The sequence below is a fragment of the Bradyrhizobium sp. S3.12.5 genome (genome assembly GCF_040548225.1).
Lineage (GTDB): Bacteria > Pseudomonadota > Alphaproteobacteria > Rhizobiales > Xanthobacteraceae > Bradyrhizobium > Bradyrhizobium cytisi.
This window is the reverse complement of sequence record NZ_JBEPRF010000010.1, coordinates 112618-170288: the sequence shown is the minus strand read 5'-3', so window position 1 is coordinate 170288 and position 57671 is coordinate 112618. Positions and strand designations below refer to the sequence as shown.

Below are 57671 nucleotides of genomic sequence, written 5' to 3'. Positions count from 1 at the left end.
GCGGTGATGGTGATTGTGTCGCGCAATCCCGTCCACTCCGTGCTGTACCTGATCCTGGCCTTCGTCAACGCCTCCGGCCTGTTCGTGCTGCTGGGCGCCGAATTCCTCGCAATGATCCTGATCGTCGTCTATGTCGGCGCCGTCGCGGTGCTGTTCCTGTTCGTGATCATGATGCTCGATGTCGACTTCCTCGAGCTGCGCGAGGGCTTCATCCAGTACCTGCCGGTCGGAGTCGTGATCGGCGGCATCTTCCTGTTCGAGCTGCTCCTGACCGTCGGCGCCTGGGTCATCAATCCGACCGTGAGCAAGACCATCACGTCGCCGATCCCGACCAACGTGTCGAACACCGAGGCGCTGGGCCTCGTGCTCTATACGAAGTACGTCCACTACTTCCAGCTCTCGGGCATGGTGCTGCTGGTCGCCATGATCGGAGCCATCGTGCTGACGCTGCGCCACAAGGCGAACGTGAAGCGGCAGGACATCAATGTTCAGAACGCACGCACGCCCGAAATGGCGATGGCGATGCGCAAGGTGGTACCGGGGCAGGGGCTCCAGGACAGCGACGCGGCGGAGTGGGTGAAATGACGGTCGGGCTCGGGCACTATCTGGCGGTCGGCGCGATCCTGTTCACCCTTGGAATCCTCGGCATCTTCCTGAACCGCAAGAACATCATCGTCATCCTGATGTCGATCGAGCTGATCCTGCTCTCGGTCAACATCAACCTGGTGGCATTCTCGACCTTCCTCGGCGACATCGTCGGCCAGGTCTTCGCGCTGCTGGTCTTGACCGTTGCGGCTGCCGAAGCCGCGATCGGTCTCGCCATCCTGGTGGTCTATTTCCGCAACCGCGGCTCGATCGCGGTTGAGGACGTCAATCTGATGAAGGGTTAACCCGGCCATGGTCCAGGCAATCGTCTTTCTGCCGCTGCTGGGCGCCATTCTGGCCGGCGTGATCGCGCTGTTCGGCGCGCATGCTCGCAACCCCTCGGGTGACACGGTCGAGCATCACGACGACCACGGGCACGGTGCGCAAGCCCATGCCTCCGATACGATCAACGAGGATGCGTCGGTCATCCACGAGAGCCATCACGAGCCCGGTGACGGCCACGACGACCACGGCCACGGCCCGGTCGAGCCGGCGGCCGCCGGCTCGCGCGGTGCCGAGTTGATCACCACGGCGCTGCTGTTCGTGGCGGCTGCGCTGTCCTGGATGACGCTGGTCGATGTCGGCTTCAATGGCCACGATGCCCGGATCCAGCTTCTGCCCTGGATATTCTCCGGCGAGCTCGAGGTCTGGTGGACGCTGCGTGTCGATACGCTCACCGCCGTGATGCTGGTGGTGGTGACGACCGTGTCCTCGCTCGTGCATCTCTATTCCATCGGCTACATGGACGAGGATCCGTACCGGCCGCGCTTCTTCGGCTATCTCTCGCTGTTCACCTTCGCCATGCTGATGCTGGTGACGGCGGACAACCTCGTGCAGATGTTCTTCGGCTGGGAAGGCGTGGGTCTGGCGAGCTATCTGCTGATCGGCTTCTGGTACCAGAAGCCGTCGGCGAACGCCGCCGCCATCAAGGCCTTCGTGGTCAACCGCGTCGGCGATTTCGGCTTCGCGCTTGGCATTTTCGCGATCTTCTACCTGACCAGCTCGACCGATTTCGAGACTATCTTCCATGCGGCGCCCGGCCTGACTGGCAAGACCATCGACTTCCTCGGCTGGCACGCCGACGCCCTGACGCTGACCTGCGTGCTGCTGTTCATGGGCGCGATGGGCAAATCGGCCCAGTTCCTGCTGCACACCTGGTTGCCGGACGCGATGGAAGGCCCGACGCCAGTGTCGGCGCTGATCCACGCCGCGACCATGGTCACCGCCGGTGTGTTCATGGTGGCGCGCCTGTCGCCGCTGTTCGAGCTCGCCCCGAACGCCCAGGCCGTCGTCATGTTCTTCGGTGCGACCACGGCGTTCTTCGCGGCGACCATCGGTCTCGTCCAGAACGACATCAAGCGCATCGTCGCGTACTCGACTTGTTCGCAGCTCGGCTACATGTTCGTGGCGATGGGAGCGGGGGCCTATTCGGTCGGCATGTTCCATCTGTTCACGCACGCCTTCTTCAAGGCGCTGCTGTTCTTGGGCTCCGGCTCGGTGATTTACGCGATGCACCACGAGCAGGACATCCGCAACATGGGTGGCCTCTGGAAGAAGATCCCGTACACGTTCGCGGTGATGACCGTCGGCACGCTGGCGCTGACTGGCTTCCCGCTATTCGCCGGCTACTTCTCCAAGGATGCGATCATCGAGTCCGCCTACGCCTCGCACAATCCGTTCTCGATATATGCCTATCTGTTGACGATCGCAGCCGCCGGCCTGACCTCGTTCTACTCCTGGCGGCTGGTGTTCAAGACCTTCTTCGGCGAGCCGCACGACCAGGAGCACTACGAGGCCGCGCACGAGAGCCCGATCTGGATGCTGATCCCGATCGGCGTGCTGGCGGTTGGCTCGGTCCTCGCCGGCTTCCCGTTCAAGGAGCTGTTCACCGGGCCTCACGGCGTGGAAGAGTTCTTCCGCGAGTCCGTGAAGATGAACCCGCATATCCTCGAGGATATGGAGCACATGCCGCCGCTGCTTGGCTGGCTGCCCTTCGTGATGATGGTCGGCGGCTTCCTGGTGTCCTACACCTTCTATATCCGCAAGCCCTACCTCCCGGTCGAGCTCGCGAACACGCAGCCGATGCTGTACCAATTCTTGCTCAACAAATGGTACTTCGACGAGCTCTACGACTTCATCTTCGTCCGTCCGGCGAAGTGGATCGGCTACCAGCTCTGGAAGAAGGGCGACGGCTCCATCATCGACGGCCTCGGCCCCGACGGTATCTCGGCCCGCGTGCTGGACATCACCCGCAACGTCGTGAAGATCCAGACCGGCTATCTCTATCACTACGCATTCGCCATGCTGATCGGTGCCGCCGGCCTGATCACCTGGTTCATGTTCGGCCTTGGAGGCCAGTAAATGACAACCTGGCCCATCCTATCGGTCACGACGTTCCTGCCGGTGGTCGGCGCGCTGATCGTCTATCTCAGCCGCGGCGATGACGAGGCGGCCAGGCGCAATTCGCGCTGGATCGCGCTGTGGACCACGCTGATCACCTTCGCGGTGTCGGTGCTGCTGGTCATGCGCTTCGACCCGTCGAATGCGGACTTCCAGTTCGTCGAGAAGGCGAACTGGCTCGCCACCGGCATCACCTACCACATGGGTGTCGACGGCATTTCGCTGCCCTTCGTGATCCTGACCACCGCCTTGATGCCGTTCTGCATCATTGCGAGCTGGAAGTCGGTCACGAGCCGGGTGCGTGAATACATGATGGCGTTCCTGATCCTGGAAACGCTGATGATCGGCACCTTCTCGGCGCTCGACCTCGTGCTGTTTTACCTGTTCTTCGAAGGCGGCCTGATCCCGATGTTCCTGATCATCGGCGTCTGGGGCGGCCCGCGCCGGGTCTATGCGTCCTTCAAGTTCTTCCTCTACACGCTGCTCGGCTCGGTCTTGATGCTGCTCGCCATTATGGCGCTGTACTGGAACGCCAGCACCACCGACATCCCGACCCTGATGCACACCGCCGTGCCGAGGTCGCTGCAAACCTGGGCGTGGCTCGCCTTCTTCGCCTCGTTTGCAGTGAAGATGCCGATGTGGCCGGTGCACACCTGGCTCCCCGACGCGCACGTCGAGGCACCGACCGCCGGCTCCGTGGTGCTGGCGGCGATCCTGCTGAAGATGGGCGGGTACGGCTTCCTACGCTTCTCGCTGCCGATGTTCCCGCTGGCCTCGCATGACTTCGCGCCGCTGATCTTCACCATGTCCGTGATTGCCATCATCTACACCTCGCTGGTGGCCCTGATGCAGGAGGACATGAAGAAGCTGATCGCGTACTCGTCGGTTGCGCATATGGGCTTCGTCACCATGGGCATCTTCGCCGGCACCATGCAGGGCGTCGCCGGCGGCGTGTTCCAGATGATCTCGCACGGCATCGTCTCCGGCGCGCTGTTCCTCTGCGTCGGCATCGTCTATGACCGCATGCACACCCGCGAGATCACGGCCTATGGCGGCCTCGTCAACCGGATGCCGCTCTATGCGCTGACCTTCATGGTGTTCACCATGGCCAATGTCGGTCTGCCCGGCACGTCCGGCTTCGTCGGCGAGTTCATGACGCTGCTCGGCACCTTCAAGGTCTCGATCCCGACCGCGTTCTTCGCGACATCAGGCGTGATCTTGTCGGCATGCTACGCGCTGTGGCTCTACCGCAAGGTCGTGTTCGGGGCGCTGGTCAAGCCGTCGCTGGCGAGCATGAAGGATCTCACTTTGCGTGAGTGCGTGACTCTGTTCCCGCTGATCGCGCTGACGATCCTGTTCGGAATCTATCCGAAGCCGGTGCTCGACATCTCGGCCGCCTCGGTCCAGCAACTCGTCAACAATTACAACACCGCTGTGACGGCCGTGAAGGCCGCCGCACTGCTCCATTGATCGGGCAGGTCAGGATATCGCCATGAGCTTTACGACTGCAGGTTATCAACTGGCGCCGGTGCTGCCCGAGCTCGTGCTCGCGGTCGGCGCCATGGCGCTCCTGATGCTCGGCGCCTATCGCGGGCAGGGGACCACCGGCGCGGTGAACACGCTTGCGGTGCTGCTGCTGATCGTGGTCGGCGTGCTCGAATACATGCTGCCAGCAGGCAAGCAGGTGACCTTCGGCGGCAGCTTCATCGTCGACGATTTCGCCCGCTTCATGAAGATTCTCGCGCTGATCGGCTCGGCGGTGACGCTGGTGCTGTCGACCGAGTTCCTGTCGGACCCGTCGCGTCGCATCTTCGAATACGCGATCCTGGTGCTGCTCTCGACGCTCGGCATGATGGTGCTGATCTCGGCCGGCGACCTGATCTCGCTCTATCTCGGCCTCGAATTGATGTCGCTCGCGCTCTACGTCGTGGCGACCTCGAACCGTGATAACGCCAAGTCGACCGAAGCCGGCCTGAAGTACTTCGTGCTGGGTGCATTGTCCTCGGGCATGCTTCTCTACGGCGCCTCGCTGATCTACGGCTTCACCGGCACCGTCAGCTTCGCCGGCATCGCCTCGGCTGCGACCTCCGCGAATATCGGCCTCGTGTTCGGCCTGGTGTTCCTGCTCGCGGGTCTCTGCTTCAAGGTCTCGGCCGTGCCGTTCCACATGTGGACGCCCGACGTGTACGAAGGCGCCCCGACCCCGGTCACCGCGTTCTTCGCGTCTGCGCCGAAGGTGGCCGCGCTCGCTGTCTTCACCCGCGTCACGCTCACCGCATTCCCCGGCATCGTCTCGCAGTGGCAGCAGATCCTGGTGTTCGTGGCGATCGCCTCGATGGCGCTGGGTTCGTTCGCCGCGATCGGCCAGAGCAACATCAAGCGCCTGATGGCGTACTCCTCGATCGGCCATATGGGCTTTGCGCTGGTCGGCCTTGCCGCCGGTACCGTCGAGGGCGCCCAGGGCGTGCTGATGTACATCGTGATCTACGTCGCGATGACGCTCGGCTCGTTCTCGATCATCCTTGCCATGAAGCGTAACGGCCAGGCCGTCGAGCAGATCAGCGATTTCGCCGGTCTCTCGCGCACCAACCCGCTGCTCGCCTTCATGTTCGCGATGCTGCTGTTCTCGCTCGCCGGCATTCCGCCGCTCGCCGGCTTCTTCGCCAAATGGTACGTCTTCGTGGCCGCCATCAAGGCGAATTTGTTCACGCTCGCCGTGATCGGCGTGCTCTCCAGTGTGGTTGGCGCCTACTACTATCTCACCATCGTCAAGACGATGTATTTCGATGAGCCGGCCGGCCAGGTCGATCCGGTGCGCGTCGAGGTCAAGACGGTGCTGGCGGTCGCGGGCCTGTTCAATATCCTGTTCGCGTTGTTCGCGGGTCCGGTGGTGAGCGTCGCCTCCGCAGCCGCCAAGTCGCTGTTCTAGGATGGGCTTCGCGCTCGGTCCTCGTGCCATCGCGGCGGGCTACAGGCTCGCAGCTTCTGAGCGGACCGGCTCGACCAACACTGATGCGATCGAAAGCGCGCGTTCCGGCGAACGCGGCCCGATCTGGTTCGTGACAGCGGAGCAGACGGCCGGCCGCGGTCGCCGCCAGCGTGCCTGGGTCTCGCCAAAGGGCAATCTCGCTGCCAGTGTCCTCGAAGTCGTGAACTTGGCCCCTGCGGTCGCCGCGACGATAGGTTTCGCCGCCGGGCTGGCGCAGGAAGCCGCCCTGGAGAAAGTCAGTATCGAAGCCGCGCTACGGCTCGGGCCCGACCGGCCGCGCTACACCCTGAAATGGCCGAACGACGTCCTCGCCAATGGCAAGAAGCTGGTCGGCATCGGGCTGGAGGCCGAAGCCGTCGGCGATCGCCTCGCCATTGTGGTCGGCATCGGCACCAATATCGTGTCGGCGCCCGAGGGCACGCCGACGCCGGCTGTATCGCTCGCAGCTCTCGGCGTCCAGATCAGCGCAGAGGAGCTGTTCTCGGCGCTGACGGATACCTGGGTCGAGTTTCGCGGCATCTGGGACAATGGTCGCGGCTTTGCCGAGATCCGAAAACTCTGGCTGGAGCGCGCCGCCCGCCTTGGCGAGCCGATCGCGATCAATACGGGAACGACGACGCTGGAAGGCATTTTTGACACGATCGACGACACCGGCTGCCTGATCGTCCGCACCGCGGAGGGCCGTCGTGTGCCGGTGGCCGCGGGCGAGGTGTTCTTTGGCCCGGTTCGTTCGGTAGGAGCTGCGTGATGGCGAGGCCCGACGAACTGGTATTTGCTCCGCTCGGCGGCGTCGGCGAGATCGGCATGAACCTGTCGATCTACGGCCTTGGTAACCGCCAGCAGCGGTCCTGGCTGGCGGTCGATCTCGGCGTCTCCTTCGGCGACGAGGAGCATCTGCCCGGCATCGACCTGATCATGCCGGACATCAGCTTCCTGGAGAAGGAGCGCAAGAACCTGATGGGCCTGGTGCTGACCCACGCCCATGAGGACCATTTTGGCGCCATCATCGACCTCTGGCCCAGGCTGAAATGCCCGATCTACGCCACGCAATTCAGCGCGGCGCTGTTCGAGGCCAAATGCGCTGCCGAGCGTAATGCGCCGAAAATTCCCGTCACCGTGGTCCCCTCCGGCGGCCGTATCGACGTCGGCCCCTTCAACGTCGAGTTCATCCCGGTTGCGCATTCGATTCCGGAAGCGCATGCGCTGGCGATCCACACCGAGGCCGGCACGGTGCTGCACACCGGCGACTGGAAGATCGACCCGACCCCGACGCTGGGACGTCCGACCGACGAGAAGCGGCTGCGCGAGCTCGGCGAGGAGGGCGTGCTCGCTCTGATCGGTGATTCCACCAACGCAGTGCGCGACGGCCGTTCGCCTTCCGAAGCCGAAGTCGCCCGCACCATCATCGACCTCGTCAAATCAGCCAAGGGCCGCGTCGCGGTCACGACCTTCGCCTCCAACGTCGCGCGCATCAAGGCCGTCGCCGACGCGGCGAAAGCCGCCGACCGCGAGGTCGTCGTGGTGGGCCGCGCCATGGAGCGCGTGGTGCAGGTCGCGCGCGAGACCGGCTATCTCGACGGCGTCCAGAATTTCCGTTCGCCCGAGGTCTACGGCCATCTGCCGCAGGACAAGGTGCTGGCGCTCTGCACCGGAAGCCAGGGCGAGCCGCGTGCCGCGCTGGCCCGCATTGCCAATGACGACCATCCCGAGATCACGCTCAACCGCGGCGACAGAGTGATCTTCTCCTCGCGCACCATCCCGGGCAACGAGAAGGCGGTCGGCTCGATCATCAACAATCTGGTGCTGCAGGGCGTCGAGGTCCTCACCGACCGCGACCATCTGGTCCATGTCTCCGGCCATCCGCGCCGCGACGAGCTGCGCGACATGATCTCCTGGGTGAAGCCGCAGCTCCTGATCCCCGTCCATGGCGAGGCCCTGCACCTGAACGAGCACGCCAAGCTCGCGCGCGCTGCCGGCGTGCCGCGTGTGCTGGTCATTCGCAACGGCGACCTCGTCAAGCTCGGTCCCGGCGATCCCGGCATCATCGGCGAGGTGCCGTCGGGCCGGCTCTACAAGGACGGGACTATTCTGGAGGATTCCAAGTCCCGCGCGGTGGTCGAGCGCCGCCGCATGGCGTTCTCCGGCTGTGCCTTCGTCGCCATCGCCATGACCGCACAGGGCGAGCTCGCCGACGAGCCCGAGGTCGACCTGGTCGGCATCCCCGAGAAGAACCGGGCGGGCGAGCCGTTCGATGACATCGTCTTCGATGCCGTGATGTCCACGATCGAGGGCCTGCCGAAGGCGCGACGCCGGGATCCGGACGCGCTGGCTGAATCGGTGCGCCGCGCAGTCCGGGCGGTCATCAACGAACATTGGGGCAAAAAGCCCCCCTGTCTGGTACACATCCTGACAGTCTAAGGGAGAAGCACATGCTGGGCCGGCTCAACCATGTGGCGATCGCCACAAAGGACGCGATCAAGGCTGCCAAGATCTACGGCGCGGCGTTCGGGGCGCAGATTTCCGAGGCCGTCGCGCTGCCCGAGCATGGCGTCACCACCGTGTTCGCGACGCTGCCCAACACCAAGATCGAGTTCATCGAGCCGCTCGGCGAGACCTCGCCGATCGCAAAGTTTCTCGAGCGCAATGCCGATGGCGGCATCCACCACGTCTGCTACGAGGTCGTCGACATCATCGCCTCGCGCGACACCCTGGTGAAGGAGGGCGCGCGCATCCTCGGCGACGGCGTGCCGAAGATCGGCGCCCACGGCAAGCCGGTGCTGTTCCTGCACCCGAAGGACTTTTCCGGGGCGCTGGTCGAAATCGAGCAGGCGTAAGGCCGGGATCATGGCCGCCCAGATCTCAACCGCGCTCGCGATCTACTTCGTCATCTGGTGGATCGCACTGTTTCTGACCCTGCCGTTCGGCGTGCGCAGTCAGCACGAGGATGGCGTCGGCGCGCCCGGCACCGACCCCGGCGCCCCGGTCCTGACCGGCATGAAGCGCAAGCTGATCTGGACCACGATCATCTCGGCGATCATCTATGGCCTCGGCATGGCCGCCTATGAGGCCGGCTATCTCTCGATCGAGCGGCTGTCGAAATTGATGGGAATGCCGTTTTAGAGGTGAGCCGACGAGAGACAAACCAAGGTCGTGAGCGCAGCGAAGCAATCCAGTATCCCACCGCGGAAAGATTCTGGATTGCTTCGCTTCGCTCGCAATGACGCCCGAGATAGTTCGATTAGTTGGGGAATAACGAATGACTTTTCAGAGGATCGTCGTCGCGCTTCTGGTGCTGATCGTCGCCGGGATCAGTGCCATCGGCTATCTTGAATGGAGGACGGCCGTGCAGGCGCGAACCCTTAAGGCGTTCGTCGAGGGCTACGTCTTCAACGAGGCCGTGATGGCCTGCGAGCAGGCCAAGAGCTCGACGCCGTTCAAATGGAACGGCGGCAAGAGCACCTCGGTCATCGGCCTGAACTCGGTCAAGCCTGACAAATACGCCGTCAGCGCCAGCTACACGCTGGTGGCGGACAGCGTTTATTGTGATTACGATCCCATCAAAAGAAAGGCCGAGATCGGCTCGAGCTTCCTGGAGCGGGAGTAACGATCCGGCCTTGCCAAGCATGGGATGGGATCGTCATGACCGGGAGCCGGGCGGGGGACTATCGGATTCTGCAGGAAGCGGCCTTGCGGGACTATCTCGCAGGCTTGCCTGAGATCGCGGCACTGCTCGGCGGCGCGCCGGCCGGCTGGGCCATCACCGAGGTCGGCGACGGCAATCTCAACCTCGTCTTCATCGTCAAGGGCAACCGCGGCGGCATCGCCGTGAAGCAGGCGCTGCCTTACGTCCGCCTGGTCGGCGAGAGCTGGCCGCTGCCGCTGTCGCGGGCCCATTACGAATATCTCGCGTTGTCCCGGCAGGCCGAGCTCGCGCCCGGCCTCGTGCCGGCGCTGCTGCACCACAACGAGACGCTGGCACTCACCGTGATGGAGCTGCTCGAGCCCCACGTCATCATGCGCAAGGGGCTGGTGGCTGGGACGCGCTACCCGCGCTTCGTCGAGGACATCACCACCTTCATGGCGCGGACGCTGTTCTTCACCTCCGACCTCGCGCTCACAGCCGCCGAGAAGAAGGACGCGATCGCGGCCTTCGCCGGCAACCATGCGCTGTGCAAGATCACCGAGGATCTGATCTTCACCGATCCCTATCGTATCGCCGAGCAGAACCACTGGACTGCGCCGTATCTCGACGGCCTGGCCGCGTCCTTGCGCGACGACATGGAGCTGCATGTCGCGATCTCCCGGTTGAAGCTGAAGTTCATGGCAAGCCCGGAAGCACTGCTCCATGGCGATCTCCACACCGGCTCGATCATGGTGACCGAGGGCGAGACGCGGGTGATCGACCCGGAATTCGCCTTCTACGGCCCGATGGGTTTTGACGTCGGCGCGGTGCTGGCGAACCTCCTGATGGCATATTTTGCATCAAGCGGTCACGAGCGCTCGCCCGGCGAGCGGCAGGCATTTGAGAGCTGGGTGCTGGAGACAGTCGAGAAGGTCTGGAACGGGTTCGCGCGAAAATTCCTTGGCCTCTGGCGGACGGAAGCCCGCGGCGACGCCTATCCGGTCTCGCTGTTCGCCGGCGACAAGGGCGCCGCGCGGCTGGAGATCGAGCGGCAGGCCTATCTACAGCGTCTGTTCACCGACACGGTCGGGTTCGCCGCCGCGAAAACGATCCGCCGCATCTTCGGCCTCGCTCACAACATCGACTTTGAGCTGATCGAGGATCCGAAGAGCCGCGCCATCAGCGAAGCCCGGGCCGTGCGGCTCGCACGCGGAATGATGGTGGAGGCGGTGGCGTTTCGGACGATCGCCGACGTCACGGGCGCTGCGCGAAAATTGCGCGATTGGCAGCCGGAGCTATCGCAATGACGGAGCCTCATGGCGAGGAGTGCGCCTCCGCGGTCCGTCATTGCGAGCGCAGCGAAGCAATCCAGAATCTTTCCGCGGAAGCAGCCTGGATTGCTTCGTCGCATCAGCGCAAAATTACTACGCAATTTTGTCGCGAGCTCCTCGCAATGACGGCGGAGAGAGCTGGTTCGTCTGCGGGTGCCTTCGTTTGCGATGCACGGTGGTACGGAATTGCGCGAGGCGCTGCCGCATCCTCCGTCATTGCGAGCGTAGCGAAGCAATCCAGAATCTTTCCGCAGAGGCAGTCTGGATTGCTTCGTCGCAAGAGCTCCTCGCAATGACGAGGCGAGAGCGCGCGATTGCTGAGGGCGCGTTAATACAGCCGGATCGGAAGTGCAGCGCCGTCCGGGCCGACCAGCAGACCCCAGGTCTCGTCGGCCGCGACTTCAAACTCCCGGCTCTGCGGCGCGCTCGCGTCCACCTTCAGGGTGACCTTGTACTTGCCCGGCGGCAGATCGAGCTTCTGGCTATCGGGCAATTCGCCGGCCTCGGCGTCGGAGTCCACCAGTTTCTCTCCGGCGTGAGCCGCCAGTGTGATGGTTCGCTCATTGACGATGATATCAGCCGCTTCAGCAACGGTCCCTGATCGCCCACCAGGTCTGGTCGATGTAGTCGTTTGACCGTGAGGTGCGGCGCCAACCGAACCGGATGCTGTCTGTGGAGCCGTCCTGGGCCGGATCTGGCGTGACGGGGATCGCCATCGCAGCCGTCGCGGCGACCAGCGTGCCGGCGAGCAGGATAAATAGCGTTCGGCGAGTCATTTTTTCCGCGATCCCTGGGGCTCAGATAACGATTCTGAGCTTGGTCGCGTTCATCGCGAAAAATGTTCACCGGTCCCGGTCGCTTCATGACGCACCGCGTCAATGCAACCCGATCGCAGAGGCCGGCGGAACCCGTCTCCATCAAAACGAGGCTTGCATTCGACGGGCTCCGAATGATCAAATCCCTGATCGGGATACCTGCGTTGTTGGGGGACATATGATGTTCAGGATGATTGCGATCGTTGCGGGCTTGGGACTGGCGCTCGCCGCCCCGGCAGAGGCCCAGACACCGCGCAAGGGCGGAACCATCCGCATGACCGCGCCCTATGGCTCGAGCTTCACGAGTCTCGACATCCACACCACCCAGCGCGCCCAGGACGAGATCTACGCCAAGGCCCTGCATCGTTCGCTCTACATCTGGGATTCCGCGGAAGGAAAGCCGGTTCCGGAACTTGCCAAGGAGGCCGTCGTCTCCGGCGGCGGTCTCGTCTACACCTTCAAGCTCCGCGACGACGCCTACTTCCACAATGGCCGCAAGATGACGGCCGACGACGTCATCTGGTCCTACAACCGCATCATGGACGGCAGCAAGGCCTATCCCGGCGCGCGTTATGTGCGCATCATCGAGGGCGCGGCCGCGGTGGAGAAGGGCCAGGCCAAGGAGATATCCGGCCTGAAGAAGATCGATGATTTCACCGTCGAGATGAAGCTGACCGAGAAGGTCGATCCGGCCTTCTACCTGTTCACCGCGCTGACCTCGATCTATCCCGCCGACGAGGCTGTCAAGGACAGCTTCATCCAGCACCCGATCGGCCTTGGACCGTTCAAATTCGTCGAGCACGTGCCGGGATCGCGCATCGTCATGGAGCGCTGGGATCGGTTCTACAAGCCCGGCAAGCCCTACGCCGACAAGGTCATCGTGTCGGTCATGGGCGAGGCCGCGGCACGCGATGTCGCCTTCCGCAACAAGGAGATCGACACCTCCGTGCTCGGGCCGGCGCAATATGTCGCCTATCAGGCTGATCCCAACCTCAAGGGCACCATCGCCGAGGTCGCCGAGGTGTTCACGCGTTACATGGGGATGAATCCCGCGTTCAAGCCGTTCGCCGACAAGCGTGTCCGGCAGGCGATCAATTACGCGATCGATACCGATCTGATCATCAACAAGCTGGTCAAGGGCAAGGCCTATCGCGCCACCAGCTGGCTGCCGCTGACCTCGACGGCCTACGACAAGGCGATGAAGCCGTACCCCTACGATCCCGCCAAGGCCAGGCAGCTGCTTGCGGAGGCCGGCTATCCTTCCGGCTTCGAATTCGAATGGACCACCAGCCAGAATGAAAGCTGGGGCCTGCCGATCGTCGCGGCCGTGATCCCGATGCTGGACAAGGTCGGCATCAAGGCGAAGGTCAAGCAGGTCGAGGCCGCGGTGCTGTCGGAGGTGGTTCGCTCCGGCGACTACCAGGCCTTCATCTATTCCCAGCAGACCGGCCCGGACCCCCAGGCCGCGCTGAAATGCTTCCACTCCTCGACGCCGCAATCGGCCTGCAACTACATGAACTTCAAAAACGTCGAGTTCGACAAGATCATCGATGAGGCCGGGCAGGCCGACGATACTGCCAAGCGCACCCAGCTGCTGCAGAAGGCCAATGCGCTGCTCTACGACGAGGCGCCGGTCTGGTTCTTCAACTACAACAAGGCGGTCATGGCGGTGCAGCCGTGGCTCCACGGCGTTCAGCTGAACGCGACGGAGCTGACCCACCAGAATGTCGAGGACCTCTGGGTCGACGAGACCTCGCCCGCGAAGTGACACGCGTTCTCGTGCTCCCTCCATCGCCATGAGCGATGGGGGCGGAAGAAAGTGCCGATGCTCTCCTTCCTGATCCGCCGCCTGCTGCAAACCATTCCGACCGTGCTCGCTGTTGTGGCTCTGGTGTTCGTGCTGTTCAGCGTCGTTCCCGGCAGCATCGTCTCGTCCATGAGCGACGACGCCGATCCCCAGGTCGAGCTGCGCCTGAAGAAGCAGCTTGGCCTCGACGATCCCGTCCATGTGCGTTTCGGCGCCTATATCGCCAAGCTTGCCACCGGTGATTTCGGCACGTCGTTCCGGACCCGCGAGCCTGTGACGACCATGATTGCCAAGCGGGCCTGGCCGACGCTGCAGCTGATCTTCACCGCCATGGCGTTTTCGGTTCTGCTCGGCGTGCCGCTCGGCTTCATCGCGGCATTGCGGCCGGGTGGTCTCGTCGACACGCTCGCGATGGTCGTGGCGGTGTCGGGCCTGTCCATTGCCAAGTTCTGGCTCGGGCTGGTGCTGATGTATGCGTTTGCGCTGAAGCTCGGCTGGCTGCCGAGTTTCGGCTATGGCGATGGCGGCCTGAAATACCTGATCCTCCCGGCGGTGACGCTTGGCGTCTCGCCGATGGCGCTGTTTGCCCGGACGACGCGCGCTGCGGTGCTCGAGATCATGACGGCCGATTTCGTCCGCACCGCGCGCTCCAAGGGTATGAGCGAGACCCGAGTGGTGAAGTGGCATGTGATGCGCAACGCGCTCGTGATCATTCTCACCACCGTCGGCCTGCAGTTCGGCGGGCTGATGGGGCAGGCGGTCGTCGTCGAGAAATTGTTCTCCTGGCCGGGCATCGGCTCGTTGCTGGTCGACAGTGTCCTGCAGCGCGACATTCCGGCCGTCCAGGGCTCGATTCTCGTGGTGGTGCTGGCCTTCCTCGCGATCAATCTGCTGATCGACGTGCTCTACGGCGTGATTGATCCCAGGATCAGATACGCATGAAGCTTCGCGCCAATCTCATCATCGGTGGCGCGCTGTTCGCGCTCGCGATCCTGGTCGGTGTGCTCGCGCCCTGGCTGGCGCACACCGATCCCGTCCTGGACGCCAATCTGCTGAACGCGGAGGAGCCTCCGGGCTGGACCTGGTGGTTTGGCACCGACGACCAGGGTCGCGACATCTATTCCCGCGTCGTCTACGGCGCGCGTGTCTCGCTGACGGTCGGCATCGTCTCGCAGCTCATCAACAGCGTCATCGGCGTAGCGCTGGGCCTGAGCGCGGGGTATTGGGGCGGCTGGTGGGACGATGTCGTCAACGCCCTGACCAATGTCATGCTCGCGATCCCCTCGCTGATCTTCGCGCTGGCCATCATGGCGGTGCTTGGCCCGGGCCTGACCAGCCTGCTGATCGCGCTCGGGCTGACCAACTGGTCCTTCACCTGCCGGATCGCACGGGCCTCGGCGCTGTCGCTGAGGAGCCAGGGCTATGTGCAGGCCGCGACCGTGCTCGGCTACGGCGATCTGCGCATCATGATCACGCAGCTGTTGCCGAACATGCTGGGGCCGATCGTCGTCATCGGCACGCTCGGCATGGGCAGCGCGGTCCTCTCCGAGGCCGCATTGTCGTTCCTCGGCCTCGGCGTCCGCCCGCCGTTTCCGAGCTGGGGCAGCATGTTGTCGGACGCCCGTGACCAGATCACGACGGCGCCATGGCTCTCGGTATTTCCGGGCCTCGCCATCTTCCTGACGGTGCTCGGGCTCAATCTGCTCGGCGACGGCCTGCGCGACATTCTCGATCCCCAATCGCGGAGCAGGCGGACATGACCGGCGCGCCGCTGATCGAGGTCCAGGATCTGCGCATCGATCTCGACAATGGATCGCGGCGCGTTGCGGCCGCCGAGGGCGTTTCATTCCGCATCGATCGTGGCGAGACGTTTGGTCTTGTCGGCGAATCCGGCTGCGGCAAGAGCATCACGGCGCTCGCCCTGATCGGCCTGCTGCGGCAGCCGCTGTCGATCGGCGGCGGCGTCATCCGGTTTGACGGACAGGAGATCCAGCACCTTTCAGCCGCCCGGCAACGGGATCTGCGCGGCAATCGCATCGCGATGATCTTCCAGGAGCCGATGACGGCGCTGAACCCGGTCTCGCCGGTGGGGCGGCAGATTGCCGAGATGTTCGTGCTGCACAAGGGCAAGAGCTGGCGCGAGGCCAATAAGCTTGCGGTCGAGGCGCTGGCGAGCGTCCGCGTTCCCGCGCCGGAGCGGCGCGTCAACGATTACCCGCACCAGCTCTCCGGCGGCATGCGCCAGCGCGTGATGATCGCCATTGCGCTCGCCTGCAGTCCGGATCTCCTGATCGCCGACGAGCCGACCACCGCGCTCGACGTGACCGTGCAGGCCGAGATCATCGAGCTGATGCGCAATCTCTGCGCCGAACGCGGCACGGCGATCCTGATGATCAGCCACGACCTCGGCCTGGTCGCCAATGTCTGCCGCCGCGTCGCCGTCATGTATGCCGGCCGCATCGTCGAGGAGCGCGGCTCTGCCGACATCTTCCGCGCGCCCTCGCACCCCTATACGCGAGGCCTGGTCGCCTCGCTGCCGCGGCTCGGCAGCCGTGCTGCGCTCGGCCGCAGCAGGCTGAAGGAGATCGCGGGCGTCGTCCCGGCGATCACGAATTTTCCGGAGGGCTGCCGGTTCAATCCGCGCTGCGCAAATGCGACGGACATTTGCAGGAGCGTGGCGCCGACGGCGGAGTTTCTGGAGGCGGGCGGCCTGGTGAGGTGTCATCACCATGCATGAGCCCAAAAACAGATCGGGTGAGGGGAGGCCGGACGACGATCTCATTCTCAGCGTCGAGGATCTCGCGGTTCATTTTCCGCTGGGCGGCGGCTTGTTCGGCCGCGGCCAGCGGTTACTTCGTGCCGTCGACGGCGTCGATCTCAAGCTGAAGCGCGGCGAATGCCTCGGCCTCGTCGGCGAGTCCGGCTCCGGCAAGTCGACGGTGGCGTTGTCGATCCTGGGTCTGCTCACGCCGACGCGCGGCCGCGTCGTGCTGGACGGGCAGGTCGTGACCGGCCGGCCGTCCGGCGATCGCAAGTCACTGGCCCGGACTGTCCAAATCGTCTTTCAGGACCCCTACGCCTCGCTCAATCCGCGCCAGACCGTGCGTCGCACGCTGGAGGATCCCCTTCGTGTGCATGGCGTGACCGCGAGGAGCGAGATCGAGGATCGCGTCGCGACCATGCTGCGGCATGTCGGCCTGCGGCCCGAACAGGCCGACCGCTACCCGCATGAATTCTCCGGCGGCCAGCGCCAGCGCATCGGCATTGCGCGCGCCCTGATCCTCAACCCCAAGATCGTCATCTGCGACGAGCCAGTCTCGGCGCTCGACGTCTCGATCCGCGCCCAGATCATCAACCTGCTGCTGGAATTGAAGGACACGCTCGGTCTGTCCTACATCATGATCAGCCACGACCTCGGCGTGGTCGAGCACATGAGCGATAGGGTTGCCGTGATGTATCTCGGCCGCATCGTCGAGAACGGCGACTGGCGCGAAATCTTCGAACGCCCGGCGCACCCCTATACCCAAGCCCTGATTGCCGCCATCCCCGATCCCTTGCGCCATGCCCCGCTGGCGACGACAGGGGGAGACCAGCCCAATCCGCTCAATCCGCCGAACGGATGCGCGTTCAGCCCGCGGTGTCGTTATGCGGAAGCGGTATGCCGCAGGGAGCCGGGGCCGGTGTTGGAAACGCGCGCGGACGGACATTCGGTGCGGTGCTGGCGAGCGGATGAGATTGCGGGGCAGGCGGCGTTGGCTTCGAACGAAAGCGAGCACCTCTAGGATGGTGGGTCCGTCTTGGCGTGATATCTCCCCATCGTCATTGCGAGCGCAGCGAAGCAATCCAGAATTCTTCCGCGGCGACAGCCTGGATTGCTTCGCTGCGCTCGCAATGACGAGCTCGGTTGAGCGAGTTTCGCTCTATCCCCGTCACCCTCTGAGGTGGCCGCTTCTTCAGCGGCCCTCGAAGGGCGACGGCCACGCTGGAACAGGATCTTCGCCCTCGCCGCGGGTAACCTCTAAGGGAGTTGCACGAAACATAGTTGGAACGACGTCTCTCGTCGTCCGTTGACGCGGCGTCGCGCCGGACGCTTTTCCGAGTCCGGCGGAGCCATACGAGCAGCGAGGAGACTGGTTATGGCAAGTGCGGCAGACCGCGATCCGCGACACCATACTCAGAAGATGCAGAAGGCCCTCCGGGATATCCGGAACCATTTGCGCGAAGACATCCAGAAGGTCGACGAGCCACAGTTGAAGGCGATGTTCGAGACGTCCGCCGAGGTTTTGGGTGGTCTCGAGAAGGCCTTCAAGGACTATGAGCGGAAGAACGAACCGGCCTGGCGCTGACAGGTCCCGGCGCCGTCACGGCCCCGCGCATCCACAGGAGCGCCGTGATGGAAGTCTTTGTGCCAAGCAAGGGGTTCCCCCCGCGTTCCCCCCCCCCCCCGATGACTTCTTTGCAGCTTTCAACGCAGGCGGGTTGACAGTCCGGCCATCAGGGCATTTATTCGCGCCACGGGGAATTGCGATCTCCCCGTGAGGCGACATGCCCAAGAATCGCGTCCTGGTCACCAAGGGCGCAGCATGTCAACGTCATACACCTCTATCTCATCCGACAAATTATCCCGACTGATCGGCACAGCCAACGTGCCGACGCTCGTCGATGTGCGCATCGACGCGGACTTCGCGGCTGATCCGCGCTTGATACCCGGCGCGACAAGACGCTCTCACCTCGACGTTCGGGACTGGGGCTCGCGCTTGACGGCGCAGTCTGTCGTCGTCGTCCCAATAAGATGGAGGTCCATCCAAGTGCTCGCACCTCGCTAGGGGAGCACGACCTAATGGATGGGCTTGTCTTTGTTGTTTTTGCTCTTGCCGCCCTTGTGGGCGGCTTCGTCAGCGGCTTTTCGGGCTTCGCGATGGGGCTGGTCGTGTCCGGTGTCTGGTTGCACATCATCTCGCCGATGCAGACTGCTTCTCTGATCGCCGGCTACGGCCTGCTCACACAGGGCTACGGCATCTTCAAGCTGCGCAAGTCGCTGGATTTGCGCAGGGCGTGGCCCCTCGCGCTCGGGACCGTTATCGGGATTCCGATTGGAGTTGGGATTCTCTCGTATCTCAACCCGGCCTACCTTCGGCTCGGCGTCGGTGTGTTATTGATGGTCTACTCGATATACGGCCTCGCACGACCGGTGTTCGCTCCGATCAAGATCGGCACCCGAGCCGACATCGCCATCGGCATTTCGAATGGTCTGCTTGGCGGTTTGACGGGGCTGGGCGGCGTGATCTCCACGATCTCCTGCCAATGGCGGGGCTGGCCCAAGGATGTGCAACGGGCCGTGTTCCAGCCGGTGTTGTTCGTGGCCTTCGTCGTGATCTCGCTCTCTCAAATCGCCGCCGGAACCATCACGGAAGACACGGCGAAGCTGTACGCCTTGGGCGTCCCTTTCATGGTCGTCGGCCTGTGGTCTGGCTTCCGGCTGTTCGGAAAGATTGACGACGAGACCTTCCGCAAGACGGTGCTTGCGCTGCTGCTGTTCGCGGGAGTGTCGCTGATCGCATCGACGCTTCCGTCCCTTCGTTGATTGATGAGGACACCATGCCGCCGAAGACTGTTGGCACGATCGCCATCCCCAACGGACAGGACAGCGATTTCGATCACGCCGCCTTCGATCCGAAGACCCGTCGCGTTTTCATCGCGCATACGGCACATGGCTGCATTGAGGTGATCGATCACGATGCGCAGAAGCATATCGCAACTCTCCCTGGTTTTCCGGCCGTAGCCGGCGCGGTCGCCGACGACGGGGAGATACTCACGACCAACCGTGGCGCGGCGACGATCACGTGGATGGACGCCGCAACATACGAGATCAAGGGCGTGTTCCCGTCGGGGCAGCGTCCGAACGGCGCGGTCATTATCAAAAACAGGCAGATTGGCATTGCCGCCTGCATCGGCGACGCAAATCAAGGACCGACGCTTCAGCTCATTGATTTGAAGCAGATGACGCAGCGTTGCATTGAGCTCCCGGGCAGGCCGCGCTGGTGCGTTACCGACGCCAATGGCGAGCGCGTGTTTCTCTGCATCCGCGAACAGTCGATGATCCTGTCGGCGCGACTGCCTGATCTCTCGGAGATTGCTTATTGGCCGTTGCCGTCGGGCGGCGCGCACGGCCTCGATATCGATCACGTGCGCAATCGTCTCTACGCCGCCTGCGACGACGGTGATCTCGTGGAGATCGACAGCAAATCCGGGAAGGTCACCAATGCCTGGCCGATTGCCGGGCCGCCTGACGTCACATTCTTCAATCCGGCGACCGGTCGCGTACACGTGGCTATCGGGGACCCAGGCGTCATCGAGACGATCGATCCTCGGTCGGGCGATCGCATCACTACTGTGACGGGCGCCGGCGCGCATACGACCGCTCTGGTGGGACCGGATCGGCTCTACGTGATCTCGCCGAGCCACGGCGGCGTGCTGGTGCTCTCCGATGGGTGATAACTGGAGCGGCGGCATGTCGCAAACGACTTCGATGGCCCGAATCTCTATGGCAGGACGATTGATGATGTGCACCATCGCAGGCTTTCCGTCGCGATCTTCTTTACGCGCGAGGCTCGTGGCGACTGTGCTGATTTTGTCAGTGGGAGGAAACGCCGTGGCCGAGACCCTGAATTTTGACAATGCTCCTGTCGGAATGCCGCCCGAGGGATGGACCTTGACGATGACCGGCAAGGGAGAGCCGAAATGGACCGTCGAGGCCGAACCCTCCGCGCCAAGCAAGCCGAACGTTCTCAAGCAATCCGGACGAGCGACATTTCCGGTGGCGATCAGACGCGACACTGCCATCCGCAACGGCTTCGTTGAGGTCAAATTCAAGGCCGTCTCCGGGTCGGAAGATCGCGCCGCGGGCATCATCTGGCGGGCGAGGGATGCCGACAATTACTACGTCGTCCGGGCCAACGCGCTGGAGGACAATGTCGTGCTCTACAAGACGATCAAGGGCATTCGGACATCGCTGGGGATCGTCGGCCGCAAGGGCGGATACGGCGTCAGCGCACCCGTGACATCAGGGCAATGGCACGTGCTGCGTTGCGATTTCGCTGGAGGTCGATTCAAGGTGAGCTATGACGGAAAGCCAATATTCGAAGTGGAGGACGCCACCATCGTGGATGCCGGCATGATCGGCCTCTGGACCAAGGCGGATAGCGTGACCCTGTTCGACGATCTGACATATGGTGAGATCAAATAGAGGTTCGTCCACCTTGCCGGAGACCACCATGAATGTCAGATGTTTATCGGTCGCGACGGCCCTGCTGATCGCGTCGATCTGCCCAATGCGGGCGGAAGATGCGTTGGTCGCCTATAAGTCACTCACTCCGGAGCTGGCGCTCGATCTCGCGACCGCTGCGTTGGGCAGCTGCCGTGATCATGGTTACCAGGTTGCCGTCGCCGTTGTCGATCGCTTCGGCGTGACGCAAGTGATGTTGCGCGATCGCTTTGCAGGCCCCCATACGCCGTCAACGGCATCCGGCAAAGCGTGGACAGCTGCGTCGTTCAAGACCAGCACGACAGAGCTGAATGCGGTCAGCCAGCCGGGCATGATGCAGTCGGGCATTCGGAGTCTTCCCGGGGTGGTCATCATTGGAGGAGGACTGATCGTCGAAGCAGGCGGCGCTCTGGTCGGAGCGGTCGGCGTGTCCGGAGCGCCGGGCGGCGATGCGGATGAAGCCTGCGCGAGAGCCGGGATCGCGGCCATACGTGACAAGCTCGAGTTCTGAGAGCGGACGTGGAGATATCGGATCGAGGGTTCGTGCTTCTCAACTTCCGGCGCCGCCGACAAGACGAGGGCGCCGGTTTGCGAGCGGATTCGCAACCGGCAGGGCGCGCAACCATTCGCGAAAACTGACGATCTCAGGGCAATCCGCGGTGCCTTCAGGCGCAACCAGCCAATCGCCCAAGCCCGATCCCTCATCGACCCGCTCGCAGCGATAGCCCGGATGGTGGCCGAGACCGCGGGCGATCAGCAGATCGACCTTGCCCTCGACCAATTCGTGCAGGCCGGCCGGGTGCAGCACCCGCAAACCGATCTCCGCATGCGCGCTGCGAAACCTCGCCAATTCGAGGCGGCGCAGGTCGAAGCTGCCATGGACTCCCAATTGCAGCAGCGCTGCGCCTGCCGGTTTCAATTGCGATGTCGCCTCCGCAATGTGGCGAAAGCCTTCGGAGACGCCGGGCAGATAGGCCTGCCCGGCCGCGGTGAGGATGAGCTGCTTATGCAGCCGATCGAACAGTTGCACGCCGAGGCGCGCCTCCAGCGCTTTCACCTGCTGCCCCACGGCGGCGGGTGTCACGTGCAGCTCGTGCGCGGCAAGCTTGAAGCTGAGATGCCGGGCGGCGGCCTCAAAAGCGCGGAGCGCGTTGAGGGGTGGAAGAGTGTAGGTCATCGGGCACCAGTTTGACACTGACGGGCCGTGGCCTTGCAATAGATTTTCTTGCGCTGAGCTGCAGGAATGATGCTTTGCGCGACGCCGATGCCACCGGATACGGTCGGCCCGCAATCCGGAGAAAGCCCATGCCCCCAGCTCACATCGTCAGCCACAATCCCGCAACGGTCCATGCTCCCGCCGGCGGCTACAGCATGGGACTTGAATTGAAGCAGCACCGCCGCCTGCTGTTCATCAGCGGCCAGGTCCCTGAGCAATTCGACGGCACCGTGCCCGAGGGTTTCGAGGCGCAATGCGAGCAGGCCTGGCGCAACATTATCGAGGTGCTCGCCGCCGCCGGCCTTGGCGTCGAGGACCTGGTCAAGGTCACCACGTTCCTGACCGACCGCAATCAGGTCGTGACCAACCGCAACATTCGTCGCACGATGCTCGGGGAACATCAGCCCGCGCTGACGGTCGTGATCGTCGAGACCGTCGACAGCAAATGGCTGCTGGAGATCGAGGCGATCGCCGCGGAGTGAAGCCGGATTTGCCGACCGTGCGATGAGCCAATCATATCAGGTGTCCAATGGCTGAGAGCATCCATCCCTTCTACGAGACGCATCGCGGCGCCATGCAGGCCGCCATGCGCCATCGACTCGACCTTGCCGATGCGATGTTGCGCGAGCGCGCGCATCTCACCGGGATCGACGGGATCAGGCGAGAGGTGATGGACGAATTCGAGATCGTGCTCACCCAGATGCCCTATGTCGGTGGTGCGGCAAGCCGCATGAGCGATTTCTTCATGCGTCTGATGGGTTTTATGGCCATCAGTCGGGTCCTGCGACGGCACGGCGTGCCGGTGCCCGTGATCGGCGAGATCGAGCGGGAGACCTACAAGGCGCAATTGCTCAGCGTATCAGAAGCGGATCGCCTCGCCTCGGGGCGTCAATTCATGTCGCCCGAGAACCAGGCTCTGCTGCGCGAGCAGGCGGCAACAAGCGCCACTGAGAGCCATCAAAAGGATTTTCCGGAAGATTTCGTCTACGACTTCGTCGAGCCGGGTCGGGAAGACAATTTCGAATTCGGTATCAACTACAAGGCTTGCGGCTTCTGCAAGCTCGCGGCGCGCCATGGCGACAAGGAAATCCTGCCGAACATCTGCGGGCTCGATTTCGTCGCCTACGCAGCGCGAGGCATTCGCCTGGAAAGAACACAAACGCTAGCGGGCGGCGCGAGCCATTGCAATTTCCGCTTCTCGCGGCTGTTGTCGGACTAAATGGCTCTCCTGTCTCCACATCGTCATTGCGAGCGCAGCGAAGCAATCCAGAATCTTTCCGCGGCGGCAGTCTGGATTGCTTCGCTGCGCTCGCAATGACGGAGGTCGGGGCACGGTCCTGAGCCCATCGGCACACACCGCGACGATGACATCGTGCTCCTGTTTTGCCCGACGTGTCAAACGCCGTCGCGTCAGGCACTCAAACCGCTCCGCGCCAAATTCCCCAGCAATTTCTACTGTGCATGGGGTTGTTTTTGCGGCTTTGTTTTGGGGCGGTCTACTCCGCCGCTTTTTCTCGTAAGCGCTGCGCATAGACGTTGATGATCAGCGCCACCAGCAGGATCACGCCCCGGATCAGGATCTTCAGGAAGCTGTCGATGTTGACGTGATCGAGGCCGTTGTTGAGGACACCGAGCACGAAAAGTCCGACGATGGTGTTGCCGATGCCGCCGCGGCCGCCGAACAGGCTGGTGCCGCCGACCACGACGGCGGCGATGGAATCGAGCAAATAGGTGTCGAACTCGTTCTGCTGCGCGCTGCCGAAATGGGCGACGCCGAGCATGCCGCCGATGCCGGAGCAGACCGCGGAGATCACCATGACCGCGCCGAGGATGAGCTTGACGTTGAGGCCGGAATATTCGGCCGCCTCGCGATTGCCCCCGACCATGTAGATGTAGCGGCCAAAGCGCGTGTAGGTCAGCACCAGATGGCCGCCGAGCAGCATGATGGCCGCGACGATCACGATCCAGGGGATGCCGCCGATCGCGCCTGACCCGAGCGTCGTGATCAGGTCCGGCACCTTGTAGGCGATCTGGCCGCGCACCAGCAGCGCCGAGATGCCGGCGGCGATCTGCATCATCGCGAGCGTCATGATGAAGGAGGGGATGCCGATCACGGTCAGCCCCAGCGCGTTGACGAGACCGAGCGCCGCGCAGAGCAGGATCGCGAGCAGGATCGCGGCGGCGCCGGGAAGGGGGATGTTTGGAATGTTGACGTAGGATTCCTGCAGCGTGAAGTAGGCGACTGCGATGCCGGTGACGTTGGCGATGCCGGCGATCGACAGATCGATCTCGGCGCAGAGGATCACGAAGGTGAGACCGACGGCGATGATGCCGGTGACCGACACCTGCGTCAAGATGTTGCCGAGATTGTCGATGGTCGCAAAGGAGGGGCTGGCAAGCGCGAAGAAGCCGGACAGGAAGATCAGCGTCAGGAACGGCGCGATGTTGCGCATCTGCGAGCGCAGGAAGGGCGCAAGCCCCCGTGCGCGCTGTCCCGCCGCTGGAGCCGTCTCACTGCTCACCATGGTGCTTCTCCGTCACGCCGCTTCCAGCAGGCGGTCCTTGCTGACCGGCTCGTTCCTGAATTCCCGCACCACGGCGCCGCGCTTGAGCACGAGGATGCGGTCGGCCAGCGACAGCACCGTCTCCGGCTCGGTCGACAGCACGATGATCGCGAGTCCCCTGGCGCGGAGGTCGCGGACGATGTTGATGACGTCGTTCTTGGCGCCGACATCCATGCCGCGGGTCGGCTCGCACAGCACCAGCAGCTTGGGCGGATAGGTCAGCCATTTTGCCAGCGCGACCTTCTGCTGGTTGCCGCCCGAGAGCATGCCGAGATCGAGGCCGACCACCGGCGGCCTGATCTGCAACTGATCAATCTGGTGCTTCGCGATGTCGCGCTCCTGCGCCGGCTTGAGCAGCAGCGACGAGATGCGGTCCAGAATGCTGATCGAGATGTTCTTGTAGACCGGCTCCTGGTGAAACAGCATGGCGCGCCGGCTTTCGGGCACCAGCGCCACGCCGGCGCGCCGCGCCGCCGCCGTGCTGGTAAATCGCTTCGGCGTGCCGTCGACGGCGAGGGTGCCGGCGTCCGGCTTCAGCTTGCCGAACAGGATGCGGGACAATTCCTGCTGCCCGCAGCCCATGAAGCCGTAGATGCCGAGCACTTCGCCGGCGCGCGCCTCGAACGAGACGTCCTGAAGGCTGCGCGCCAGCGACAGCTTGTCGACCTTCAGCACGACCGAGCTGTCGCTCGGCCGCGGCAGCATCAAATCGTCAGTATAGCTGTGCTCGAGCGCTTCGCCACCGCGGCCGATCATGGCCTCGATCAGCGCGCCCTTGGAGGTCGCGGCGCTCGCGGTCTCGGCGACCTTCCGCCCGTTGCGGAACACGGTCACTGTGTCGGACACGCGAAGAATGTCCTCGATGAAATGCGAGATGAAGACGATGGCCGTGCCTTCTTCCCGCAGCCGCTTGAGCGTTGCGAACAGTCGCTCGACCTCGGGTGGAGAGAGGGCGGAGGTCGGCTCGTCCAGGATGACGATGCGGGCACCGGAGAACAGTACGCGGGCGATCTCGATCAGCTGCTGCAGCCCGATCGGCAGGTCGCCAAGCCGCGACATCGGATCGACGTCGATGCCGAATCGAGCAAGCTGCTCGCCGGCCTCGCGCGCCATGCGCCGCCATTGCACCAGGCCAAGGCGGTTGGTCGGCTGGTTGCCGAGGAAGACGTTCTCCGCGACGGTGAGATCGGGCGCGACGGAGAGCTCCTGATGCACCATGGCGATGCCGGCCGCGTGCGCATCGCGCGCCGAGCGGAAGTGGGTCGCGTGGCCGTCGATCAGGACGCGGCCCGAGAATTCGGTGTGCACGCCGGCGATGATCTTCATCAGCGTGCTTTTTCCAGCGCCGTTCTCGCCGACGAGACCGTGAATCTCGCCGGGAAGAAGCGCGAAGTCGACACCACGAAGCGCTTCGACGCCGCCGAAGCTCTTCGTGATGCCCTGGAGTTCCAGGATGGGCTGTTGACCCTCAGGCATGCAAGATCAGATCTTGGAGGATTTCAGATCAGGAAGTGATCCTGCATCCACTGCATGCCGGCGGCATTGGCCTTGGTCACGACCGGACCGTCGGTGACGACGTTCTTGGGGATGCCCTGGCCGCTCTTCTCGCCACCGGCGACTGCCGCGACACCGGCGATGATCGCGCCGCCATGGATGCGGCAGGACGGATTGCGGACGGTCGCGAACATGCGGCCCTCGCTCACCGCCTGGATCGCCGGCGGCATGGCGTCGACGCCGCCGATCAGGATGTTGGTGCGGTTGTGCGCCTTCATGATGTTGGCGGCAGCGAGCGCCATGTCGTCATTGTGGAAGAACGCCGCGTCGATCTGCGGGTATTTGGTCAGATAGGTTTCCCAGAGCCGCGCGGTCTTGGAGACGTCCCAGTCGGCCGGCTGGGTGTCGAGCACCTCGATGCCGGGGAATTGCTTGACGACGTTGTTGAACCCCTTGGCGCGGCCTTGTGCGCCTGTATGTCCGAGCGCGCCTTGGGTCATGATGATCTTGCCCTTGCCGCCCATCGCGTTGCACAGCGCCTGCGTCACCGAGGCGCCCATGAACTCGTTGTCGGGGGCGAGGAAGGAATGGACGTTGATCTGGTCGAGCGGCGCAATCAGCGTGTCCATGTCGATCACCGGCGTGCCGGCGTCGATCATCTTCTGCACCGGCTGGGTGAGGGTGCCGATGCCGAAGGCCTGGATCGCAACGAAGTCCCATTTCTGCGAGGCCATGTTGTCGATCGCCGCGCGCTGCTTCACGGCGTCGAGCTGGCCATCGAACCAGGTGACCTCGACGTTGAACAGCTTGCCCCAGAATTCCGCGGCCTGCTTGCCCTGTGCGCACCACGTCGCCTGAAGGCCGGCATTGGAGAATGCCGCCTTCAGCGGCTTCTCGGATCGTCCGACTTCGGCTGCCAATGCTGGATTTATGCCCATGCTGCCGAGGATGGCAGTTGCGGCGCCGGCGGTCGCAGCCGCCTGAAGAAGATCGCGCCTCGTCGTCGAGAAATCTTTCGTCCCGGACATCGCTCGCTCCCATATATTTTTGTCGGCGCGTCATTGATTGCGCGACCGATGTTGGAAAGTCTCTCACAATCGAAGAGCTCACGCCACCCAATCCGCTATCGCGCGGATTTCGCCCCAGTCTCGGGATGCTCGCGGAGCAGACGTTGATAGACCAGCGGCGTGAGATCCGGGCCGCGCGATGCCGCGATCTCAAAGCTCTGTTCGATTGGATGAGGCGTTCATCGGCGTGTCGGCCGCTCAAGGCAAAAAAAGAGCGGGGCCCTAGCCCCGCTCAAAAATTGTGTCGACCCTATTATCCCCGATTCTAAGATTTGATCTTGATTGGCGGGGCGACGCTGCATTTTGCGCGCCAGGGGCTCCTCCCGAGACTTGGACCACCAGACTTTGACCTCGCGGCTAGCCTGAGCAAGAGGGATGCTAGATCAACTTTTCTCACTTGTCATCATTTTCGGCAACGATTGTTCAAAATTCGAGCAGTTGACGAAATGATCGGGTTATTTGACCCCATAAGTATATGACAAACATAAGAATTCTGTGGACGGACAGGCCGGCGCGGCTGCCTCAAATGCCGGACGTGGCCTCGGAGCGAGGCCGTCCGAGCACATTTTTCGAGAGATCTGCGCCACCCCAACAAGGCGGCCGAAGTGACCTCGACTCGGAGCGGGGGTGGTGTTTAGTTAGCAGACGAATGAATGGTTCGGCGGATGCGCGCTCGGCTGCAAAAATTCCTACCGGTTGTCCTGCTCGCTTTGGTGATGCAGGTGCTGGCGCCGATTGCCGCCTGTTGGGCGGCCGGCCAGGCCGTTGCCGATCCGCTTGGCACCGGCGTTATCTGCCACAGCGTCAGCGAGCAGGGTACTCCGAACGACCAGAACGGCGCGCCGACCGCGCATGCCGGCGCCTGCGCGCTGTGCTGTCTGGCGCAGGCTAACGCATCGTTCGATTCGCCGCCGCACGCGGTGCTCTCCGTCCCCTTCCGCCACGCCGAGCGCGTGGTTTGGCACGAGGCGGATGCGTCCGCTGTCGCTGCCCATAAGGGCTCAAGCGCCCAGGCGCGGGGACCTCCCCACTTTTCCTGACGACCCCTCGTGATCGCCGCGGTTCATCCGTTGGCGATTGATGCTGTCGAATGGCCGGAAGAGAAAGCCGGCGTCAGGAATCCCGAGATGTTACCTCGTCATGCCCGCTGCGGCGTGAGTGTCGTTGCCATTCAGGCTGCGCTGCTCGCCTCGTCGAGTGACGTTTTCGCCCAGAGCAGCCCAAAGGAGCTGCCCGCGGTGACCGTCGATGCACCCGCGGCGGTAAAACCCAAGCCGCGCAAGCCGCCGGTGCAAACCGCTGGCGCCAGGAGAAATTTGGCAAAGCCTGCGGTCGAGCGACCGGCCTCGGTCGCGGCTGACCAGGGCACGGGCGGCGTCCGGGCGTCGCTGGATCAGCCGGCGGCGGTAGCCCGCTATCAACTGCCGCAGCGGTCCTTCAGCATCACGGCAAAGCAGGTCGACGAGACCATCAACCTCAAGGACCCCGAAGACGCCGTCAAATACATGCCGAGCCTGTTCGTGCGGAAGCGCAATGACGGTGACAATCAGGCAGTGCTCGCGACGCGAAGTTGGGGCCTGAACTCGAGTGCGCGGACGCTGATCTATTACGATGACCTCCTGATCTCGGCGCTGATCGGCAACAACAACTCCGGCGCCTCGCCGAAATGGAACTTGATCTCTCCCGAGGCGATCGGGCGGGTCGATTTCCTCAACGGTCCGTTCGCGGCCGCCTATCCCGGCAATTCCATCGGCGGTGTTCTGCTGATCACCTCCAAGATGCCGGAAAAGCCGTTTGCGGTGGCCAAGGAAACCGTCTCGGTGATGCCGTGGAATCAATACGGCACCAAAGACACCTATTTAACCAGCCAGACCAGCGCCGCCGCAGGCAATCGCGACGGCAAGCTGTCCTCGCTTGTCAGCGCGAACTATCTCGATAGCTACCAGCAGCCGCTGACATATACGACCAACGCCTCGTTCCCGGCCGGCACGACCGGTGGTTTTGCCGCACTCAACAAGACCGGTGGCGTTGCCAACGTCGTTGGCACCGGCACGCTGGCGCATTCGCAGCAGACTTCCGGCAATCTGCGGCTCGCCTACGACATCACGCCACTGGTGCAGGCGACGTATTCGCTCGGCATCTGGAACAATCACCAAACCTCCGATCCGCAGACCTATCTCAGATCGACCGCAACGGACTTGCCGACGTTCGGCAGCATCAGCAGCTTTGCGAGCAGCAAGTACACCTGGGATCAGCTCCATATGAGCAACGCCGTCTCGCTCAAAAGCGATACCAAGGGCGTATTCGATTTCGACCTTGCCGCGTCGAGCTACAATTATCTCCAGGATACCCTCATCAATCCCTTTACTGTGGTGCCGTCGCCGGGCCTTGGCTATTCGTTGAACGGCAAGGTGACGCGGATGGACGGCACCAACTGGCAGAACGCCGAAGCTAAGGGCATCTGGCGTCCGTTCGGAATCGATGGTCCGCACGAGATCAGCTTCGGCGCGCACGGCGACCGCTACCGGCTCGAGAACCCCGTTTATGCCTCGACCGTCTGGTTCAATGCGCCCTCAGCGGGCAACGGCCAGCTGTATTCGACCGGTGTCGGCGAGACGCGCACTGAAGCTCTCTGGGTACAGGATGCCTGGAAGATCACTCCGATCGTCAAGCTGACGCTCGGTGGACGGCTGGAGAGCTGGCAGGCGGTCGAGGGTTTCAATCTCAACACCACGACGACCAGCGCCGGTGTCGTCACGTCGGCAGTGCCGACGTGGCAGCCGGGCCTGTCCTCGACGAATTTCTCGCCGAAGGCGTCATTGTCGTTCGATCCCAACAAGGACTGGAATGTTACTGCGAATTTCGGTGAAGCCTACCGCTATCCGACGGTGACCGAGCTCTACCAGAACATCAGCGTGGGCGGCGTCACCTATCTCGCCAATCCGCTGCTGTCACCAGAGCAGGACTTCACCGGCGAGCTCAATCTCGAGCGGCGCTGGGCCGATGGGCGGGTGCGGCTCACTGTGTTCGGCGAGCGGACCAACAATGCGCTGATCTCGCAATCGACTACGGTAACGGACGCAAAGGGGGCGCAAACGGTGCAGACAGCGGTCAGCAACGTCGCTGCAATCCGCATGCAGGGAGTCGAATTGTCGGCTGACAAGGACAATGTGGTGGTGAACGGCCTGCAAGTCTTCGGCAGCGTCACTTACGTCGATTCCAGAATCATCTCCGATCCGAACTGGAAGGGACCGACCAGTGTCGTCGGCAAGCGCGTACCTTTCGTGCCTGACTGGCGCGCCAAGTTCGGCGTGACCTATCGGCCGAACGACAGTTGGGCCTATACGGTTGCGGCGCGCTACAGCGGCAAGCAGTATTCGACGCTGGACAACTCGGATATCATCCCGCACGTCTACGGCGCCTTCGATAACTTTTTTGTTGTGGACTTGAAGATCCACTACAACGCGACGAAGAATTTCGCGTTCGACTTCGGCATCGATAATCTCTTCAACGCGCAATACTTCCTGTTCCATCCATTCCCGGGACGAACTTTCGTTCTCGCCGGCAAGTACACGTTCTGACGGGTGGTACCCCCTCAATGGCGACAAGAAAGGCAATCAACATGAACACACTCTCACGCATTTTCGCGCTCGCAGTGCTCTCGGCGGTCGTGATCGCGGTGCCGGTCCGCGCCGAGGACGTCAAGGCGGGCGATCTCGTCATCACCCAGGGCTGGAGCCGGGCGACCCCGAGCGGCGCGAAAGTCGCCGGCGGTTTCCTGACCATCGAGAACAAGGGCACGGCGCCCGACAAGCTCGTCAAAGTGACCGCCGAGATCGCGGGCAAGGCCGAGGTCCACGAAATGACGATGGACAATGGCGTGATGAAGATGCGCCCGCTCGACAAGGGGCTCGTTATCGGGCCGGGCAAGACCGTGAAGCTCGCTCCGGGCGGCTATCATCTGATGCTCCAGGAGCTCAAGGGCCCCTTCAAGGAGGGCGAGAAGGTGGCGGTGACGCTCGAATTCGAGAAGGCCGGTAAGGTCGCCGTCGCGCTCGACGTCCAGGGCGTCGGCGCGCAGGCGCCCGGCGGCGGCGGAAGCATGATGATGAAGAAAATGCCCGACCATTCGGGAATGAAAATGTGACGCGTGTGATCTAAACCCCGGGAGATCGAGCATGTCGAAGACACCCTGGCTGATCCTGATGGCTGCGCTGGCCGCATCGCCTGCGGCGGCACATGTCTATCTGGAAGGCAAGCAGGCCACGGTCGGTGCGTCCTATAAGGCCGTCTTCGCCGTGCCGCACGGCTGCTCCGGCTCGCCGACGGTCAAGATCCGCGTGCAGATCCCCGAAGGAGTCATCGCGGTGAAGCCGATGCCGAAGGCTGGTTGGAACGTTGATGTCGTCGAGGGCCAGTATGCCAGTGCGTACGACTATCACGGCAACAAGCTGACCTCTGGCGTGAAGGAAGTGGTCTGGTCCGGCGGCAAGCTGCCGGACCACAATTACGACGAGTTCGTCGTCAGCAGCTTCCTCACCGACAGCCTGAAGCCCAACACCACGCTGTATTTTCCGGTGGTGCAGGAATGCGAGAAGGGTGTCAGCCGCTGGATCGAAATCCCGGCGGAGGGGGCAGCCTATTCGCATGAGGAAAAGTCGCCGGCGCCCGGCGTGAAGCTGCTGCCCAAGCCGTAATGCGTCGTCTCGCTGCGCTCGCGATGTTGCTCGTCGTCGCCGGCACTTCGACCGGCGCGTCGGCGCATGCGGCGCTGATCTCGGTTGAGCCGGCGAGCGGTAGCATCCTGACGAGCGCGCCAAAGGCGGTGGAATTGCGCTTCAACGAAGCGGTGACGCCGGGCGCGATCCAGTTGATCGATGGCGCGGGCAGGGCGCGCGACGATGCGCGCGTCACGACATCCGGCGAGAGCATTTCGATTGCGATGCCGCCGGACCTGCCGCAGGGCACGGCGGTCGTGAGTTACCGGGTGATCTCGCAGGACGGCCATCCTGTCGCGGGATCGGTGATCTTTTCGGTCGGCGTGCCGACGGCCACGCAGCCTCCGGCCAATGCGGATGGCCGGCTGAACGCGCTGATCTGGCTGTCGCGGATCGGTCTCTATCTCGGGCTGTTTGTCGGTGTCGGCGGCGTATTCTTTGCCCGCTGGATTTCGCGGTCAATGGCGGGGATGGGCGCGCCGCGCGCCGCGCTGCTTGTCGGTCTCCCAAGCGCAATTGTCTCGCTGGGCGTGTTGGGTCTCGATCTCCTTGGCCTGCCGCCGGCAGCACTCGTGACGGCGGCTCCCTGGACCGTCGCATTCGTCACCAGCGCCGGCCCAGCCTTGCTCGTCGCCATTGCGGCGATGCTGCTCGCGCTGATGGCGCTGGGCCGCGCGTGGCATGCGCGCGCTCTTGCGGCGGTCGCGTTCGCTGGCGTCGGCCTGTCGCTCGCCATGACCGGGCACGCCGCAACGGCGCCGCCGGAGGTGCTGACGCGGCCGGCGATCTTCCTCCATGGCCTTGCGGTTGCATTTTGGATCGGCGCGCTGGCGCCGCTAGCAGCGCTGCTGTCGAAGCCGACGCCGGCGGTGCTGCCGCTACTGAACCGCTTCTCGCGCATCGCCATGCCGGTGGTCGCCGCGCTGGCGTTGACCGGGCTCACGCTTGCAATCATCCAGCTCGAAAAGCCGTCAGCGCTGGTCGAGACGAGCTACGGACTCATTCTGTCAGTCAAATTGGCTCTGGTTTTATCCCTGCTTGGGCTCGCCGCGCTCAATCGCACTCGGCTGACGCCGGCGCTGGCGAAGGACCAAAGGGCCGCGCCCGCGCTCAGGCGCTCGATCCTGTTCGAATGCGGCGTCGCGCTCGGCATCTTTGCCGTCGTCGCCGGTTGGCGCTTCACGCCGCCGCCGCGGACCATCCTCCCGGAGACGCCGCTGGCGATCCACATCCATACCGACAAGGCGATGTTCCAGGTGCTGGTGTCCCCCGGCAAGGCCGGCGTGGACGATTTCGTGCTTCAGCTCATGACCGGCGAGGCGACGCCGCTGAAGGTCAAGGAGGCGACGCTGACGCTCAGCCTGCCCGAGCGCGGTATCGAGCCGATGGAACGCGACGCCGAGCTGGGACCAGACGGCTATTGGCACGTGCGCAAAGTCGAGCTGCCCTTCGCCGGCCGCTGGCATGTGCGGATCGATGCGCTGGTGACCGATTTCGAGAAAGTCACTCTCGAGGACGAGCTCGAGGTCGCGCCGCGTTAAGTCGGCAGGGTTCAACTCGAACCTGAAGTCGACGGAAAAATGACAGGAATTCCGCCGCGTTAGCGGCTTTTCCTCATTCCCGGTCTTGTGTTTTCGCTTCCAATCCGGTTTCACTGCGGGCCACCACTGATTCCCAGAGTCTTGCCATGCGGTTGTCGCGGTTCTTTCTGCCCATCCTGAAGGAAAATCCGAAAGAAGCGGAGATCGTCTCGCATCGGTTGATGCTGCGCGCCGGCATGATCCGCCAGGAGGCGGCCGGCATCTATGCCTGGCTGCCGTTGGGCTTCCGGGTGCTGAAGAAGATCGAACAGATCGTGCGGGAGGAGCAGGATCGCTCCGGCGCGCTGGAACTGTTGATGCCGACGCTCCAGCTCGCCGACCTCTGGCGCGAGAGCGGCCGCTACGACGCCTACGGCCCGGAGATGCTGCGCATCGCCGACCGCCACAAGCGCGAGCTGCTATACGGGCCGACCAACGAGGAAATGGTCACCGAGATTTTTCGCGCTTACGTGAAGTCCTACAAGAACCTGCCGCTGAATCTCTATCATATCCAATGGAAATTCCGCGACGAGCAGCGGCCGCGCTTCGGCGTGATGCGCGGCCGCGAGTTCCTGATGAAGGATGCCTATTCCTTCGACCTCAACGAGGCGGCGGCGCGTATCTCCTACAACAAGATGTTCGTCGCCTATTTGCGCACCTTTGCGCGGATGGGGCTGAAGGCGATCCCGATGCGCGCCGAAACCGGCCCGATCGGCGGCGACCTCAGCCACGAGTTCATCGTGCTCGCCGAAACCGGCGAATCCGGTGTTTTCATCAATCGCGACGTGCTGGACCTGCCGGTGCCGGGCGAGGACGTCGACTATGAGAGCGATCTGACCCCGATCATCAAGCAGTGGACCTCGGTCTATGCCGCGACGGAGGACGTCCACGACGCCGCGCGGTTCGAGCAGGAAGTGCCTGCGGACAAGCGCGTGAACACCCGCGGCATCGAGGTCGGCCAGATCTTCTACTTCGGCACCAAATATTCCGAACCGATGAAGGCGACGGTGGCGGGCCCGGACGGCGTGGACGCGCCGATCCATGGCGGTTCCTACGGCGTCGGCGTCTCGCGCCTGCTCGGTGCCATAATCGAGGCCTGCCATGACGATGCCGGCATCAAATGGCCGGAGGCGGTGGCCCCATTCCGCGTCTCGATCCTCAATCTCAAGCAGGGCGATGCGGCGGTCGATACGGCCTGCGAGAAGCTCTATGCCGAGCTCCAGGCCAAGGGCGTCGATGTGCTCTATGACGACACCGACCAGCGCGCCGGCGCCAAATTCGCCGCCGCCGACCTGATCGGCATCCCCTGGCAGATCATGATCGGGCCGAAGGGGCTGGCTGACGGCAAGGTCGAGATCAAGAAGCGCAGTGACGGCTCCCGCGAGACGATGTCGCCAGCGGACGCGGTCGCCCGCCTAGTCGGCTGAATATTGTTCATCGCCTGATATCGCGGCCGCCAATCCGGCCACAATTGACCCCGAATCATGGGATTATCGAGCGATGGATGAGACCATGACTGAAACCGTTCAAACCGCGCCGTTCGCGCCCTTCGAGTGGATGCTGTCGGCGCGCTATTTGCGGGCGCGGCGCAAGGAGGGATTCATCTCGGTCATCGCCGGGTTCTCCTTCCTTGGCATCATGCTCGGCGTCGCCACGCTGATCATCGTGATGGCCGTCATGAACGGCTTCCGCAAAGAGCTGCTCGACAAGATCCTGGGGCTGAACGGCCATATCCTGGTCCAGCCGCTGGAATCGCCGCTGACCGACTGGAAGGACGTTGCCGAGCGCATCAGCCAGGTCCAGGGTATCCGGCTGGCTGCCCCCGTGGTCGACGGCCAGGCGCTGGCGTCCTCGCCCTGGAACGCCTCGGGCGTGCTGGTGCGCGGCATCCGCTCCGACGACCTGAATAACCTCACCTCGATCGCCAAGAACATCAAGCAGGGATCGCTCGAGGGGTTTGACGACGGCCAGGGCGTCGCAATCGGCCGGCGGCTCGCCGACCAGCTGTCGCTGCATGCCGGCGACAGCGTGACCTTGGTGGCGCCGAAGGGCGCGGTGACGCCGATGGGCACCACGCCGCGCATAAAACCGTACAAGATCGTCGCAGTGTTCGAGATCGGCATGTCCGAGTACGACCTCGGCTTCGTCTTCATGCCGCTCGCCGAGGCGCAGGCCTATTTCAACCGCAGCAGCGACGTCACCTCGATCGAGGTGTTCACCACCAATCCCGACAAGATCGATTCATTCCGCAAATCGGTGACGGAGGCCGCGGGCCGGCCGGTGTTCCTGGTCGACTGGCGGCAGCGCAACTCGACTTTCTTCAACGCGCTCCAGGTCGAGCGCAACGTGATGTTTCTGATCCTGACCATGATCGTGCTGGTCGCCGCTCTCAATATCGTCTCCGGCCTGATCATGCTGGTGAAGGACAAGGGCAGCGACATTGCGATCCTGCGCACGATGGGGGCCTCGCAAGGCTCGATCATGCGGATCTTCCTGATCACGGGCGCATCCATCGGCGTGGTCGGCACGCTGGTGGGGTTCTTCGTCGGGCTGGTGATCTGCCTCAACATCGAATCCATCCGGCAATTCCTGTCCTGGCTGACCAGCACCGAGCTGTTCTCGCCGGAACTCTACTTCCTGTCGAAGCTGCCCGCCGAGATCGACGTCGGCGAGACCACGGCCGTCGTCGTCATGGCGCTGACGCTGTCGTTCCTGGCGACGCTCTACCCGTCGTGGCGCGCCGCGCGCCTCGATCCGGTCGAAGCGCTGCGGTACGAGTGAGGGCCTGATGGAGCAGCAGGGGGCGGAAGATGTACCGGTCATCTATCTCCACGAGATAAGACGGCAGTACCTGCAGGGCGAGGCGGCGCTGACGATTCTCGACAATGCCAAGCTCGCGCTGTGGGCGGGCCAGTCGGTCGCGCTGGTCGCGCCGTCGGGCTCGGGCAAGTCGACGCTGCTGCACATCGCGGGCCTACTCGAGGCGCCCGATTCCGGCGAGGTCTATGTCAATGGCGCGCCGACCTCGCAACTGCCCGACATTGAGCGCACCCAGCTGCGCCGCACCGATATCGGCTTCGTCTACCAGTCGCACCGGCTGCTGCCGGAATTCTCGGCGCTGGAGAACGTGATGATGCCGCAGATGATCCGCGGCCTGAAGAAGTCCGAGAGCGTCAAGCGCGCCAAGGAGATCCTTGGCTATCTCGGCCTCGGCGACCGCATCACCCATCGTCCGGCGGAGCTGTCGGGCGGCGAGCAGCAGCGCGTCGCAATTGCGCGCGCCGTCGCCAACGCACCGCGGGTGCTGTTCGCGGACGAGCCGACCGGCAACCTCGATCCGCACACCGCCGACCACGTGTTCCAGGCCCTGATGCAGCTGGTCAAGGCAACCAAGGTCTCGATGCTGATCGCGACCCACAACATGGAGCTCGCCGGCCGCATGGACCGGCGCGTGTCGCTGGCCGACGGCCAGGTCGTCGAGCTCGAATAAAGAAAACGCGAAAACAACCCCATGCACAGTAGACGGCCGCTGCCGTCCACGATCGGGGTGACGTCTTCCAGTGACTTGATCGATCAGGCAAACTCGCCGCAGCAGCGCATTGCCGCAGTGTGCAGGCAACTTACGGCCTGATCACAGTCAATTTGAACGGTCCGCCATTGGCGGCGGCGTGGGCCACGGCCTCATTGACGTGGTCGAGGTCGAAATCCGTCGTCACATATTCGTCGAGCCGCAGCAGCCCGGCGCGCACCAACCCGATCAGACGCGTTGCCGCATCCGGCGGATACATCCAGACGCCGTGGACGGAGATGCAGTTGCGCATGAGCCAGGGGTAGGGCAGCTCGAGGCCCGGCCCCCCCGCCATGCCGACGCCGCCCATCAGCACGACGCGGCCATAGGCGCGCACCGTCATGACCGCCGCCCGCACCACGCGCGTGCTGACCGAGGGCGGCATGATGTCAAGCACGCAGTCGATCGGCCCGGGCGCGGCGCGCTTCATCGCCTCGCGGTCGTCGTCCTCGTTGCCGGTGAGCCTGACCGGCTTCACCCGCGCGCCGAAGCGGCGGACAAGGTCGGCCAGGATTTTCTCGTTGCGGCCGGGCGTCACCACGCAGGCCGCGCCCATCGCGAGCGCGACGGAGACGGCGGCGCTGCCGAAATTGCCGGTGGCCCCGCTCACCAGCACGGTCTCGCCTGCTTGCAGGTTTGCGGCAAGAAAGCCGCCATAGGGCACCAGCGCCGTTCCGAGCGCGCACCATTGCGAGGCTTCTTCGGACGTGATCGCGCCAAGGCGCTTCACGTTCTCGGTCGGCACCCGCATCTGCTCGGCATACGAGCCGTGGCGAAAATGCTGCTGCAGGCGCATGCCGCCGGGGCCGGCTGCCGTGAGTCCCTGCAGGGCAATATCGGGCGCCACGACATCGTCGCGCGACCGCACCGTCGGGTCGCAGAACACCCAGTCGCCAATGCTGAGCCTGGTTGCGTCCGGACCGATCGCGCGCACCCGGCCGATGCCGCCGGGGCCGGGGATGATCGGCAGCTCGAGCGCATAATTGCGCTCACCGCTGAAAACCTCGTTCATGTAGGACAGAACGCGCGTGGCGACGACGTCGACGATAACCTCGCCGGTGCCGAGCACCGGGTCCGGAGCAGTCTCGATCACCAGCGGCGATCCGAAGGATTTGAGTACGGCAGCTTTCATGATGTTCACCTCGAACTCGGGTGATATCCATATGCGGCGCCCTTGAAGGGATAGGAAGGCCTGGTATTATCCTAGTATTCCCAAAGCCCTCCATCCACGGGAGCACGCCATGGCCGATCCACGCCGCGTCGAATTCGGCGATTTCCTCCGCTCCCGCCGCGAGAAGCTGACGCCGAAGGCCGTCGGCCTTCCCGCAGGCCAGCGGCGGCGCACCGCGGGGCTCCGCCGCGAGGAGGTTGCCCAGCTCGCCGGCATCGGCGTCGACTGGTACATCCGCCTCGAGCAGGGCCGCACCGTCAGCCCGTCGGTCACCACAGTCGATGCCCTGGCGCGTGCATTGCGCCTCAGCAAGACCGAGCATGCGCATCTCAAGGACCTCGCGCGTGACGGCGCGAGGGGTGCGTTCACCCGCGAGATGGTGCCGCCGCCCATTCTGCGCCTGGTCGAGAGCCTGCCGCATCCGGCCTACATCACCGGGCGACGCTGGGATGTGCTGGCCTGGAACGATGCCGCCGAGGAGATCTTCGCGTTCGGCCGGTTGCCGGAGCAGGATCGCAACACGCTGCTGCTGATGATGACCAACAAGCGCACGCGAAAATCCTACGGCGCGGGCTGGGCCGACGTGGCCAAGCGGATGGTTGCGATGTTTCGCGCCACTCACGACGTCTGGGCCGGCGATCCCGCGTTTGCGGAATTGCTGACGCGGTTGCGCGAAGGCAGTCCCGAATTCGTCAAATGGTGGGGCGCGCACGAGGTGCACGGCACCTTGTCGGGCCGCAAGACCATGACCCATCCAACCAAGGGCGTGCTGCATTTCGAGCACACGAGCTTTCAGGCCAATGACGATCCCGCGCTGAAGCTCGTGATTTATACGCCGGTGTGAGGCCGAATGTCGCAAAGTGCCTGCAGGCAGCGAAGATCGCGCACCATCATTGCGGCCAACGCAAATTAATGTTACAATTCGTAGCATTGGCTCGCGGTGGAAAGCGAGGTCGGCGAGGGATCGGATGAGGCGCCGGCAATTCATTTCGCTTCTCGGCGGAGCTGCCTTGGCGCCAATCGCCGGGCCTTCGGTCTGCGCTGACCCACCGGCCAATTGTGCCGCTCCGGCGAAGCGTGATGACGGCTGGTCTGTTCCGTCCGCCAATGGAGACAATGACGTCGACCAGGCCGCGCTGTGCAGGATGACCGATCGACTCGAAAGCTCCGGCTCTAACATCCATGCCGTGCTGGTCGCTCGCCACGGTCGACTGGCGTTCGAGCGATACTTCAAAGGATCTGATGAGGTCCCCAGTCGCATCTTCGGCGTCCGGGTCAGGGACATCAGCTTCGACGCCGATACACTGCATAATCTGAAATCGTGCTCAAAGAGCGTCGCGTCGCTGGTCGTCGGGATCGCGATCGACCAGGGCCTCATCCGAAGCCTCGACGAACCGGTCTTCAGCTTCTTCCCCGAATTGTCCGACCTGCGGTCCCCGGACAAGGATCGCATTCTGCTCTCACACGTGCTCACCATGTCGATGGGCCTGAAGTGGGTGGAGGCAACTCCGGCGACAGGTGACGACAACGACGAAGTGCGCATGCATATGGCGCAGGATGCCTGTCGCTACGTCCTCGGCCTTCCCGTAACTGCACCGGCCGGGCAGGGGTTCTTCTACAACACCGGCGCGCTTGCGCTGCTCTCGGCGATCGTCCGCAAGGCCACCGGCCGTCCGCTTGATGAATTTGCGCGCACCATGCTGTTCGATCCTCTCGGCATCACCGAATTCGAGTGGGGCCGGTTCAAAGGCGACAGCGACGCCGGCGGGGGATTGCGCCTGCGACCGCGCGACATGGCTAAGATCGGCCAACTCGTCCTCGCGGGCGGTCGCTGGAACGATCGGCAAGTCGTTTCCAAGGTATGGATCGAGGCGTCGACAACAATGAAGCTCAAGGCGACCGACGGTCAGTCCTATGGATATTTATGGTGGCTGCGGAGCTCCCGGCTCAATGGGCGTGTTGTCCAATCGATCGCCGCGCAGGGCCGAGGTGGCCAGTCGATCCGCATCGTCCCGGAGCTCGATCTCGTCGTCGCGGTGACCGCGGGATACTATCAAGACTATAGCCCTGAAACTTTCAAATTGCAGTACGGCGTGTTCAGGGAGGTCTTGCAGGCGATCTCGCCTCCGGTGTAAGGCCCCGCGAACAGGCAGCGGAATCGCTGCCTCATTCGCCACTGTCTGGAGCTTGCTTGTGACCATCGCGCTGAAGGGCATCATTCCCGTGATGCTGACGCCGTTCACCGAGGCGAAGACGATCGACTATTCCGGCCTCGAAAGGCTGATCGAGTGGTATATCGCCAACGGTGCCGACGCATTGTTCGCGGTCGCTCAGTCCAGCGAGATGCAGTTCCTGACGCTGGACGAACGTGTCGAGCTGGCGCGATTTGTCGCCAGGACGGCTGCCGGCCGGCTTCCCGTCATCGCATCCGGCCATATCAGCGAATCCAGGGAAGACCAGCTCACCGAGCTGACGTTGCTCGCGAAGACGGGCGTCGACGGATTGGTTCTGGTGACCAACCGTCTCGCGTCCCTCGATCCGACGCGGACGATCTTCACCGACAATTTGACCTGGCTGCTCGACCGGCTGCCCAGGGAAATGACCCTCGGTCTTTATGAATGCCCGGCGCCATTTCGCCGGCTTCTCTCCGACGATGAGCTGGCCTTTTGTGCCGACAGCGGCCGTTTCGCGATTCTCAAGGACGTCTCGTGTGATCTCGCGACCGTGCAGCGCCGGGTCAAGCTGACGAACGGCTCGCCGCTGACGATCGTCAACGCCAATGCAGCGATCGCCTTCGACGCGATGAAATCGGGGGCGCCGGGGTTTACCGGTGTGTTCACGAATTTCCATCCCGATCTCTACAAGTGGTTGCTGACCCGGCACACGAAGCATCCGTCGCTGGCGAACGAGCTGTCGGTCTATCTCGCGCTTGCCGCGATGGCTGAGCCGATGGGCTATCCAAAACTGGCCAAGCTCTATCATCAGCGGCTCGGCACCTTTTCCCGTATCGAGAGCCGGGCGGTCGATTTCGACATTCGCGAGCGCTTCTGGGCGCTCGATGCGCTGATCGACAAGATCGTCGAGGGACAGGAGTCGTTCCGCGCGAAGATAGCAGCGGCAGGCTGAGCACGACGCATATGACGATCCGGGCGGCGCCAAAACAGCGGCGCCGGGGGCTTGCGGCCCTAGCTGAGCTTTCAGGCCAATGACGATCCCGCGCTGAAGCTCGCGATCTACACGCCGGTGTAGCCGCAGAAGCGGTTCCCGCGTGGCAGCGCAAGAGGAGGCAGCAACTCTTCCTGCAGAACACAGGGTGCGCGACAGGTGCGAACATGCTCGCGCGTGGAATGCCCATCATTCGTGCTGGAGGCACGGTGAGGCCAATCGCTCCTCCGCCGCACATGGAACCGTATGCGGCTGGCGTGCATGCGCTAAAAACTTCCAATGCAACCGTGGCCTGTCGTGGTGCCGATGATCGATGGACGAGAGCGCAACGGTGCATGACCCCGATCGAGTTCGACGATTGATCTGTGACTCTCTCGCCACGCTCGGCATCAAAGTTTCAACCAAGCCATTTCGGTCACAATCGCGGCGCGATCCGGCGGAAGAGTGAGCATCATGATTTGCAAGGTTAAATTGCATTAAAATCTAGCGTTCCTCGCCAGAACGGCGGCCCCGCTTTTTCAATTTGTCGCTTAGCGACTGTTGGATAGGGAAGGGATTGCCCGATGAAGCATCTGACTGGCTCGGCATTGCGCACGAGCTCCACCGATTGCGTCGTTTCGCCACAGCGTGCAAACGGGTTCGCAAGGGTTTTACCGACAGCCTTCGTCAAGGACACGCGTAAGAGGACCGAGTCTCAGAATATCCCGGGCAACATCCGCAGGTTCGGTCTGGCTGCCATCGCCATGATCGCCTCGGGGGTGGTGGTTGATACGGCTTCGGCCCAATCTTGTACCGTGGCACCCGATTCAACCGTCACGCTTACATCCGGAAATTGCGCAATCGACGCGAACACCACGCTGACCGGGACGCCGGACGTTCACGCCAGCACAAGCGCGTCCATCACCACCAACAACGTGACCATAAACCCGTTCAATGGCGGGAGCGTTGGCGGGCTCGCCGATACGAATGGCACGATCATCTTCAGCCCAGGATCCAGCATCAATGGCAATTGGAGCATCGGGGCTTCAGCCCAGAGCGGCGGGCAAATCTTTTTTTACCGGGGTCGGCGATCAATCCCGCCTTCGGAGGAGGTGGCACTGCACTCCTGGCCGATGGCACCGGCACAAGGATCAGCTCGACGGGGCTGAGCGTGAGCCTGAACAGTGGCGGCAATAACGTGGCGGCCAGAGCCACGAGCGGCGCCTCCATCGATCTCTCGAACGATACGATCAGCTATGCCGCCGGCGGCGGTGGCAATACCGGATTGTGGGCGACCGGCACGGGTAGCCTGATCGCTTCGACCGGAACCAGCATTTCGATGCCTGGCGGAGGGGGAGGCGATATCGGTGTTCGAGCGGATGGCGGCGCGGCGGTCTCGCTGAACCAGACCACCGTCACCTTAGAAGGCAATGGCGGCGGCGAGACCGGCTTGCTGGCGCAGTCGGCGGGAAGCACGATCACCGCGACCAACAGTGCAATCACCGTGTCCGGAGGCGGTGGCGATGTCGGCGCGAAAGCATTGGACGGTGGAGCGATTTCGCTGACTGGAGGCAGCGTCGCAGCAACCGGTAGCGGCGGCGGCGAAATCGGCATGCAGTCCAGCGGCGCCGGCAGCACACTCACTGCGTCCGGCGCGGTCGTGACTGTTCCAACCAGCGAAAACGGACGTGGTGTTCAGGCCGACAATTCGGGAAGCATGGCGCTCACCGGTGGTACCACCGTGACCACTGCCGGCGCGGGCACCCACGCCGCCGGCGTCACGACGGGCGGCGTCTTGAGCATGAGCGGCGGTTCGCTGACGGCGAATGGGAGCGGGGCCAACGCACTCAACGTGAGTGGTGGCGATGTGACGCTCTCCGGCGTGGTCATGACGAGCCCGAACGGCGCCTCGGTCGCAGCGCCTGGTGGCACGAACAATCTGAGTTTCACCGGTGTGACGGCGACAGTCAACAACGGTCAATGGCTGACCGTGAGCGGCGGCGCGGCATTCAACCTCGTTGCCGACAGTTCGAGTTTTCAGGGGACCGCGACCACCGACGGCGGCAGCACTTCAACCGTCACGCTTCAGAACAATTCACTCTGGACGATGACGGGGAATTCCAATCTCACCAACCTGAACAATGCCTCGAGCTTGATCCAGTTCACGCCTCCGGGCAGCGAACCGACGCAACTATCCAGCTACAAGACGCTCACCGCGGTGAACTATGTCGGCCAGGGCGGCAGGCTCGGTCTGAATACATATCTGGGAACGGATGGTTCGCCGTCGGACAGGCTCGTCATCGATGGCGGTAACGCGAGCGGCCACTCCTTCTTGCGGATATCGAACACCACCGGCGCCGGCGCGCTCACCAGCGGGAATGGCATCCTTGTCGTCGACGCGATCAACGGTGGGACCACAGACCCTGGATCGTTCAATTTGTCGCGTCCGGTTTTGGCCGGGCCCTATCGATACTCATTGTTCAGATCGAGCGTGGACGCCAGCAATCCGCAGGCCTGGTATTTGCGCTCGGCGCTCGATTGCACTGCTCATCCGAACTTGCGCATCTGTGGCGGTGGCGGTGGCGGTGGCGGTGGCGGTGACGGTGGCGGTGGCGGTGACGGTGGCGGCGGGGGTGGTGGTGGTGGCGGCGTTCTTCCGGATTATCGGGAAGAGACGTCGCTCTATGCGGCAATCCCGTCGATGACGCTGCTGTATGGGCGCAGTCTGCTCGACTCGCTTCACGAGCGCGTCGGCGACGAAGAAGACGAGCGCGCCCGTGTCAATCCCGAGAACGCGAAGGTTGGTTGGGCTCGCATGATCGGGGTCAATGGCGTGCACCAAGGCGATAGTCTCGGCGTGCTTGGCGGCTCGGCCGGCCCACATTTCTCGTACAATTTCCAGGCGCTGCAGGGCGGCATGGATTTCTACCGGCATGACCGTCCCGATGGTTCGCGCGATCAGGCGGGGGCCTATTTTGCGATTGGCGGTGCCCAGGGGCGGGTTGCTCACTTCGATGGTGAAATGGGCAGCAGCGACTTCGCGGCCTACACGCTCGGCGGCTACTGGACGCATTTCGGGTCGACCGGCTGGTACACTGACGCAATCGTGCAAGGCACCTTCTACGACATTCGCAGCGTGGGTGATTACTCGGGGATTCCGGCGCTCAAGACCGGTGCCCAGGGCGGAGCGGTGTCGTTCGAGGGCGGATATCCGTTCAAGCTTGGAAATGGATATTTCATCGAACCGCAAGCGCAACTGGTCTATCAGAACATCCATATCAACGACGCGAGCGACATCGCTGCCCAAGTCCGCTTTACGGACGTCAATTCGCTCGCCGCCCGCGTCGGCGCCCGGTTTGGCCGGACTTGGGCGATCGATGATAGTGCGCGCACTGTCACAGCCTGGATACGTCCAAATCTCTGGAACGAGTTTCTCGGCAATCCGACAACCCTGTTCTCCTCCGAGACGGGCTTCGTCCCTTTTCACGCAGACCTCGGCGGTCTTTGGGGAGAGATCAACGCCGGCATAAGCGGGCAGATCGATACGACGACGACACTCTACGCCAATGCGTCATACCAGAGCCGCTTTGACGGAGGTGAGTTTGCCTACAACGGAAAGGTTGGACTCCGGATCAACTGGTGATCGTAGGCCGGAATTCGCCCGAAGCCTCAGACGACGTTTGGGACGGTCAATTTCGACTACTTCGAAGATCACGATCCCACTTTGCGCAAGCCGAACGCGTGTACACGCGTTCGGAACAGGCCTTGGTATAGCTGAGCGGCCGGACGTCAGTTTGCGAAAATGGCGGTTGCGAAGGCCAACTTGAAATGTCGAGGGTGAAGGGGAGCAATCCTCGCGTCAGCGCGACGGGCCCATGGCTAACTGCCGCGCCTCGGTGGCGGAATGGCTGGCCAGGCGCTCTTCGGGGTGGTCGTTGCCGGCGGGCACGATGCCACCAACTGCGTCCACATCGGCGCCAGGCCCGTCACGTCGATGTCGAACTTTGCCATCTCCGCCTTTCCGTCCGGCATCGTCTTGCCTTCGCGGACTTGCAGGGTGCGGGATGTCAGCATCGTCTTGACCATGTCGGGATCGACGGCGCCGCTCCACATCTCGTACTTCGTGGCTCGCACCAGAGGCCCGCCGGTCTCCCTGATCGCATCGGCGCCGACCGTCATCGTGATCGTACTCTTGCCGGTCGCCGCGTCGTCGATTTCGGCCGCGAACATCAGCGGCACGCGATTCTTGCTTTCGCAATACAGGCGCCATTCCATCGTCCGGAATGAAGGATCGTTCTCCTTTTTCCGCACCGCGAACTTGCTGACGTAGGGCCACGTTCCCTTCTCCAGCCGCCACATCGTCTCGGCAAGCGGTCGCGTGTCGATCCCGAACCGATACAGTTCGGCGCGCGTCAGCAGGTGCAGATTTTCGAACTTCACGGTGTGGATCAGATCATCAAGCTCGCGGCTGATCCCCATGGCGGCAATGTAGGCGGTGCGATCGCGGTCGGCGGTTGCCGTGCGACGCTGCCGGAGCTCGGCGAGCAGTCCCGGAGGCGGATGGCCGTGTATGGCGAGGACGAGCCTGGAGTTATGGACCGCCAGCGCGGCGTCGGGTGCCACCTCGCGCGACGTCGCGCCGAGAAACAGGTAACCGCAGGCCGAGTTGCACATCGCATGGTAGGTGGTGAGCTCGGCCTCGATCTCGCCGCCTGCGTTCTTCGCCTTCAGGCATGCGGCGTCCACCTGCGTGCCCGCGGCACATGCCGTCGCGATGGTCTGGCCGACCCGCGCCACCGCCTTGCGGCTGCGCAACAGCCGCCCGATGACATAGGACTGCTCCACATTGCCGCCGGGCGAATGAAGGTAGATCGGACGCTGCGTGTCCTTGACGCCGGCGAGGAAGCGGCGGACGCGGGACGCAGCGTCTCCGTCCAGCTCGCCCTCGATCGCGATCCAGCGGTCGCAGCCCGGCCCGCACGCGTCTGCGGGCCCTTTGGCAAGGTAGATCGTCAGCCTGGCGGCAAATCCAGCCTTCTCGGCCGGTGTCTGTTCTGCACGCAATGCGCCGGGAATCGTCAGCGAGGCTACGAGAAGCAGAATACGGGCAAGCATCTAATGAGCAGACCGGACGGGAAAGGACACGCGCCAACGCTACAGGATGATCGGAGTGGTCACAACTTTTAGTGGCACTCCCGCGTGCGGAGGTGGGTCCGCCGCAAGCGGCATTGATCCCTCAATCGACGCGTCGCGAGCGGCGAGGGCCGCCGGGCTTCTTCTGTGCGAAATACGGATTTGCGACCCAGCTTGCGGAGCGGCCGACGGCGAGAAATTGGCATTGCTCCAGCGAGGCGTAGCAGCAATCGAAATAGCTGACGCTGCCGTAGATCTGCATGCAGATGCAGACAGGACAGTCGGGATCAATAATGGGGATCATAGGTTTGCCCGCGCACGGGAGAGTTCACGCCCGACATGAACGCAATTGTGGCGATCGGGCGCGAGAATGTGGCGACAATGGGGAGAGAAAACGATGCGCGCTTCCTCGATTCTCGGATCACAGGATCGTGCGTGCGACGTTGTTTCGCGCGGCCGCGATGCAGTCGCGTCGACGACGTTGGAACTGCTGAAGACTCTTGTTTCAAAGGGTTTCCGCGCGCGCGTCGCTAAACTTTCATTAATGTTGCGAGGCCCTTTGGAGTGAACTGTTGCGTCGAGGTTACAGCAATTCCGTCGATGGCTGATATGACGTCGCCATGGCCCGGGGGCCTAACGACGAAACTGGAACGGGATTCAAATGAACAAGAATATGTTGCTTGCAGCTGTGAGCCTCGTCGCGATCAGCGCGACTGCACCGGCGCTGGCTGCTGACCTCGCTGCGCGTCCTTACACCAAGGCGCCGGCGATGATCGCAACCGTCTATGACTGGAGCGGCTTCTACATCGGTATCAACGGTGGTGGCGCTTCGGCTCACACGACCTGGGATCAGCGCGCTCCGCTGGTTGGCGGCGAAGGCTCGCACAACGCGACCGGCGGTACGGTCGGCGGTCAGGTTGGTTATCGCTGGCAGTCGGCGCAGTGGGTGTTCGGCCTGGAAGGCCAGGGCAACTGGGCTGACTTCTCCGGCGACAATCTCAGCGCGCTGACCGGCTTCACCGATCGCTCGAAGATCGATTCGTTCGGTCTGCTCACCGGCCAGGTCGGCTACGCCTGGAACAACGTCCTTCTCTACATCAAGGGCGGTGCGGCTGTGGTTGGCACCAAGAACGAGCTGCGTGCTGCCGGCGCGACGTTTGCTTCCGTCAGCGACACCCGTTGGGGCGGCACTATTGGTGCGGGCCTCGAATACGGCTTCGCCCCGAACTGGTCGGTTGGTGTCGAGTACAACCACATCTTCCTGTCGGGCAAGGACGTCACCTTTACCGGCATTCAGACCGACCACATCAAGCAGGACGTCGACATGGGTCTCGTCCGCCTGAACTACAAGTTCGGTGGTCCGATCCTCGCCAAGTACTGAGCAAGATACTGAGACGATCGCTTCGCAAGAGGCGGTCGTCGAAAAGCCCCGGCCTTGGGCCGGGGCTTTTTTATTATGTAATTCAGCGAGTTAACCATTTCATTTTGAAGCGGCTGAGTCTGCTTGACTCCTGAGAACGAAATGAGAACAATGTTCTTCATACGTTCTGGTGATGGAGCAAGCCATGTTCAGGATCTTCGTGGAAGAAGCCGCTGCACTAACTTCGATCGCACTGTTCGTCGGGATGATCGCGATCTGGGCCCAGGTCATACCGCAGCTCTAATCCCGCAGCTTTAGACCAGCGGTTTTGTAAACCATTGGTCGGGAACCTGACGGCGGCCGCTGGGCGGCCCCTTGGGGAAAAGCGGGATGAGGCGGCCGATCGGCGGCTCTGGCGTGGACTCCGGCGCGGCGAGCCCCCACCATTGTGAGGCGAGTCGGCCGGGCGAGTGCAGGATGCCTCCACTGCCGGCAACCGCTCCAACTCATCTGCAAGAGGCCGTCACGCGACCATGCCGAGCGCCGGATTTGTCCACCTTCACGTTCACTCGGCCTATTCGCTGCTCAAGGGCTCGATCAAGATCGCCAAGCTCGCCGAGCTTGCAAAGAAGGACCACCAGCCGGCGCTGGCGCTGACCGACACCGACAATCTGTTCGGTGCGCTGGAATTCTCGGACAAGATGGCGGGTTCCGGAATCCAGCCGATCGTCGGCTGCGAGCTCGCGATCGATTTCGGCGATCAGGACCCCAATGCGCGCAACGCGCTGCCGCCTTCGCGCGTGGTGCTGCTGGCAGCCCAGGAGCGCGGCTATCGCAGCTTGATGCGGCTAAATTCGCGCGCGTTCCTCGAATCGCCCGACAGCCACGCGCCGTTCATCAAGTTCGACTGGTTCGATGGCGAGACCGAGGGCCTGATCGCGCTGACCGGCGGCCCCGACGGGCCGATCTCGCTCGCGCTTGCGAGCGGCCAGGCTGAAATTGCGGCCTCGCGCTGCGAGCGTCTCGCCGGCCTGTTCGGCGACCGCCTCTATGTCGAATTGCAGCGCCACAACATCGACAAGGAACGGCGCATCGAGAGCGGGCTGATCGACATGGCCTATGCCAAAGGCCTGCCGCTGGTCGCAACCAACGAGCCGTATTTCGCTACGACCGACGACTACGAGGCCCATGACGCGCTGCTCTGCATCGCCGGCGGGCGGCTGATCGCGGAGACCGAGCGCGAGCAGCTCACGCCCGATCACCGCTTCAAGACCCGCGCCGAAATGGCGGTGCTGTTCGCCGATATTCCGGAGGCGCTGGCCTCCACAGTGGAGATCGCCGAGCGGTGCTCGTTCCGCCCGATGACGCGCAAGCCGATCCTGCCGTTATTCACGGTCGGCGCCGCTGCGAGCTCCGATGCCGCTGCGGTCGAGTCGACCGAGCTGAAGCGGCAGGCGGAGGAGGGGCTCGCCAATCGTCTGCGCGTGCACGGCCTGTCGCAGGGCACGACGGACGAGGATTACTCCAAGCGGCTTGCGTTCGAGCTCGACGTCATCATGCGCATGAAATACGCGGGCTACTTCCTGATCGTGTCCGACTTCATCAAATGGGCAAAGAGCCAGGGCATTCCGGTCGGACCGGGCCGTGGCTCCGGCGCGGGCTCGCTGGTGGCGTGGGCGCTGACCATCACCGACCTCGACCCGATCAAGTTCGGCCTGCTGTTCGAGCGCTTCCTCAATCCCGAGCGCGTCTCGATGCCGGACTTCGACATCGACTTCTGCCAGGACCGCCGCGGCGAGGTGATCAAGTACGTCCAGGAGCGCTACGGTCGTGACCAGGTCGCGCAGATCATCACCTTCGGTACGCTGCAGGCGCGCGGCGTGCTGCGCGACGTCGGCCGCGTGCTGCAGATGCCTTACGGCCAGGTCGACAAGCTGACGAAATTGGTGCCGCAGAATCCGGCCGCGCCGGTGACGCTGGCGGCTGCGATCGAGAGCGAGCCAAAGCTTCAGGCCTTCCGCGACGAAGACCCGGTGGTGGCGCGCGCCTTCGACATCGCGCAACGCCTCGAAGGCCTGACCCGCCATGCCTCGACACACGCCGCCGGCATCGTGATCGGCGATCGCCCCCTAAGCGAGCTCGTGCCGATGTACCGCGATCCGAAGTCGGACATGCCGGTGACCCAGTTCAACATGAAATGGGTCGAGCCGGCCGGTCTCGTCAAGTTCGACTTCCTCGGCCTGAAGACGCTGACCGTGCTCGACGTCGCGTGCAAATTGCTCAAGCCGCGCGACATCCATGTCGATCTCGCGACGCTGCCGATCGACGATGCCGACAGCTACCAGATGCTGGCGCGCGGCGAGGTGGTCGGCGTGTTCCAGGTTGAAAGCCAGGGCATGCGGCGTGCGCTGGTCGACATGCGTCCCGACCGTTTCGAGGACATCATCGCGCTGGTCGCGCTCTATCGCCCGGGCCCGATGGCGAACATCCCGACCTATTGCGCACGCAAGCATGGCGACGAGGAGCCGGAATATCTCCATCCGGTGCTCGAGCCGATCCTCAAGGAAACCTTCGGCGTCATCATCTACCAGGAACAGGTGATGCAGATCGCGCAGGTGATGTCGGGCTATTCGCTCGGCGACGCCGACCTGTTGCGCCGCGCCATGGGCAAGAAGATCCGAGCCGAGATGGAGAAGCAGCGCGAGATCTTCGTCGCCGGCGCGGTGAAGAACGGCGTGCCGAAGGGGCAGGCCGAGACCATCTTCGAGCTGCTCGCGAAGTTCGCCGACTACGGCTTCAACAAGAGCCACGCGGCGGCCTACGCGCTGGTGTCCTACCACACCGCCTACATGAAGGCGCATTATCCGGTGGAGTTCATCGCAGCGTCGATGACGCTCGATCTCAACAACACGGACAAGCTCTCCGAATTCCGCTCCGAGGCGCAGCGCCTCGGCATCAAGGTCGAGCCGCCGAACATCAATCGCTCGGGCGCAACCTTCGAGGTCGGCGACAAGGTCATCTACTACGCGCTCGCAGCACTCAAGGGCGTCGGCATCCAGGCCATCGATCAGATCATCGAGGAGCGGACCAGGCGGGGCCTGTTCACCTCGCTCGCCGACTTCGCCGCGCGGGTCAATCCGCGGGCGATCAACAAGCGCATCATCGAGAGTTTGGCTGCCGCCGGCGCCTTCGACACGCTGGAGCCGAACCGCGCCCGCGTATTCGCCGGCGCGGACTCGATTCTGGCCGCCTGCCAGCGCGCGCATCAGGCCGAGACCATCGGCCAGAACGACATGTTCGGCATGTCGGCGGACGCGCCCACCATCATGCTGCCGCAGATCGAGCCGTGGCTGCCGGCCGAGCGGCTGCGCCGCGAATATGACGCGATCGGCTTCTTCCTGTCGGGCCATCCGCTCGACGATTACGCCACCGTGCTGAAGCGGCTGCGGGTGCAGAGCTGGGCCGAATTTTCGCGCGCGGTGAAGACCGGTGCTACCGCCGGCAAGGTCGCGGCCACCGTGGTGTCGCGCATGGAGCGGCGCACCAAGACCGGCAACAAGATGGGCATCATGGGGCTGTCTGATCCCACGGGTCATTTCGAGGCGGTGCTGTTCTCCGAAGGCCTCGCTCAATATCGCGACGTACTGGAGCCCGGCGCCGCGGTGCTGCTCCAGCTCGGCGCCGAGCTTCAGGGCGAGGACGTCCGCGCCCGCGTCCTGCATGCCGAGCCGCTGGATGACGCCGCCGCCAAGACCCAGAAGGGCCTGCGCATCTTCGTGCGTGACACCAAGTCGCTGGACTCGATCGCCAAGCGCCTGGCGGGATCTGAGGCCGCAGGCGCCAACGGCACCGCGCCAAAGATCGGCAGCCCCGGCATCGCACCGCGCCCCAATGGCGACGGCGAGGTCTCGCTTGTGATGATGCTCGACCTCGAGACCGAGGTCGAGATGAAGCTGCCCGGCCGCTTCAAGGTCTCGCCGCAGATCGCCGGCGCGATCAAGGCGGTCGCGGGCGTGGTGGACGTGCAGCAGATCTAGCCTGCTGCCGCGAAGGCGCGTTGCGGATGTAGTGGTTTCGTCACGTGATCGCGGCTATGATCGGCCGCGACGGTGCTCGTCCATGAGGGCGCGTCCGTCGCGCCGGGAGGGATCGGTACATGTGCGATCGGTGCTCTGGAACCATGCGTGACAGATCAACGCCGTCGCGGCGCTCCGCGATGCTGCTGACCGCTTCGGCGCTGAGCGTCGCTTTCGCCGGCCGAGCCTTCGCCAAGGAGAACAAGAGGCCGCCCAAACCGCAGAACGTGCTGTCGCCGGATGCGGCGCTGAAACGGCTGATGGACGGCAATGCGCGCTACGTCGACGGCGTGACGCGGCGCCACGATTTCAAGCATGAGCGCGAGGCTTTGGCCGGCGGGCAGAATCCGTTCGCAGCGGTGCTGAGCTGCGCAGACTCGCGCATCGCGCCGGAATACGCCTTCGACACCGGCCGCGGCGATCTGTTCGTCTGCCGCGTTGCCGGCAATTTTGCCGGCACCGAGACCATCGCCAGCATGGAATACGCGGTCGCCGTGCTCAACACGCCGCTGATCCTCGTGCTCGGCCATGATGCCTGCGGCGCGATCGGTGCGTCGCTGAAGGCACTCAAGGACAACACATCGCCGCCGGGACACATTCCCTCGCTGGTCGATGCGATCGCGCCGGCCGCGAAAGCTGCAATGCAGCAGGGCGGGGACGTGCTCGACAAGGCGACCCGGCAGAACGTGGTCGACAACATCGCCAAGCTGAAGTCGGCCGCGCCGATCCTCAGTGCAGCCGTGGAACAGGGCAAGCTGAAGATCGTCGGCGGCATCTATCGGCTCACCACGGGAACCGTGGATCCGATCGCGCAAGGCTGAAGCATAAGGCTGATGCTCACGCAAAAAGGCTGAGGCTTACGCGGAGCTTACACAGGACATCGCGCTCGGCTGGCGCCATGCCGCTGCCTCAATCCGGGACTTTCGTTCAACTGCCGTTCAGCCGGCCGCGCGTCTCATGCGTGCTGGCATCTCAACAACAATAACGAGCAAGCCATGCGCGGGACACACAAGGCCTTCATCTGCCTCCTTCTGCCGATCCTCTTCGTTGCGGGCGCGCTGACACCGGCTCGCGCGCAGCAGCAGGAAAAGCGTATCGCGCTCGTGGTCGGCAACGGCGCCTATGCCAAGTCGCCGCTGGCAACCACCGCGAACGATGCCGGCCTGATCGCGCAGACGCTGCAGGCGGCGGGCTTCGACGTGGTCGGCGCACGCGATCTCGACGGCGACACGCTGCGCAAGAGCTTTCGCGATTTCATCCAGAAGGCGCAGGCCTCAGGTCCCGGCACGGTCGCGATGATCTATCTGGCCGGCTATGGCGTGCAGCTCGCCGGCGAGAACTATTTCATCCCGGTCGATTCCAACATCAGCCGCGATACCGACGTTCCGACCGAGGCACTGCGCATCAGCGACTATACCCGCCAGCTCGCCGCGATTCCGCTCAAGGCCAATATCGTCGTGCTCGACGCGGCGCGCGCGCAGCCCTTCATCGAGGGCGGGCAGCAGCCGATCGCGAGCGGCCTGGCGCTGGTCGAGCCCGATCCGAACATGCTGATCGCCTTCAACGCCGCGCCCGGCACGGTGGCGCCGGAAGAGCCGGGGCCGTACGGCATCTATGCGCAATCGCTCGCCGAGATGATCCGCACCGGCGGCCTGTCGTTGCCGGAGGTGTTCGACCGCGTTCGCTTGCGCGTCAACGAGGCCTCCAAGGGCGCGCAAGTGCCGTGGGACGACCAGAAGATCACCGCGCAATTCGCCTTCTTCGAGCGCGCCCCCGACGCGCCGCCGCCGCAGGCTGCGCCCGACCAGGTCGCTGCGATCCGCAACAAGCCGATCCGCGATCTCGGCGTGCAGGACGCCTATGCGGCCGCGCTCGAGCGCGACACGCTGCCGGCCTATGAGGAATTTCTCGCCGCCTATCCCGGTGATCCCATGGCGAAGCGCGTGATGGCGATCGTGGCGGCGCGCCGCGAGGCGATCACCTGGCGGCGATCCTATCGCGCCGACACGGCGGACGCCTATTGGTCGTATCTGCGCCGCTATCCGCACGGACCGCATGCGGGCGATGCGCGTCGGCGTCTGGCGATCCTGACGGCGCCGCTCGAGCCGCCGCCGACCTTCGCGATGATGGACTATGACGTGCCGCCGCCGCCGGCCGAGGTGGTCTATGTCGACCGTCCCGTGCTGTATTTCAGCGACCCTGATTTTGGCTTCGCGCCGCCGCCGCCGCCGCCGGAATATTTCTGTCCGCCGCCGCCGCCGGATTTCGTGGTGCTGGCACCGCCGCTCGCCGTCGTCGGCCTGTTCGTGCTGCCGCAGCCGATGTTCGTGCCGATCCCGGCGTTCTACAGTCCGCCGGTCTATGTCGCGCCGCCGCCGAACAACATCATCTTCAACAACATCCATAACACCACGGTGATCAACACCGTGATCAACCAGCAAGCACCGGCACCAGCAGCGGCAGCGCGTGATCCAGCCATCACCGCGACCGTGGCAGCATCCGGAAAGCCTGTCGGGGCAACGACGGCTGTGCCGCCGACCGTGGTTCAAAAGGCGGCCTTGATTCGGGACAACAAGGCTCCGGTCCCCAAGACAGTTTCGGTCGATCCGACAACGAAGGCCGGCGCGGCAGCCTTGAAGACAAGGAGCCAAGTCACGACGCAGACCGGCAACGCTGCTGCGGGGAGTCCGGCGGGCGCGCCCGGAACCGGCAATGCTGCGACGAAGACGGGAACCCCCGGCGCTCCGGTCACCGGCAACGCAACCGCACCCACGGCCGGAGGCAAGGCCAATCCGGCGACAGCTACCGGGCCGAGCACGGCGGATACGAAGGCCGGTGCGCCGGCCGGCCACTCCTTGCCCGTGCCCGGCCAGACCGCGCCCGCGATCAAGGGCGCGCCACAGACAGGAACTGCTGCCACGGGCACGTCTTCGTCGACGTCCTCGACGAACCCCGTCGGTGGCTCTGGCGCAACCACCAAACCCGGTAGCAGCTCGCAGCCTGCCAACGCCAAACTTACACCGCAGACGACGCCGTCAAATGCGCCGCCTACCGGAGGAGCGCGTCCGAACGTCCAGGAGCATGCCAATACGGCCAATCCCACCAATACGGCCATTGCGCCGGTAAGGCCCGGCGAGACCAAGCTGACCCCGGCAGGCAAGCCGGGCGTGACCACGACCAATGTGACCAATGGAAAGCCGACGCAGCCCTCGCCGCCCGTCGCCGCGCGCGAGCCGATCAAGCCGCAGGGCCAGCGGCCTGCAACGCCATCGCCCGCGCAGGTCACAAGGCCGCCGCCGCCAGCGCCGCACCCGCAGGCGCTCGCAAGGCCGACGCCTCCACCTCCGCCACACGTGGCGCCGCCCCCGCCACCGCGCCCGCCGGTTGCAGCCGCACGGCCCGCTCCGCCACCGCCGCCCGTCGCCAGGCCGGCGCCCCCACCGCCGCCGCCGCGAATGGCGGTCGCGCCACCGCCGCCGCGTCCGGCCGCCCCTCCGCCACGACCGCCTGCGCCGCCGCCAGCGGCGAAAAAATGCCCGCCCAACCAGCCCAGGTGCTAGCGGGTAGGGCGGAAACCCCGAAAAGGGCCTTTCGCGGGCGGTAAAGCCCGGAAAGGCCCTTATTTCCTTGCTTCTGGCCGAAATGGCGCTATACAGCGCGCCATCTCACACGGAAGCATGGCTCACAAGGCCGTCCGGTGGCAGCCGGGGCGAAACGCTCCGTCTTGCTCACACGCTTCCGGAGGAACCAACCGGAGAACTAGAACGATGGCACTACCCGATTTCACTATGCGTCAGCTGCTCGAAGCTGGCGTGCACTTTGGTCACCAGTCTCACCGCTGGAATCCGAAAATGGCTCCGTTCATTTTCGGCGCCCGCAACAACATCCACATCGTCGACCTCGCCCAGACCGTGCCGTTGCTGCACACGGCCCTCCAGGCCGTCAGCGACACGGTTGCCAAGGGCGGCCGCATCCTGTTCGTCGGCACCAAGCGCCAGGCGCAGGACGGCGTCGCGGACGCGGCCAAGCGCTGCGCGCAGTATTTCGTCAATTCGCGCTGGCTCGGCGGCACGCTGACCAATTGGAAGACGATCTCGGCCTCGATCAAGCGCCTGCGTCACCTCGATGAGGTGCTGGCCGGCGGCGAAGCCAGCTCCTACACCAAGAAGGAGCGCCTGACGCTCCAGCGCGAGCGCGACAAGCTCGATCGCTCGCTCGGCGGCATCAAGGACATGGGCGGTCTGCCCGACCTGATCTTCGTGATCGACACCAACAAGGAAGACATCGCGATCCAGGAAGCCCAGCGGCTCAACATTCCGGTCGCCGCGATCGTCGACACCAACTCCGATCCGAAGGGCATCACCTATGTGGTGCCGGGCAATGACGACGCCGGTCGCGCTATTTCGTTGTACTGCGATCTCATTGCGCGCGCCGCGATCGACGGCATCTCGCGCGCCCAGGGCGATTCCGGCATCGACATCGGCGCCTCGGCCCGTCCAGTCGCCGAAGAGCTGCCCACGACCGCCGGCTTCCAGGGCCTTGCCGGCCCGCGCGGCACCGCCGACGACCTCAAGAAGCTTCCGGGCGTGTCGGGCGCGATCGAGAAGAAGTTCAACGACCTCGGCATCTTCCACTTCTGGCAGCTCGCCGAGCTCGATCACGACACCGCGCACAAGATCGGCGAAGAAGTCGGTCTGCCGAGCCGTGCGGATGCGTGGGTGGCCAAGGCCAAGGCGCTGACCGCGGAAGCGGAATAGTCAAAAAGAGCGATCGGTTGGCCGGATAGGATCCGGCCACCATTTCATTCAGTTGACGCGAATACCTGAGATGGACCGCGGCGGGGCAATTGGAGCCGCGCCGCGGCGAACCGGCAGGCAAGAAGGATTTTCAACGATGGCAACGATCACTGCTGCGATGGTCAAGGATCTGCGCGAGTCCACCGGCGCAGGCATGATGGACTGCAAGGCCGCGCTGACCGAGAACGACGGCAACATGGAAGCGGCGCAGGATTGGCTGCGCAAGAAGGGCTTGTCCAAGGCCGCCAAGAAGTCGGGCCGGGTCGCGGCCGAGGGCCTGATCGGCGCGCTCACCAAGGGCACCAAGGGCGTCGTGGTCGAGGTCAACTCCGAGACCGACTTCGTCGCACGTAACGGCCAGTTCCAGGGCCTGGTCAAGATGGTCGCCCAGGTCGCTTTCGACGTTGGCGCTGACGTCGAGAAGATCAAGGCCGCCAAGATCGGTGACGTCACGGTGGAAGCTGCGATCAACGACGCGATCGCCACCATCGGCGAGAACATGACGCTGCGTCGTGCCGCTTCGCTCGAAGTGAGCCAGGGCGTGGTGTCGAGCTACATCCACGGTGCGGTCGTCGACGGCGCCGGCAAGATGGGCGTGATCGTGGCGCTGGAATCGCCCGGCAAGGCCGACGAGCTCGCAGCGCTCGGCCGCCAGATCGCGATGCATGTCGCCGCCACCAACCCGCTCGCGCTCGATCCGTCCGGTCTCGATCCGGCTGTCGTCAAGCGTGAGAAGGACGTGCTCGCCGACAAATATCGCCAGCAGGGCAAGCCGGAGAACGTGATCGAGAAGATCGTCGAGTCCGGCCTGAAGACCTACTACAAGGAAGTCTGCCTGCTCGAGCAGGCCTTCATCCACGACACCGGCAAGTCGGTGGCGCAGGCGGTGAAGGAAGCCGAAGGCAAGGTCG

Annotated in this window: 50 protein-coding genes (2 of these 50 only partly in view); 41 read left to right on the top strand and 9 right to left on the bottom strand. The window is 63.8% G+C overall.

Features of this window, described 5'->3' with window-relative positions:
- From ABIC09_RS16670 to mtnK, 11 genes are all read left to right on the top strand, one after another.
- Nucleotides 1–585: the 3' portion of an NADH-quinone oxidoreductase subunit J gene (locus tag ABIC09_RS16670; RefSeq protein WP_148753635.1), read on the top strand. It extends 54 nt beyond the left edge of the window; only the last 585 of its 639 coding nucleotides appear in the window; its start codon lies off the left edge, out of view; it ends in the stop codon at nucleotides 583–585.
- Complete coding sequence (nuoK, locus tag ABIC09_RS16665) at nucleotides 582–890, top strand: NADH-quinone oxidoreductase subunit NuoK (RefSeq protein ID WP_092028826.1); 309 nt, start codon at nucleotides 582–584, stop codon at nucleotides 888–890. Before ABIC09_RS16670 ends, nuoK begins: the two co-directional genes overlap by 4 nt.
- Before the next feature lie 7 nt (nucleotides 891–897).
- Nucleotides 898–3006, top strand: coding sequence for an NADH-quinone oxidoreductase subunit L (gene nuoL / locus ABIC09_RS16660; RefSeq protein WP_354109930.1), 2109 nt, complete (start codon nucleotides 898–900; stop codon nucleotides 3004–3006).
- A complete protein-coding gene (locus ABIC09_RS16655) occupies nucleotides 3007–4515 on the top strand; it encodes an NADH-quinone oxidoreductase subunit M (protein ID WP_354109929.1) in 1509 nt (502 codons plus the stop codon).
- 22 nt (nucleotides 4516–4537) lie between these two features.
- A complete protein-coding gene (nuoN, locus tag ABIC09_RS16650; RefSeq protein ID WP_354109928.1) occupies nucleotides 4538–5974 on the top strand; it encodes an NADH-quinone oxidoreductase subunit NuoN in 1437 nt (478 codons plus the stop codon).
- A 1-nt stretch (nucleotide 5975) separates the two neighbouring features.
- Complete coding sequence (locus ABIC09_RS16645; RefSeq protein ID WP_148753639.1) at nucleotides 5976–6782, top strand: biotin--[acetyl-CoA-carboxylase] ligase; 807 nt, start codon at nucleotides 5976–5978, stop codon at nucleotides 6780–6782.
- Nucleotides 6782–8452, top strand: a complete 1671-nt coding sequence (locus ABIC09_RS16640; RefSeq protein ID WP_354109927.1) for a ribonuclease J — start codon at nucleotides 6782–6784, stop codon at nucleotides 8450–8452. The genes ABIC09_RS16645 and ABIC09_RS16640 overlap by 1 nt, the downstream gene beginning before the upstream one ends.
- Nucleotides 8453–8463: 11 nt before the next feature.
- Complete coding sequence (mce, locus tag ABIC09_RS16635; protein WP_354032753.1) at nucleotides 8464–8868, top strand: methylmalonyl-CoA epimerase; 405 nt, start codon at nucleotides 8464–8466, stop codon at nucleotides 8866–8868.
- Between the two features lie 10 nt (nucleotides 8869–8878).
- Entirely contained in the window at nucleotides 8879–9154 is a 276-nt protein-coding gene (locus ABIC09_RS16630) for a DUF1467 family protein (protein WP_148753642.1), read from the top strand.
- A 136-nt stretch (nucleotides 9155–9290) separates the two neighbouring features.
- Entirely contained in the window at nucleotides 9291–9638 is a 348-nt protein-coding gene (locus tag ABIC09_RS16625) for a hypothetical protein (RefSeq protein ID WP_354109926.1), read from the top strand.
- A 35-nt stretch (nucleotides 9639–9673) separates the two neighbouring features.
- Nucleotides 9674–10963: an S-methyl-5-thioribose kinase gene (gene mtnK / locus ABIC09_RS16620; protein ID WP_354109925.1), complete on the top strand. Its 1290-nt coding sequence runs from the start codon at nucleotides 9674–9676 to the stop codon at nucleotides 10961–10963.
- Between the two features lie 352 nt (nucleotides 10964–11315).
- On the opposite strand, the gene ABIC09_RS16615 is transcribed toward mtnK, so the two are convergent.
- Both ABIC09_RS16615 and ABIC09_RS16610 read right to left on the bottom strand, forming a co-directional pair.
- A complete protein-coding gene (locus ABIC09_RS16615) occupies nucleotides 11316–11507 on the bottom strand; it encodes a hypothetical protein (protein ID WP_246230109.1) in 192 nt (63 codons plus the stop codon).
- 64 nt (nucleotides 11508–11571) lie between these two features.
- Nucleotides 11572–11763, bottom strand: a complete 192-nt coding sequence (locus ABIC09_RS16610; protein ID WP_246230111.1) for a hypothetical protein — start codon at nucleotides 11761–11763, stop codon at nucleotides 11572–11574.
- A 217-nt stretch (nucleotides 11764–11980) separates the two neighbouring features.
- Here ABIC09_RS16610 and ABIC09_RS16605 point away from each other — a divergent pair, with 217 nt between their 5' ends.
- The 10 genes from ABIC09_RS16605 (at nucleotide 11981) to ABIC09_RS16555 (ending at nucleotide 21384) form a co-directional block, all read left to right on the top strand.
- Nucleotides 11981–13570 (top strand): ABC transporter substrate-binding protein, encoded by a 1590-nt coding sequence (locus tag ABIC09_RS16605; protein ID WP_502917675.1) that lies wholly within the window; start codon nucleotides 11981–11983, stop codon nucleotides 13568–13570.
- Between the two features lie 57 nt (nucleotides 13571–13627).
- Nucleotides 13628–14551 (top strand): ABC transporter permease, encoded by a 924-nt coding sequence (locus ABIC09_RS16600; RefSeq protein WP_354109923.1) that lies wholly within the window; start codon nucleotides 13628–13630, stop codon nucleotides 14549–14551.
- Nucleotides 14548–15369 carry an ABC transporter permease gene (locus ABIC09_RS16595; protein ID WP_148753646.1) on the top strand — a complete coding sequence of 274 codons (822 nt, stop codon included), beginning with the start codon at nucleotides 14548–14550 and terminating at the stop codon, nucleotides 15367–15369. The genes ABIC09_RS16600 and ABIC09_RS16595 overlap by 4 nt, the downstream gene beginning before the upstream one ends.
- Entirely contained in the window at nucleotides 15366–16346 is a 981-nt protein-coding gene (locus ABIC09_RS16590) for an ABC transporter ATP-binding protein (protein ID WP_354109922.1), read from the top strand. The genes ABIC09_RS16595 and ABIC09_RS16590 overlap by 4 nt, the downstream gene beginning before the upstream one ends.
- On the top strand, nucleotides 16339–17391 hold the full coding sequence (locus ABIC09_RS16585) for an ABC transporter ATP-binding protein (protein ID WP_354109921.1): 1053 nt from the start codon (nucleotides 16339–16341) through the stop codon (nucleotides 17389–17391). The genes ABIC09_RS16590 and ABIC09_RS16585 overlap by 8 nt, the downstream gene beginning before the upstream one ends.
- Nucleotides 17392–17745: 354 nt before the next feature.
- Nucleotides 17746–17955, top strand: coding sequence for a hypothetical protein (locus ABIC09_RS16580; protein ID WP_354109920.1), 210 nt, complete (start codon nucleotides 17746–17748; stop codon nucleotides 17953–17955).
- A gap of 494 nt (nucleotides 17956–18449) precedes the next feature.
- Nucleotides 18450–19193, top strand: a complete 744-nt coding sequence (locus ABIC09_RS16570; protein WP_354032762.1) for a sulfite exporter TauE/SafE family protein — start codon at nucleotides 18450–18452, stop codon at nucleotides 19191–19193.
- A gap of 14 nt (nucleotides 19194–19207) precedes the next feature.
- The gene (locus ABIC09_RS16565) at nucleotides 19208–20104 is read left to right on the top strand and encodes a YncE family protein (RefSeq protein WP_354109919.1); all 897 of its coding nucleotides are present in this window, start codon (nucleotides 19208–19210) and stop codon (nucleotides 20102–20104) included.
- Nucleotides 20097–20855, top strand: a complete 759-nt coding sequence (locus tag ABIC09_RS16560; RefSeq protein ID WP_354109918.1) for a hypothetical protein — start codon at nucleotides 20097–20099, stop codon at nucleotides 20853–20855. Before ABIC09_RS16565 ends, ABIC09_RS16560 begins: the two co-directional genes overlap by 8 nt.
- Nucleotides 20856–20883: 28 nt before the next feature.
- Entirely contained in the window at nucleotides 20884–21384 is a 501-nt protein-coding gene (locus ABIC09_RS16555) for a GlcG/HbpS family heme-binding protein (RefSeq protein WP_354110007.1), read from the top strand.
- A gap of 39 nt (nucleotides 21385–21423) precedes the next feature.
- On the opposite strand, the gene ABIC09_RS16550 is transcribed toward ABIC09_RS16555, so the two are convergent.
- A complete protein-coding gene (locus ABIC09_RS16550; RefSeq protein ID WP_354109917.1) occupies nucleotides 21424–22050 on the bottom strand; it encodes a LysR family transcriptional regulator in 627 nt (208 codons plus the stop codon).
- Between the two features lie 128 nt (nucleotides 22051–22178).
- Between ABIC09_RS16550 and ABIC09_RS16545 the strand changes: the two genes are divergently transcribed.
- Nucleotides 22179–22571 carry a RidA family protein gene (locus tag ABIC09_RS16545; protein WP_354109916.1) on the top strand — a complete coding sequence of 131 codons (393 nt, stop codon included), beginning with the start codon at nucleotides 22179–22181 and terminating at the stop codon, nucleotides 22569–22571.
- Nucleotides 22572–22618: 47 nt separating this feature from the next.
- Nucleotides 22619–23308 carry an L-2-amino-thiazoline-4-carboxylic acid hydrolase gene (locus tag ABIC09_RS16540; RefSeq protein WP_354109915.1) on the top strand — a complete coding sequence of 230 codons (690 nt, stop codon included), beginning with the start codon at nucleotides 22619–22621 and terminating at the stop codon, nucleotides 23306–23308.
- 277 nt (nucleotides 23309–23585) lie between these two features.
- On the opposite strand, the gene ABIC09_RS16535 is transcribed toward ABIC09_RS16540, so the two are convergent.
- Genes ABIC09_RS16535 through ABIC09_RS16525 form a run of 3 tightly spaced genes read right to left on the bottom strand, consistent with a single transcriptional unit; the run spans nucleotide 23586 to nucleotide 27175 of the window.
- Nucleotides 23586–24614 (bottom strand): ABC transporter permease, encoded by a 1029-nt coding sequence (locus tag ABIC09_RS16535; protein WP_354109914.1) that lies wholly within the window; start codon nucleotides 24612–24614, stop codon nucleotides 23586–23588.
- A 12-nt stretch (nucleotides 24615–24626) separates the two neighbouring features.
- On the bottom strand, nucleotides 24627–26129 hold the full coding sequence (locus ABIC09_RS16530) for a sugar ABC transporter ATP-binding protein (protein WP_354109913.1): 1503 nt from the start codon (nucleotides 26127–26129) through the stop codon (nucleotides 24627–24629).
- A 23-nt stretch (nucleotides 26130–26152) separates the two neighbouring features.
- A complete protein-coding gene (locus ABIC09_RS16525) occupies nucleotides 26153–27175 on the bottom strand; it encodes a sugar ABC transporter substrate-binding protein (RefSeq protein WP_148753658.1) in 1023 nt (340 codons plus the stop codon).
- Between the two features lie 704 nt (nucleotides 27176–27879).
- On the opposite strand from ABIC09_RS16525, the gene ABIC09_RS16515 reads away from it, so the two are divergent.
- The 8 genes from ABIC09_RS16515 to ABIC09_RS16480 all read left to right on the top strand — a co-directional run bounded on the left by ABIC09_RS16515 (nucleotide 27880) and on the right by ABIC09_RS16480 (nucleotide 37002).
- Complete coding sequence (locus ABIC09_RS16515) at nucleotides 27880–28254, top strand: DUF2946 family protein (protein ID WP_354109912.1); 375 nt, start codon at nucleotides 27880–27882, stop codon at nucleotides 28252–28254.
- Nucleotides 28255–28341: 87 nt separating this feature from the next.
- Entirely contained in the window at nucleotides 28342–30795 is a 2454-nt protein-coding gene (locus ABIC09_RS16510; protein ID WP_354083067.1) for a TonB-dependent receptor, read from the top strand.
- A gap of 41 nt (nucleotides 30796–30836) precedes the next feature.
- Entirely contained in the window at nucleotides 30837–31361 is a 525-nt protein-coding gene (locus ABIC09_RS16505; RefSeq protein ID WP_148753664.1) for a copper chaperone PCu(A)C, read from the top strand.
- A 31-nt stretch (nucleotides 31362–31392) separates the two neighbouring features.
- Nucleotides 31393–31911, top strand: coding sequence for a YcnI family copper-binding membrane protein (locus ABIC09_RS16500; RefSeq protein ID WP_354032770.1), 519 nt, complete (start codon nucleotides 31393–31395; stop codon nucleotides 31909–31911).
- Nucleotides 31911–33473 (top strand): copper resistance CopC/CopD family protein, encoded by a 1563-nt coding sequence (locus ABIC09_RS16495; protein WP_354109911.1) that lies wholly within the window; start codon nucleotides 31911–31913, stop codon nucleotides 33471–33473. Before ABIC09_RS16500 ends, ABIC09_RS16495 begins: the two co-directional genes overlap by 1 nt.
- Before the next feature lie 146 nt (nucleotides 33474–33619).
- The gene (proS, locus tag ABIC09_RS16490) at nucleotides 33620–34939 is read left to right on the top strand and encodes a proline--tRNA ligase (RefSeq protein ID WP_354083066.1); all 1320 of its coding nucleotides are present in this window, start codon (nucleotides 33620–33622) and stop codon (nucleotides 34937–34939) included.
- Nucleotides 34940–35012: 73 nt separating this feature from the next.
- Nucleotides 35013–36293, top strand: a complete 1281-nt coding sequence (locus ABIC09_RS16485) for a lipoprotein-releasing ABC transporter permease subunit (protein ID WP_148753668.1) — start codon at nucleotides 35013–35015, stop codon at nucleotides 36291–36293.
- Between the two features lie 7 nt (nucleotides 36294–36300).
- The gene (locus tag ABIC09_RS16480; RefSeq protein ID WP_187435133.1) at nucleotides 36301–37002 is read left to right on the top strand and encodes an ABC transporter ATP-binding protein; all 702 of its coding nucleotides are present in this window, start codon (nucleotides 36301–36303) and stop codon (nucleotides 37000–37002) included.
- 130 nt (nucleotides 37003–37132) lie between these two features.
- Here the strand turns inward: ABIC09_RS16480 and ABIC09_RS16475 are convergent, their stop codons facing one another.
- The gene (locus ABIC09_RS16475; protein WP_354109910.1) at nucleotides 37133–38212 is read right to left on the bottom strand and encodes a zinc-binding dehydrogenase; all 1080 of its coding nucleotides are present in this window, start codon (nucleotides 38210–38212) and stop codon (nucleotides 37133–37135) included.
- 109 nt (nucleotides 38213–38321) lie between these two features.
- On the opposite strand from ABIC09_RS16475, the gene ABIC09_RS16470 reads away from it, so the two are divergent.
- From ABIC09_RS16470 to ABIC09_RS16455, 4 genes are all read left to right on the top strand, one after another.
- On the top strand, nucleotides 38322–39095 hold the full coding sequence (locus tag ABIC09_RS16470) for a helix-turn-helix transcriptional regulator (protein ID WP_354109909.1): 774 nt from the start codon (nucleotides 38322–38324) through the stop codon (nucleotides 39093–39095).
- 166 nt (nucleotides 39096–39261) lie between these two features.
- Nucleotides 39262–40386 carry a serine hydrolase domain-containing protein gene (locus ABIC09_RS16465; protein ID WP_354109908.1) on the top strand — a complete coding sequence of 375 codons (1125 nt, stop codon included), beginning with the start codon at nucleotides 39262–39264 and terminating at the stop codon, nucleotides 40384–40386.
- 58 nt (nucleotides 40387–40444) lie between these two features.
- Nucleotides 40445–41377, top strand: a complete 933-nt coding sequence (locus ABIC09_RS16460; RefSeq protein WP_354109907.1) for a dihydrodipicolinate synthase family protein — start codon at nucleotides 40445–40447, stop codon at nucleotides 41375–41377.
- 826 nt (nucleotides 41378–42203) lie between these two features.
- Nucleotides 42204–45038, top strand: coding sequence for an autotransporter family protein (locus ABIC09_RS16455; RefSeq protein ID WP_354109906.1), 2835 nt, complete (start codon nucleotides 42204–42206; stop codon nucleotides 45036–45038).
- Between the two features lie 236 nt (nucleotides 45039–45274).
- Here ABIC09_RS16455 and ABIC09_RS16450 read toward each other — a convergent pair whose 3' ends face one another.
- Both ABIC09_RS16450 and ABIC09_RS16445 read right to left on the bottom strand, forming a co-directional pair.
- On the bottom strand, nucleotides 45275–46510 hold the full coding sequence (locus ABIC09_RS16450; protein WP_354109905.1) for a hypothetical protein: 1236 nt from the start codon (nucleotides 46508–46510) through the stop codon (nucleotides 45275–45277).
- 121 nt (nucleotides 46511–46631) lie between these two features.
- Nucleotides 46632–46832: a DUF3551 domain-containing protein gene (locus ABIC09_RS16445; protein ID WP_354109904.1), complete on the bottom strand. Its 201-nt coding sequence runs from the start codon at nucleotides 46830–46832 to the stop codon at nucleotides 46632–46634.
- A gap of 357 nt (nucleotides 46833–47189) precedes the next feature.
- On the opposite strand from ABIC09_RS16445, the gene ABIC09_RS16440 reads away from it, so the two are divergent.
- From ABIC09_RS16440 to tsf, 6 genes are all read left to right on the top strand, one after another.
- A complete protein-coding gene (locus tag ABIC09_RS16440) occupies nucleotides 47190–47909 on the top strand; it encodes an outer membrane protein (protein WP_354109903.1) in 720 nt (239 codons plus the stop codon).
- A gap of 512 nt (nucleotides 47910–48421) precedes the next feature.
- On the top strand, nucleotides 48422–51925 hold the full coding sequence (dnaE, locus tag ABIC09_RS16435; protein WP_354109902.1) for a DNA polymerase III subunit alpha: 3504 nt from the start codon (nucleotides 48422–48424) through the stop codon (nucleotides 51923–51925).
- Between the two features lie 119 nt (nucleotides 51926–52044).
- The gene (locus ABIC09_RS16430) at nucleotides 52045–52785 is read left to right on the top strand and encodes a carbonic anhydrase (RefSeq protein WP_354109901.1); all 741 of its coding nucleotides are present in this window, start codon (nucleotides 52045–52047) and stop codon (nucleotides 52783–52785) included.
- Nucleotides 52786–52959: 174 nt separating this feature from the next.
- The gene (locus ABIC09_RS16425) at nucleotides 52960–55524 is read left to right on the top strand and encodes a caspase family protein (protein WP_354109900.1); all 2565 of its coding nucleotides are present in this window, start codon (nucleotides 52960–52962) and stop codon (nucleotides 55522–55524) included.
- 207 nt (nucleotides 55525–55731) lie between these two features.
- Nucleotides 55732–56721: a 30S ribosomal protein S2 gene (locus ABIC09_RS16420; protein ID WP_354032786.1), complete on the top strand. Its 990-nt coding sequence runs from the start codon at nucleotides 55732–55734 to the stop codon at nucleotides 56719–56721.
- A gap of 136 nt (nucleotides 56722–56857) precedes the next feature.
- Nucleotides 56858–57671, top strand: partial view of a translation elongation factor Ts gene (tsf, locus tag ABIC09_RS16415; RefSeq protein ID WP_148753681.1) — the 5' portion only. Its footprint extends 110 nt past the window's final position; the window shows 814 of its 924 coding nt (coding positions 1–814); the start codon lies at nucleotides 56858–56860; its stop codon lies off the right edge, out of view.

Coding starts and splice junctions, on each gene's coding strand:
- ABIC09_RS16530 (WP_354109913.1), bottom strand. CDS start 26,129: ATGCCTGAGGGTCAACAGCCCATCCTGGAACTCCAGGGCATCACGAAG.
- ABIC09_RS16555 (WP_354110007.1), top strand. CDS start 20,884: ATGAATGTCAGATGTTTATCGGTCGCGACGGCCCTGCTGATCGCGTCG.
- ABIC09_RS16640 (WP_354109927.1), top strand. CDS start 6,782: ATGGCGAGGCCCGACGAACTGGTATTTGCTCCGCTCGGCGGCGTCGGC.
- ABIC09_RS16420 (WP_354032786.1), top strand. CDS start 55,732: ATGGCACTACCCGATTTCACTATGCGTCAGCTGCTCGAAGCTGGCGTG.
- mtnK (WP_354109925.1), top strand. CDS start 9,674: ATGACCGGGAGCCGGGCGGGGGACTATCGGATTCTGCAGGAAGCGGCC.
- ABIC09_RS16440 (WP_354109903.1), top strand. CDS start 47,190: ATGAACAAGAATATGTTGCTTGCAGCTGTGAGCCTCGTCGCGATCAGC.
- ABIC09_RS16630 (WP_148753642.1), top strand. CDS start 8,879: ATGGCCGCCCAGATCTCAACCGCGCTCGCGATCTACTTCGTCATCTGG.
- ABIC09_RS16600 (WP_354109923.1), top strand. CDS start 13,628: ATGCTCTCCTTCCTGATCCGCCGCCTGCTGCAAACCATTCCGACCGTG.
- ABIC09_RS16515 (WP_354109912.1), top strand. CDS start 27,880: ATGCGCGCTCGGCTGCAAAAATTCCTACCGGTTGTCCTGCTCGCTTTG.
- ABIC09_RS16560 (WP_354109918.1), top strand. CDS start 20,097: ATGGGTGATAACTGGAGCGGCGGCATGTCGCAAACGACTTCGATGGCC.
- ABIC09_RS16510 (WP_354083067.1), top strand. CDS start 28,342: ATGTTACCTCGTCATGCCCGCTGCGGCGTGAGTGTCGTTGCCATTCAG.
- ABIC09_RS16580 (WP_354109920.1), top strand. CDS start 17,746: ATGGCAAGTGCGGCAGACCGCGATCCGCGACACCATACTCAGAAGATG.
- dnaE (WP_354109902.1), top strand. CDS start 48,422: ATGCCGAGCGCCGGATTTGTCCACCTTCACGTTCACTCGGCCTATTCG.
- nuoK (WP_092028826.1), top strand. CDS start 582: ATGACGGTCGGGCTCGGGCACTATCTGGCGGTCGGCGCGATCCTGTTC.
- ABIC09_RS16450 (WP_354109905.1), bottom strand. CDS start 46,510: ATGCTTGCCCGTATTCTGCTTCTCGTAGCCTCGCTGACGATTCCCGGC.
- ABIC09_RS16525 (WP_148753658.1), bottom strand. CDS start 27,175: ATGTCCGGGACGAAAGATTTCTCGACGACGAGGCGCGATCTTCTTCAG.
- ABIC09_RS16595 (WP_148753646.1), top strand. CDS start 14,548: ATGAAGCTTCGCGCCAATCTCATCATCGGTGGCGCGCTGTTCGCGCTC.
- ABIC09_RS16505 (WP_148753664.1), top strand. CDS start 30,837: ATGAACACACTCTCACGCATTTTCGCGCTCGCAGTGCTCTCGGCGGTC.
- ABIC09_RS16470 (WP_354109909.1), top strand. CDS start 38,322: ATGGCCGATCCACGCCGCGTCGAATTCGGCGATTTCCTCCGCTCCCGC.
- nuoN (WP_354109928.1), top strand. CDS start 4,538: ATGAGCTTTACGACTGCAGGTTATCAACTGGCGCCGGTGCTGCCCGAG.
- ABIC09_RS16495 (WP_354109911.1), top strand. CDS start 31,911: ATGCGTCGTCTCGCTGCGCTCGCGATGTTGCTCGTCGTCGCCGGCACT.
- ABIC09_RS16590 (WP_354109922.1), top strand. CDS start 15,366: ATGACCGGCGCGCCGCTGATCGAGGTCCAGGATCTGCGCATCGATCTC.
- ABIC09_RS16645 (WP_148753639.1), top strand. CDS start 5,976: ATGGGCTTCGCGCTCGGTCCTCGTGCCATCGCGGCGGGCTACAGGCTC.
- ABIC09_RS16570 (WP_354032762.1), top strand. CDS start 18,450: ATGGATGGGCTTGTCTTTGTTGTTTTTGCTCTTGCCGCCCTTGTGGGC.
- ABIC09_RS16445 (WP_354109904.1), bottom strand. CDS start 46,832: ATGATCCCCATTATTGATCCCGACTGTCCTGTCTGCATCTGCATGCAG.
- ABIC09_RS16540 (WP_354109915.1), top strand. CDS start 22,619: ATGGCTGAGAGCATCCATCCCTTCTACGAGACGCATCGCGGCGCCATG.
- ABIC09_RS16585 (WP_354109921.1), top strand. CDS start 16,339: ATGCATGAGCCCAAAAACAGATCGGGTGAGGGGAGGCCGGACGACGAT.
- ABIC09_RS16480 (WP_187435133.1), top strand. CDS start 36,301: ATGGAGCAGCAGGGGGCGGAAGATGTACCGGTCATCTATCTCCACGAG.
- ABIC09_RS16425 (WP_354109900.1), top strand. CDS start 52,960: ATGCGCGGGACACACAAGGCCTTCATCTGCCTCCTTCTGCCGATCCTC.
- ABIC09_RS16535 (WP_354109914.1), bottom strand. CDS start 24,614: ATGGTGAGCAGTGAGACGGCTCCAGCGGCGGGACAGCGCGCACGGGGG.
- ABIC09_RS16430 (WP_354109901.1), top strand. CDS start 52,045: ATGTGCGATCGGTGCTCTGGAACCATGCGTGACAGATCAACGCCGTCG.
- ABIC09_RS16655 (WP_354109929.1), top strand. CDS start 3,007: ATGACAACCTGGCCCATCCTATCGGTCACGACGTTCCTGCCGGTGGTC.
- ABIC09_RS16545 (WP_354109916.1), top strand. CDS start 22,179: ATGCCCCCAGCTCACATCGTCAGCCACAATCCCGCAACGGTCCATGCT.
- ABIC09_RS16625 (WP_354109926.1), top strand. CDS start 9,291: ATGACTTTTCAGAGGATCGTCGTCGCGCTTCTGGTGCTGATCGTCGCC.
- proS (WP_354083066.1), top strand. CDS start 33,620: ATGCGGTTGTCGCGGTTCTTTCTGCCCATCCTGAAGGAAAATCCGAAA.
- ABIC09_RS16605 (WP_502917675.1), top strand. CDS start 11,981: ATGATGTTCAGGATGATTGCGATCGTTGCGGGCTTGGGACTGGCGCTC.
- ABIC09_RS16550 (WP_354109917.1), bottom strand. CDS start 22,050: ATGACCTACACTCTTCCACCCCTCAACGCGCTCCGCGCTTTTGAGGCC.
- ABIC09_RS16485 (WP_148753668.1), top strand. CDS start 35,013: ATGGATGAGACCATGACTGAAACCGTTCAAACCGCGCCGTTCGCGCCC.
- ABIC09_RS16610 (WP_246230111.1), bottom strand. CDS start 11,763: ATGACTCGCCGAACGCTATTTATCCTGCTCGCCGGCACGCTGGTCGCC.
- ABIC09_RS16500 (WP_354032770.1), top strand. CDS start 31,393: ATGTCGAAGACACCCTGGCTGATCCTGATGGCTGCGCTGGCCGCATCG.
- ABIC09_RS16475 (WP_354109910.1), bottom strand. CDS start 38,212: ATGAAAGCTGCCGTACTCAAATCCTTCGGATCGCCGCTGGTGATCGAG.
- ABIC09_RS16565 (WP_354109919.1), top strand. CDS start 19,208: ATGCCGCCGAAGACTGTTGGCACGATCGCCATCCCCAACGGACAGGAC.
- mce (WP_354032753.1), top strand. CDS start 8,464: ATGCTGGGCCGGCTCAACCATGTGGCGATCGCCACAAAGGACGCGATC.
- nuoL (WP_354109930.1), top strand. CDS start 898: ATGGTCCAGGCAATCGTCTTTCTGCCGCTGCTGGGCGCCATTCTGGCC.